Genomic DNA, 57453 nt, shown 5'->3' with positions numbered 1-57453 from the left:
ACGAGAACCGCGCTGTTGCTCTGTACGGATTTAGACATACACATTGCTCTTTAATGTTGTGCCGGGTGGCGCAGCGCATCACCCGGCATTGACAATTACGCCTGCTCTTTCGCTGCGGGTTTAGGCAAGAAGCCTTCCAGCACGATTAACGCCGCACCGATGCAAATGGCGGTGTCGGCCAGGTTAAAGGTCGCGAAGTGCCAGTCGCCGACGTAGAAGTCGATCATATCGACCACAAAGCCGTGCCACAGGCGGTCAAACAGGTTGCCCAGCGCGCCGCCAATGATCAGCGCGTAGGCGATGTTATTCAGCTTTTGCGTGGCCTTCGAGCGGTACATCAGCACAGCCAGTACCACGCAGATACCGAGAGCGATACCCGCGAAGAACCAGCGCTGCCAGCCACCGCTGTCAGCAAGGAAGCTAAACGCCGCGCCGTAGTTGCGCGCATAGTGCAGGTTAAGCGACGGGAACAGCGAAACCGTCTCCCCCAGAGCGAAATTCTGGAGGATCAGGAACTTGCTGCCCAGATCGATAATCAGTACCACCACAACCAGCCACAGCCAGCGCAGTCCTGTTGAACAGAGAGTTTTACTCATCAGGCAAACTTACGTTTTTCGCCGTCACCGGCGACGTTGCTTACACAGCGTCCGCAGATGTCTGCGTGTTCCGCCACCTGGCCGATATCGGTAGTGTAATGCCAGCAGCGCGGGCACTTCTCACCTTCGGCTTTGCTCAGTGCGACTTTCAGGCCTTTGAGCAACTCGCTCTGCTGAGCATCAGCAGAAGCCTCGGCATAATCCGCAACTTTTGCACCGGAGGTCAACAGGACAAATCGTAATTCATCGCCCAGCGCGGTCAGCTTCGCCGCCAGCTCCGGTTCGGCGTACAGGGTTACTGCTGCTTCCAGAGAGCCACCGACTTTCTTATCCGCACGCGCCTGCTCGATAACCTTGTTCACTTCGCCACGCACTTTCAGCAGCTCGTCCCAGAAGGCATCGTTCATTGCTTCGGTGCTGGAGAGATCGAACAGACCTTCATACCACTCGCCGGTGAAGACATACTTCTCACGGTCGCCCGGCAGATAACCCCAGATTTCATCCGCGGTGAAGGACATGATCGGCGCCATCCAGCGTACCAGCGCTTCTGCGATGTGGAACAGCGCGGACTGGCAGCTACGGCGCGCCACGCTGTCCGCCTTCGCGGTGTACTGGCGATCTTTGATGATGTCGAGGTAGAACGAGCCCATCTCGATGGAGCAGAAGCGCATCAGGCGCTGCACCACTTCGTGGAAGTCGTAAGACTCATAGGCTTTCAGGATATCTTCCTGCGCCGCTTTCGCGCAGCCTACCGCCCAGCGGTCCAGCACGACCATCTCTTCCGGTTTCACCATGTCTTTCACTGGATCGAACCCGTTCAGGTTCGCCAGCAGGAAGCGCGCGGTGTTACGGATACGACGATAGCTGTCGGCAGCACGCTTCAGGATCTCGTCAGACACCGCCATTTCGCCAGTGTAGTCGGTTGAAGCTACCCACAGACGCAGGATGTCCGCGCCCAGCTTGTTCATCACGTCCTGCGGCGAAACGGTGTTGCCGATAGATTTAGACATCTTACGGCCCTGACCATCCACGGTGAAGCCGTGGGTCAGTACCTGACGGTAAGGCGCTTTACCTTTCATCGCGGTGGAGATCATCAGGGATGACATGAACCAGCCGCGGTGTTGGTCGGAACCTTCCAGATACATGTCGGCAGCGTGACCGGCAAACTCCGGGCGCACGTCAACTACGGAGGCGTGAGTAGATCCGGAGTCGAACCACACGTCCAGGGTGTCTGGCACTTTCTCATAGTTGTCCGCGTCCGCGCCCAGGATGTCACGGGCGTCGAGATCCCACCACGCCTGAATGCCGTCAACTTCGACGCGCTTCGCCACTTCTTCCATCAGTTCCAGGGTGTTCGGGTGCAGCTCATGCGTCTCTTTATGCACGAACAGCGACATCGGCACACCCCAGGTACGCTGACGAGAGATACACCAGTCAGGGCGGTTAGCCACCATGGATTCGATACGCGCCTGGCCCCAGTCCGGGATCCACTGCACGCCTTTGATCTCTTTCAGAGACTGCTCGCGCAGGCCTTTTTGATCCATGCTGACGAACCACTGCGGGGTCGCACGGAAGATGATCGGCGTCTTGTGGCGCCAGCAGCACGGATAGCTGTGCTGCATTTTCTCAACGTGCAGCAGCGCGCCGCTGGTGCGCAGCATGTCAACGATGATGTCGTTGGCTTTGAAGACGTTGATACCATCCAGCGCCGGGTAGGTGCCAGGCAGGTAAGAACCATCCGGGCCTACCGGGTTGGCAATTTCCAGGCCGTATTTCAGGCTGATGTTGTAGTCGTCAGGACCGTGGCCACCGGCGGTATGTACCGCACCGGTACCCGCGTCCAGCGTGACGTGGTCGCCCAGGATCGCCGGAACGTCAAAGTCCAGGAACGGGTGTTTGAAGCGCATCAGCTCCAGCGCGTCGCCTTTTACGGTGCCCAGCACGGTGTAGTCGGTGATATTCGCGCGTTTCAGCACGCTTTCAACCAGATCTTTCGCCAGGATAACCGCGCGGCCATCAATCTGCACCAGCGCATATTCGAACTCGCCGGAGAGAGAGATTGCACGGTTGGCTGGCAGCGTCCACGGGGTAGTGGTCCAGATCACCAGAGAGATCGGGCCGCTAACGCCAGGCAGACCGAATTTACCTTTAATGGCATCCTGATCGACCGCTTCGAAGGCCACGTCGATTGAAGGTGAAGTTTTGTCGTAATATTCCACTTCCGCTTCTGCCAGCGCAGAACGGCAGTCCACGCACCAGTGCACAGGCTTTGCGCCTTTATGCAGGTGGCCGTTACCGATGATTTTGCCCAGCGCACGGATGATGTTGGCTTCGGTTTTGAAGTCCATGGTCAGGTACGGGTGCGACCAGTCGCCCAGCACGCCTAGACGGATAAAGTCAGCGCGCTGGCCTTCAACCTGGGTGGCCGCGTATTCGCGGCACTTCGCGCGGAACTCTGCAGCGGTGAACTTCTCACCTGGCTTGCCAAACTCTTGCTCCACTTTCAGCTCGATCGGCAGACCGTGGCAGTCCCAGCCCGGAACGTAAGGCGAGTCAAATCCCGCGAGTCCTTTGGACTTCACGATAATATCTTTCAGAATCTTGTTTACAGAGTGACCAATATGAATGCTGCCATTCGCATATGGAGGGCCATCATGCAGAATGAAGGTTTTTTTGCCTTTTTTGGCTGCACGAATGATGCCGTACAGGTCATCATCGGTCCAACGCGCCAGCATTCCCGGTTCACGCTTGGCGAGATCGCCGCGCATCGGGAACCCTGTTTCCGGCAAATTCAGGGTTGATTTATAGTCACTCATCAGATTCTCGGTTCCGTATTTATCACGTAGGCAGTTAAGCCGGTTCTAAAGCCCAAAAAACTCGCGGGCCGTTAATTCATCTCGCGCGATTTGCGCCTTAAGTTCATCCAGCGAAGCAAATCGCTGCTCGTTGCGTATTTTTTTACGCAGTATTACATCTATATGGCGACCATAAAGGTCCATTACAACGTCCAGCAGGTGCACTTCTAGCTGTTGACGCACACCGGCAACGGTAGGACGCGTGCCAATGTTGGCAACGCCGTAAAACGACTTATCGCCCAGTCCTGCTACTTCCACCGCATAGACCCCTTTAACCGGGGAAACCTGACGACGCAGCGGTATATTCGCCGTCGGGAAACCAATCGTGCGGCCCAGCGCATCGCCATGAACCACGCGGCCAGAGATGGTGAACGGATGGCCCAGCAAATTTTCTGCCGTCTCCAGTTCATCATTAGCCAGCGCCTGCCGCACCGCCGTGCTGCTGACGCGTACGCCGCCTTCACAGAAGGTCATCGCGCTGGTGACGTCAAAACCGTACTCCAGACCAGCCTTCTGTAATAGCAAGAAATCGCCCTGACGACCAGCGCCAAAGCGGAAATCATCCCCCACGGCGAGAAACTGAACGCCAAGACGCTTAACCAGCAGGTCGCTGACAAAATTTTGTGCTGTCAATGCGGCAAAGCGGCGATCGAAACGCACACACAATACGTAGTCCACGCCGGACTCCGCCAGGTAGCGCAACTTTTCGCGCAGGCGAGTGAGGCGAGCGGGAGATTTATCGCCCGCGAACAGCTCCAGCGGCTGTGGCTCGAAAATCATCACCACAACGGGCAGGCCACGGGCCTCCCCTTCTTTACGCAATCCCTGCAACAGCGCCTGATGACCACGATGCACGCCGTCGAAATTACCAATGGTCAGCACGCACCCGTGTGGCGCTCTGCTGAGATTATGTATGCCGCGTATCAGCTTCATGTCTGGCTCAAAACAGTGAAAATCGCCAAAGTATACCTTGTACAGCGGTTAAGGTTAACCGGCGATTGTTCGCGCAAAACAGAAAGCCGTAATGATTTCATCAGGCTGACCTTTCACAGCGAAAAAATCTGCCCGTGAACTGCGATTTTTACGCCGAAAGGCTGTATTCACGAAAGACAAGCTGGTAGAATCCTGCGCCATCACTACGTAACGTAGCGTCGCTAATTAACGGCGCTTATTTGCACAAATCCATTGACAAAAGAAGGCAAAGAGGGCATATTCCTCGGCCTTTGAATTGTCCACATAGAACATATTTGGGAGTTGGACTTGGCTAATATCAAATCAGCTAAGAAACGTGCCGTTCAGTCTGAAAAGGCTCGTAAGCACAACGCAAGCCGTCGCTCTATGATGCGTACTTTCATCAAGAAAGTATACGCAGCAATCGAAGCTGGCGACAAAGCTGCAGCGCAGAACGCATTTAACGAAATGCAACCAATCGTGGATCGTCAGGCTGCTAAAGGTCTGATCCACAAAAACAAAGCAGCGCGTCATAAAGCAAACCTGACCGCGCAGATCAACAAACTGGCTTAATCGCTACTTGTTGTTGCTTGTTTAAAGAACCCGCTTAACGCGGGTTTTTTTATGTCTTCAGAATGCCGGTGGCGTAAACAGCGCCGAGTAGTCACGGTTGCAGATTCGCTGCACCGCCGGGTGTTGAATCATCCTTTCGGCGAATATGGCGTGGTACTCCTCCATCACGTTATCTACTCTGCCAATCTCCGTAATCTTATCGTCTGAATAGAGATCGTGCGCGTAGAGCGTTGGCGCCACGAAGATCGCATTATGCGCTTCGCCAAATGCTTTCATCAGCGCCGCATCGTCGAACTCACCGAGGATCTCCACGTTCAGCCCCTGCGAATTAAACCAGTTCAGCAGCTTGCGTCCCAGCATGGAACGCCTTCCCGGCACCAGCAGGCGACGCTCTTCCAGACAGGCCGGGAAAGGTTTCTCCGGCGGTGGATTGATGCACCAGAAGCTCACACCGCATTCGCCAATTTTCACCGAAAACAGCCCCTCCTGCTGCGTGGAGTCGATGGGGCAATCCGAGATAATCATGTCCAGCTTGTGCTGGCTCAGCTGCTCCAGCAGCATCTCGTGGGTGGATTCAAAGCAGCGCAGATGGATTTGTTCATCCTCTACCACGGCGGCATCCAGCACGCCGCTTACCAGCCGTTTGGACAGTGCATCCGCCACCCCCACGTCAAAGAGCAGGTTCGACTCTTTGCGGTAGTTGACGATATCCAGCATCTCCTGGCTGAGGGTGAACATTTTGTCCGCATAGCGGAAAACCAGTTCACCCAGTTCGCTGGGTTCAATCCCACGGCCCTTGCGCTTGAAGAGCTTACCCTGCAGCCGTTCTTCAAGGGCTTTGATTTGCCCGGTGATGGTTTGCGGCGTCAGGTAAAGCGCCTCTGCAGCCCCCACGACCGAACCCTGTTTGTAAACGTGCCAGAAGTAGTAAAGATGGTTGTAATTCAAATGAGGCATCGCGTCTTCGCTCCCTGAGTGTGTATCGGGAGAAGAGTGACCTTCTCCCGGTGTTCCGTTATGCCTGGACGGCCTGTCCGGACAACTTCACCTTCAACAAAGTATACCCAATCACTGCCGCCAGTAATGACCCGATGAGAATGCCGAGCTTCGCCCAGACGATGAGCTCTGGCGCGTTTGCACCAAACGCCAGCGTCGAGATAAAGATCGACATGGTAAATCCAATACCGCACAGTATGCCGACGGCCATGATCTGACTAAAGGTTGTACCGTTCGGCAACGATGCCAGCTTCATCTTCAACGCCAGCCAGCAGAAGAGGCTGATCCCCAGCGGCTTACCGATAAACAGCCCGGCAATAATGCCCAGTGGCAGGACAGACGTCAGCCCGTCCAGCGTGACCCCCTGCAGGGAAACGCCCGCGTTGGCAAACGCAAACAGCGGCAGGATCATAAAGGCGACCCACGGGTGCAGCACGTGTTCCAGCTGTTTAGCGGGTGACTTACCGTCCTGCGGCTTAAGCGGCACGAAGAAGCCCACAATCACGCCGGCCAGCGTGGCGTGCACGCCGGATTTCAGCACTGCCGTCCACAGCACCATCCCCACCAGGATATAGATACCGATGCGGCGAACGTTGAAGATGTTCAGCACCGCCAACACCGCAATCGCCCCTGCGGCTACGCTCAGGGACAGGATCGACAGATCGCTGGTGTAGAACAGCGCGATAATCACAATGGCACCCAGGTCATCAATGATCGCCAGCGCCATCAGGAAGATTTTCAGCGCAACCGGCACGCGGCTGCCGAGCAGAGCTAAGACACCGAGCGCAAAGGCGATATCCGTTGCGGCCGGGATAGCCCAGCCGTCACGCGCGACAGGATCCTGCCAGGTAAATGCGAGGAAGAGCAGCGCTGGAACGACCATCCCACCGAGCGCGGCAATAACCGGGAACGCCGCGCGCTGGCGGCTGGCTAGCGAACCTAGCACCAGCTCGCGCTTAACCTCAAGACCAACGAGCAGGAAGAACACCGCCATTAGCGCATCGTTGATCCACAGCAGCATGTTCTTGTTAATTTCCAGCGCTCCGACCTTCAGCTCGACGGGCGTTTCCAGAAATGCGTGATAGAGATCGCGGGTCATGCCCAGGTTAGCCAGCACCATCGCGGCGGCCGCGGCAATAATCAGGATCACACCACCGGACGCCTCACTGCTAAAGAAACGGTGTAGTAATTTCATTTATGTTCTCTCTTTTACAACGATACCTCGATAAAACCATAATACCAAGCCAAATAGCTCGGCAAAAACAGATTAATATTGAGTATAGACTCAGTTTTACCGATCTATAACTGCAAAAAAAAGCCCGGAATCGCTTCCGGGCTTTTTGAAGTTAGACACAGCTAACGAATTAGCGGGTCAAATCATCGAAGAATTTTTTGACGCCATCAAAGAAGCTTTTGGAGCGCGGGCTGTTTTTCTCACCCGTTGGGCCGCCAAAGCTCTCCTGAAGCTCTTTCAACAGCTGTTTCTGCTTGTCGTTCAGGCCAACCGGCGTTTCCACGACGACGCGGCACAGCAGGTCGCCCTGCGCACCTCCGCGAACGGATTTCACGCCTTTGCCGCGCATGCGGAACAGCTTGCCGGTCTGGGTTTCACCAGGGATTTTCAGATTGACGCGACCGTCCAGCGTCGGCACTTCGATTTCACCGCCGAGAGCCGCCATCGCGAAGTTGATCGGCACTTCACAATACAGGTTATTGCCTTCACGCTCGAAGATGGCGTGCTGCTTCACCTGAACCTGAACGTACAGATCGCCTGCCGGCGCGCCGTGCTCGCCTGCTTCGCCCTCACCCGCCAGACGGATGCGGTCGCCCGTATCAACGCCAGCCGGGATCTTAACGGACAGGGTTTTGGTTTTCTCAACGCGACCGTGGCCGTGACACTTGGTGCACGGATCTTTAATCAGCGTACCGCGACCGTGACAGTGCGGACAGGCCTGCTGTACCGCGAAGAAGCCCTGGCGCATCTGTACCTGGCCGGAGCCATGACAGGTTGGACAGGTCTGTGGCTGGGTACCCGCTTTCGCGCCGCTGCCGTGGCAAACGTCACACTCTTCCAGCGTCGGGATACGGATCTCTTTCGTGACGCCACGAACGGCCTCTTCAAGAGTGAGATCCATGTTGTAGCGCAGGTCTGCGCCGCGCGCTGCGCGCTGACGACCACGACCGCCGCCGAAGATATCGCCGAACACGTCGCCAAAGATGTCGCTGAAATCCGCACCGCCACCAAAGCCGCCGCCACCGAATCCACCGCCGCCCATGCCGCCCTGTTCAAAGGCCGCGTGGCCGTACTGGTCATAGGCCGCACGTTTTTGTGCATCGGTCAGGACTTCGTAGGCTTCTTTGATCTCTTTAAATTTTGCTTCAGCCTCTTTGTCACCCTGGTTACGGTCCGGGTGGAATTTCATGGCCAGGCGCTTATACGCCTTTTTGATTTCACGCTCTTCCGCAGTTTTCGGAACGCCTAAAATCTCGTAATAGTCTTGCTTTGCCATTGGTTTTTTTAAGCCCCTTAACATGCGAGCACGGGCGTGGAGAGTTCTCCTACGCCCGTGCCGATTAATTACCCTGCATCAGGGCGATTATTTTTTGTCTTTAACTTCTTCGAACTCAGCGTCGACAACGTCGTCGTCTTTCGCGTTGTTCGCAGAAGCGTCAGCGCCTGCCTGCTGCTGTGCGTGCTGCTGCTGAGCGATTTCCATCAGCTTCTGGGAAGCCTGTGCCAGCTCCTGCATCTTCGCTTCGATATCCGCTTTGTCTTCGCCTTTCAGAGACGTTTCCAGCGCGGTCAGTGCAGCTTCGATAGCAGTTTTGTCTTCCGCTGGCAGTTTATCGCCCGCTTCTTCAACCTGCTTACGGGTGCTGTGCAGCAGATGGTCACCCTGGTTACGGGTCTGAACCAGCTCTTCGAACTTACGGTCGGATTCCGCGTTAGCTTCGGCATCGCGAACCATTTTTTCGATTTCCGCTTCATTCAGGCCAGAAGATGCCTTGATGGTGATCTTCTGCTCTTTACCGCTGTTTTTGTCTTTCGCAGACACGTGCAGGATACCGTCAGCATCGATGTCGAAGGTAACTTCGATTTGCGGCATGCCGCGCGGTGCCGGGTTAATGCCGTCCAGGTTAAACTGACCCAGGGACTTGTTATCAGACGCACGCTTACGCTCACCCTGCAGCACATGGATGGTTACCGCAGACTGGTTGTCTTCAGCGGTAGAGAACACCTGGCTGTGCTTGGTTGGGATGGTGGTGTTTTTGTTGATGAGCGCAGTCATCACACCGCCCATGGTTTCGATACCCAGAGACAGTGGGGTAACGTCCAGCAGCAGTACGTCTTTCACTTCACCGGTCAATACACCACCCTGAACCGCCGCACCGATAGCTACCGCTTCGTCCGGGTTCACGTCTTTACGTGGCTCTTTACCAAAGAATTCAGCCACTTTCTTCTGAACCATTGGCATACGGGTCTGACCACCCACCAGGATAACGTCCTGGATGTCAGATACGGACAGGCCAGCATCCTGCAGTGCAACTTTCAGCGGCTCGATAGAACGGTTCACCAGGTCTTCTACCAGGCTTTCCAGTTTCGCACGGGTCACTTTGATGTTCATGTGTTTAGGACCGGTCGCGTCTGCGGTGATGTACGGCAGGTTCACGTCGGTCTGCTGAGCAGAAGACAGTTCGATCTTCGCTTTCTCAGCGGCTTCTTTCAGGCGCTGCATCGCCAGCGGGTCGTTACGCAGGTCAATGCCCTGATCTTTCTTGAACTCGTCAACGAGGTAGTTGATCAGACGGGTATCGAAGTCTTCACCACCCAGGTGGGTATCACCGTTGGTTGCCAGAACTTCGAAGGTTTTTTCGCCATCAACTTCGTCGATTTCGATAATAGAGATATCGAAGGTACCACCACCCAGGTCGTAAACCGCGATAGTACGGTTGCCGACTTCTTTATCCAGACCGTAAGCCAGTGCAGCCGCGGTTGGTTCGTTGATGATACGTTTTACTTCCAGACCTGCGATACGGCCAGCATCTTTGGTTGCCTGACGCTGAGCATCGTTGAAGTAAGCAGGAACGGTGATAACAGCTTCAGTTACCGGCTCACCCAGGTAATCTTCAGCGGTTTTCTTCATTTTTTTCAGCACTTCAGCAGAGATCTGCGGTGGTGCCGTTTTGGTGCCTTTCACGTCAAGCCACGCATCGCCGTTATCTGCTGCGATGATTTTGTAAGGCATGATAGAAACGTCACGCTGAACTTCTTCGTCCTGGAAGCGGCGGCCAATCAGGCGTTTGATCGCAAACAGGGTGTTTTGCGGGTTTGTCACTGCCTGACGTTTAGCCGGCTGACCAACCAGAGTTTCACCATCCTGGGTATAAGCAATGATAGAAGGCGTGGTGCGATCGCCCTCGGCGTTCTCCAGCACGCGTGCAGTAGTGCCGTCCATAATCGCTACACAAGAGTTGGTAGTACCCAGGTCGATACCAATAATTTTACCCATCTAAACGTCTCCACTAAAAATTCAGTCAACATGTGGTTGTGTACCTGTAATAAGGGCAGAACGTGCTTTTTCAACTGCCCAGATTTGATTTTTTTCAGGTCCACACACTGCGGTTGACTACAAGATGGGGTCGCGACGGCATCCATCAAGGGGCAAGCATAAAAAAAATTTTAATTTCACCCTGATGAGATCATAGACGGCGTCGATGCCGCCCATTATGATGCCGCGCCCCGTCAGGGAGTATTGACGCGGGTTTAACCATTTCACCATTTTAATGATGATTTTTTTTGAGGACTTATGGGCAACACTAAGTTGGCTAATCCGGCTCCGCTGGGCCTGATGGGGTTTGGCATGACCACCATTCTGCTGAACCTGCACAACATCGGGATGTTCCCGATGGACGGCGTAATCCTGGCGATGGGCATTTTTTACGGCGGTATCGCGCAAATCTTCGCGGGCCTGCTGGAATATAAGAAAGGCAACACCTTCGGCTTAACCGCCTTCACCTCTTACGGCTCGTTCTGGCTGACCCTGGTCGCCATCCTGCTGATGCCTAAAATGGGCCTGGCAGACGCGGCAAACGCCCACTTCCTGGGCGTCTATCTGGGCCTGTGGGGCGTCTTTACCCTGTTCATGTTCTTCGGCACCCTGAAAGGCAACCGCGCGCTGCAGTTCGTCTTCCTGAGCCTGACCGTGCTGTTCGCCCTGCTGGCGATTGGCCACCTGGCGGATAACGAAGGCATCGTTCACGTAGCAGGCTGGATTGGCCTGGTGTGCGGCGCAAGCGCTATCTACCTGGCAATGGGTGAAGTGCTGAACGAACAGTTTGACCGCACCATTTTACCTATTGGTGAAAAACACTGATCCCTCTGTCGTGCCCGCCTCGCGGGCACGATATTCCCCCGCCTGCCGAAGCCAAACGCCTAATCCCAGCCCCATCAGCGAGAGCGCGAGTACATACCAGGCAGGCGCCATCGGCGACACCCCCATCATCACCGTGACCACTATCGGCGTCAGCCCGCCGAAAATGGCATACGCGACGTTATAAGAGAACGATATCCCGGTGAAGCGAACCTCCGGCGGGAAGGCGCGCACCATGACGTAAGGCACAGCCCCCACGACGCCCACGCACAGTCCGACCACGCCGTACAGCAGGAACAGCTGTTCAGGATGGCTGCCCGCAAGATGGTAAAACGCCCAGCTTGAAGCGGCCAGCAGCAGGCTGCCGACAATAAAGGTCAGGCTGGCACCGAAACGATCCGCCGCCAGCCCGGCGGCCAGACAGCCAAAGCAGAGCATGATTGTCGCAATACTGTTTGCCTGTAAGGTCACGGCAGGGGCGAAACCGTACTGTTTCTGCAGCCACACCGGCGACATCAAAATCACCACCACGATGCCCGCCGACAGCAGCCAGGTGAGCAGCATCGACACCACCACCGCTTTTTTATGACGCACCACAACGGCTTTGACCGGCAACTCCTGCGCCAGCGCTTTACGCTGCTGCATTTCGAGGAAAATCGGCGTCTCCTGCAGCCAGCGGCGCAGGTACATTGCCACCAGGCCGAACGCCCCGCCCAGCAGGAACGGAATACGCCAGCCCCAGTCGTGCACGGCCTGCTGCGTCATGCTGGTGTTGACTATCGTCGCCACCACCGACCCCAACAGGATCCCGACGGTCAGCCCCGCCGTTAACGTTCCGCAGGCGGTCCCGATGCGGCGGGCAGGAACGTGCTCCGCCACAAACACCCAGGCCCCCGGCACTTCCCCGCCGATGGCCGCGCCCTGAAGAATGCGCATCAGCAGCAGCAATAGCGGGGCGAGAATGCCCATGGAGGCATAGGTGGGCAGCAGGCCGATGGCCAGCGTCGGCACCGCCATCAGCAGGATGCTCAGGGTAAACATCTTCTTACGCCCGACAAGATCGCCAAAGTGGGCCATGACGATGCCGCCCAGCGGACGTGCCAGATACCCGGCAGCAAAGATGCCGAAGGTTTGCACCTGACGCAGCCATTCCGGAATATCCGCCGGGAAGAAGAGCGCCCCCACCACGGCGGCGAAGAAGACAAAGATGATGAAGTCGTAAAACTCCAGCGCGCCACCTAAGGCGGCGAGCGTAAGCGTTTTGTAGTCCTGTCGATTCAGAGGTCGGGTGTTATGTGACATAGCGAACCATTGTGCATGTGTTGTGGATTATTTTTTACAGCAATCGTAAAGAAAAAATTACTATATCGTAAATCCATTTACACGCTACTGCGGCTGGCGCTAATGTCACATTTTAGTAAATTTCAGGAGATTGTCTCGCGGCGTGCGCTTTTAGGACGAAATGCTGCTACCACTTTGTCGTCAGTTTCCACGTACGGCCCGTCAAGCAGCTGTATACAATACGGTACACTTGCAAATATGCCGTGCACGATGACGCGACCGTCCTCGGCTTTTAATCCTTCCAGCGTCTCTTTGATCGACTTTGGCTGCCCCGGCAGGTTCAGTATCAGCGCCTGTTTGCGGATCACTCCCACCTGGCGGGAAAGGATTGCCGTCGGGACAAAGTGTAGACTGATCTGGCGCATCTGTTCGCCGAAGCCCGGCATTTCCCGGTCGGCGATAGCCAGCGTCGCGTCCGGCGTCACGTCGCGACGCGCGGGGCCGGTTCCACCCGTGGTGAGCACAAGGTGACAGCTCATCTCATCCACCAGCTCACACAGGGTCTGCTCAATGATCGGCTGTTCGTCAGGGATAAGGCGAGTCTGGATCTCAAACGGGGTGGTCAGCGCGCTTGCCAGCCACTCTTCCAGAGCGGGGATGCCTTTATCCTGGTAAACGCCGCTGGAGGCGCGGTCAGAAATCGACACTAAGCCGATGCGTAAGGTATTCATATTCATTCCATTCAAAAAGTACTGATTAAAGGGAATGATACACGCAGAGGGAAAATTCAGACAGAGGACAGAAGAAGACGCGTGACCGGGAGCCCGGTCACGCAGAATGATTACAGCAGGTCGCCGATCATTTTTTCCAGTTTTTCCTGGTCGATAGCAAACTTACGGATACCGTCCGCCAGTTTGTCTACAGCCATTGGATCCTGGTTGTGCTGCCACAGGAACTCGGATTCGGTGATGCGCTCCGGGCGCGCCTTCACTTCGCCGGTGTAAGACAGCTTACGCTCGATAGCACCTTCGCTTTCTGCCAGCTCTTTCAGCAGCGCAGGGGCGATGGTCAGACGATCACAGCCAGCCAGCTCAATGATTTCGCCCACGTTACGGAAGCTTGCACCCATAACCACGGTCTCATAGCCATGCTGTTTGTAGTATTCGTAGATTTCAGTCACGGAAATCACGCCCGGATCTTCAGACGCTGCGTACTCTTTCTTGTCGGTGTTGGCTTTGTACCAGTCCAGAATACGGCCCACGAACGGAGAGATCAGGTACACGCCTGCTTCCGCACATGCACGCGCCTGCGCGAAGGAGAACAGCAGGGTCAGGTTACAGTTGATGCCTTCTTTTTCCAGCTGCTCGGCAGCGCGAATGCCCTGCCAGGTCGACGCCAGTTTGATCAGGATACGGTCGTTGCTGATGCCCGCGTCGTTGTACAGTTTGATCAGGCGTTTTGCTTTCGCGATTGACGCTTCGGTGTCGTAGGAGAGACGTGCATCCACTTCGGTAGAGATACGGCCCGGAACCAGCTTCAGGATTTCCAGACCGATGTTCACTGCCAGTTTATCGGTAGCATCCACAACCTGCTGCGCACGGTCATTGCTCTGTGCTTTCGCCCAGGTCACAGCCTCGTCAATCAGTTTGCGATACTCAGGGATCTGTGCGGCGTTAAGGATCAGAGAAGGGTTAGTTGTGGCATCCTGCGGCTGGTACAGCTTCATTGCCGCGATATCTCCGGTGTCAGCTACGACAGTGGTGAACTGACGAAGGGAGGTCAATTTATCCGTCATGATAGTGTTTCTCTTTTAACGTGCCCTGGATAATTCACGCTACCGACAGCATGCCTGCAGCGGAAAAATGACAGGTTTACTTGTTAGGGGGATGTAACCGGTCTGCCCTGATGATAACACGACGGAGGGGTAGCGCAACCGCAGACAGTGCGCTTAGGCAGAGTATGATAAACTCAAAATATTAACAGGCTGCTAAGCAACAGCATGCCCAATCAGTGGTAGCGCTTACATATTCACGTTGGCATCAACAAGAGGGACGTTAATGCCTGATTTCCTTTTCTTTATTAACGAAGTCCTCTGGGGTTCGATAATGATCTACCTGCTTCTGGGAGCAGGTATCTGGTTTACGCTACGCAGTGGGTTTATCCAGTTTCGCTATATTCGCAAGTTTGGCAGAAGTCTGAAAAACAGCGTCACGCCCCAGCCGGGCGGATTAACGTCGTTTCAGGCGCTGTGTACCAGCCTGGCTGCCCGCCTCGGTAGCGGAAACCTGGCGGGCGTTGCGCTGGCCATCAGCGCCGGTGGGCCAGGCGCGGTGTTCTGGATGTGGGTCACGGCGCTTCTCGGAATGGCTACCTCTTTTGCCGAAAGTTCGCTGGCGCAGCTCTACAAAGAGAAAGACAGAAACGGGCAGTTTCGCGGCGGTCCGGCCTGGTATATGGCGCGTGGCTTAGGAATGCGCTGGATGGGCGTTCTGTTCTCGCTTTTTTTACTGCTCGCGTACGGTCTTATTTTTAATACCGTGCAGTCAAACTCCGTCGCCCATGCCCTGCGCTACACCTTCTCCTGCCCGGAGTGGATCACCGGCATCGGTTTAGCCCTCTTTGTTTTGCTCACCATTTCTGCCGGCCTGAAAGGCGTTGCCCACCTGATGCAGTGGCTGGTTCCCATCATGGCGTTGCTTTGGGTTGCCGCGAGCCTGGTCGTCGCTGCGCTGCATGCCGACCAGGTTCCGGGCGTGATTGCGACCATCTTTAAAAGCGCCTTTGGCTGGCGTGAGGTGGCCTCAGGCGCGCTGGGTTACACCCTGAGCCAGGCGCTGATGGCAGGTTTTCAGCGAGGCATGTTCTCCAATGAAGCCGGGATGGGCTCCACTCCCAACGCCGCCGCGGCCGCCTCTTCCTGGCCGCCGCACCCGGCAGCGCAGGGTATCGTGCAGATGATAGGCGTGTTTATGGATACCGTTATTATCTGTTCCGCCAGCGCCATGATCCTCCTGCTGGCCGGTCCTGTCGCGCATGACTCGGATATCGACGGAATACAGCTTCTCCAGCAGGCGCTGGTGAACCTGACCGGCGGCTGGGGTTCGGGATTTGTCTCGCTCATTCTGATGCTGTTCGCCTTCAGTTCGATTGTGGTGAATTACCTGTATGCCGAAAATAACCTTATCTTCCTGAATTACGACTCTCGTCCGGCCATCCTTCTGCTTCGCCTGGGCGTAGTACTGATGGTGATCGCGGGCTCCCTTCTGAATATGCCTCTGGTCTGGCAGCTGGCGGATGTCATTATGGCGCTAATGGCAATCACTAACCTGACGGCGATCCTGCTGCTCTCGCCCGTTGTGAACCTTATTGCCAGGGATTATCTTCGCCAGCGCAAGCTGGGCGTTCCCCCGGTATTTGATGCCGCACGCTATCCCGAAATTCAGTCACAGCTTGCCCCCGGCACCTGGGATGATTTGCCCCGGCGATAACAGCTATCGATCAATTCAGGGCGATTTTTTGTTAAAGTCGCTCTAAATTTCCTGCAAGGACTGGATATGCTGATTCTGATTTCACCTGCAAAAACGCTCGACTACCAGAGCCCGCTCGCCACCGAGCGTTATACCCAGCCAGAACTGCTGGACTATTCGCAACAGCTGATCCGCGAAGCGCGCAAGCTCTCTGCGCCGCAAATCGCCTCGCTGATGAGCATCAGCGACAAGCTGGCAGACCTGAACGCGACCCGGTTCCACGAGTGGCACCCGGATTTCACCCCCGCCAACGCGCGCCAGGCGATCCTGGCGTTTAAGGGCGATGTTTACACCGGCCTGCAGGCGGAAGATTTTAGCGAAGCCGACTTTGATTTTGCCCAGCAGCATCTGCGCATGCTGTCGGGCCTGTATGGCGTACTGCGCCCGCTGGATCTGATGCAGCCATATCGTCTGGAGATGGGGATTCGCCTGGAAAACGCCAAAGGCAAAGACCTTTACCATTTCTGGGGCGACATCATCACCGACAAGCTGAACGCGGCGCTGCATGCTCAGGGTGATAACGTGGTGGTTAACCTGGCATCCGATGAGTACTACAAGTCGGTGAAGCCGAAAAAGCTGAACGCGGAGATCGTTAAGCCGGTCTTCCTTGATGAGAAGAACGGCAAATTCAAGGTCATCAGCTTCTATGCGAAAAAAGCGCGTGGCCTGATGAGCCGCTACATCATTCAGAACCGCCTGACGAAGCCGGAGCAGTTAACGGGATTCAACACCGACGGCTATTTCTTTGACGAGGCATCGTCAGAGAAAGGTGAGCTGGTATTTAAGCGCCACGAGCAGTAAAACTAAACCCCGCCATCTGGCGGGGTTTTGCGTTAATGGTGCTTCCAGTTCGGGCCCGGACGGTGGTCGTCGTGATGATGGTCGTGTCGGTCATCACGATCGCGATGCTCGTCATGCGGACGCCAGTGGTTATCGCGCCAGTCATAATGCGCCTTCCACCAGTCGTGGTCGCGCCAGCGGCCGCCATCCCAGTAATGCCCGCTATTGTCCCGATCGCCAATCTGCAGTTTTACCGCAGGTACGAGAGTAATTTCAGATGCCTGTACCGCCATGGGGGCGACCAGCACCAGAGAAAGCGCGATGAGTGCAGGTTTTAGTGTAGACACAGGTGACTCCTTATTCTTCTTGCCCAACGTGGGCCGATGTAAGGAGAGTACGCGAGGGGAACGGTGGATGTTATTCTCTGCAATCCTAAACGCTAAGTGACCGCATTTATTGGGAATTTCTGCTTTTTTCCTGCAATTTTTCTCCTTAATTTCTTCATAAAAAAGCCGGGTGGCGCTGTGCTTACCCGGCCTACGGTCATCTCGTCGTTGTAGGCCCGGTAAGGCGTAGCGCCACCGGGCAACAAAATTACGCGCGCGTCATCATCAGATTCCGCAGTGCCGCGAAATCCGCCGGCAGCTCATGAGACAGCAGCGGCAGGTCGGCGCGCTCGGCCAGCTCTTTTGGCAGCGGCAGCGTTTCGCCCAGAATATCTTCCACGCTCTCTTTGAACTTCGCCGGATGCGCGGTGCCCAGGAACAGGCCATATTCACCCGGGTTAAGCTGGTCGCGCAGCGCGCGGTAAGCAATTGCCGCGTGCGGCTCAGAGGTGTAGCCCACCGCTTTCAGCTCGCGCATGGTGGCTTTGGTGGTTTCGTCCGTCACCGCAGCGTAGCCCAGGTCACCCAGACGCCACACCTTGCGGCGGAACAGCTCTTCCACGCGCGGCCAGTTGTTCGGCTGCGACACGTCCATGGCATTGGAGAGCGTCGCCTGCGTAGCGTTAGGCGCCCATTTGCCGTCTTTCAGGAAGCGCGGCACGGTATCGTTGGCGTTGGTGGCAGCGATAAAGCGTTTCACCGGCAGACCGAGAGATTTCGCCAGTAGCCCCGCCGTCAGGTCGCCGAAGTTGCCGCTTGGTACGGAAACTACCAGCTGATTGCGCGCTTCCTGCGGCAGTTGAGCCACCGCTTCGAAGTAGTAGCAGATCTGCGCCAGCAGGCGGCTGATGTTGATGGAGTTCGCCGAGTTCAGCCCCAGCGCGGCCTTCAGCTCTTCATCATCGAACGCTTGCTTGACCAGCGCCTGGCAGGCATCGAAATCGCCGTCGATCGCCACGGTTTCAATGTTGCCGCCGAGGGTGCAGAACAGTTTTTCCTGCAACGGGCTGATCTTGCCTTTCGGATAGAGGATCACCACGCGGACGTTTTTCAGGCCGTAGAACGCGTGTGCCACCGCCGCACCTGTATCACCGGAGGTGGCGGTCAGGATGGTCACCGGCTTGTCGCCGCTGATGTGGGTCAGCATCTGCGCCATAAAGCGGCCGCCGAAGTCTTTAAACGCCAGGGTCGGGCCGTGGAACAGCTCCAGACAACCGACGTCAGGCTCAACCTGCTTAACCGGAGCCGGGAAAGCAAACGCCGCGCGCACGCGCTCTTCCAGCAGCTCCTGCGGGATTTCATCGCCAATAAACGCAGACAGAATTTTGGTGCTGCGGGTGACAAAGTCCAGCTTCAGCAGCTCATCGATTTCGGTCAGCTGAAATTCCGGCAGGTCGTGCGGGAAAAACAGCCCCTGATTTTTGCCCAGCCCCTGAGTCACCGCCTGCGCGAAGCTGACCTGCTCGTTATGATCTTTAAGGTTGTAGAGTTTCATTCGTTATCCCAGTACTCGTGCGCCAGCCGTGTCCAGACGGCAAATATGAACAAAGCCTTCCTGATTTTGCAGGTAGTGTTTAGAGAGCCAGTCCGCCACGCGCTGCGCGGTGTCTGGCTTATCGCACAGGGCGAACAGCGTCGGGCCGGAGCCGGAGATGCCGCACGCCTGCGCGCCGATATCCATTGAAGCCTGTCGCGCCTCGTTAAAGCCGGGCAGCAGCTTCGTACGGTACGGCTCGGCAATGACGTCTTTCATCAGCTTCGCCGCCAGCTGCGGCTGACGGGTGTAGCAGGCGTGGATAAAGCCCGCCAGATGACGCCCGTGGGCGATACAGTCCTGGCGACGATACTGCGCAGGCAGGATCGCACGCGCTTCCGCGGTTGACACCTTGATGCCCGGATACGCCAGCACCCACAGCCATTCATCAAACCCTGGCACCTGCTGGCTGATGATGCCATTTTCTTCAATCATCAGCTGCATGCCGCCGAGGAAGCACGGCGCCACGTTATCGTAATGAATACTGCCGGAGATGCGCCCTTCCAGCTCGCCCATCAGCGCCAGCAGACGGCTATTGTTCAGCGGCTTGCCGCAGTGCTCGTTCATCGCAACCAGGGCGGCGACTACCGAGCAGGCGCTGGAGCCCAGTCCCGAGCCAATCGGCATGCTTTTTTCCAGCGTCATGGCGACCGGCACGTTTTTGCCGATCTCCTGACAGAAGCGCTCCCAGCACTGATAAACGATATTCTCGCGTGGTTCAGGCGGCAGCTTACTGGCGAAACGGCCGACGTTATTCAGGCTGAAGCTTTCTGCCGCCTCAACCGTTACCGTATCGCCCAGCAGCGAACCGTCCACCGGCGTCACCGCCGCACCCAGCACGTCAAATCCGACGCTCATATTGGCGCTGGAAGCCGGGGCATATACTTTAACCATCTTAAACTCCTAACTTCCATGACAGGGTACGCAGCAGGTCGGCAAACACGCCCGCCGCCGTCACATCATTCCCTGCGCCATAGCCGCGAAGCACCAGCGGCAATGGCTGATAATAGTGGCTGTAAAACGCGAGGGCGTTTTCGCCGTTTTTGACTTTGTACAGCGGGTCATTACCATCCACTTCGGCAATCTTCACCCGGCATACGCCGTCCTCTTCAATGTTCCCAACATAGCGCAATACCTTACCTTCATCACGGGCTTTCGCAACGCGTGCGGCAAAGGCATCGTCAAGCTGAGGTAAATTCGCCATAAAGGTGCTGACATCGCCGCTGGTGTCAAACTCGGCTGGTAGCACCGGCTCAATCACGATATCCGAAAGCTCCAGCTCGCGGCCCGTTTCGCGCACCAGGATCAGCAGCTTGCGCGCCACGTCCATCCCGGAGAGATCGTCGCGCGGATCTGGCTCGGTGTAGCCCAGCTCGCGCGCGGCACGGGTGGCTTCCGACAGGCTCATCCCTTCATCCAGCTTGCCGAAGATAAACGACAGGGAGCCGGAGAGGATGCCGGAGAAACGCTGCAATTCGTCGCCCGCGTTCAGCAGGTTTTGCAGGTTCTCGATGACCGGCAGGCCGGCGCCTACATTGGTGTCGTACAGGAACTTGCGGCGCGACTTGCTCGCCGCCAGGCGCAACTGGTGATAGTAATCCATCGACGAGGTGTTGGCCTTTTTGTTCGGCGTCACCACGTGGAAGCCTTCGCGCAGGAAGTCGGCGTACTGGTCGGCCACCGCCTGGTTCGAGGTACAGTCAACGATAACCGGGTTAAGCAGGTGATACTCTTTCACCAGACGGATCAGGCGCCCCAGGTTGAACGGCTCTTTCGCCTCTTCCAGCTCCGCCTGCCAGTTCTCCAGGTTCAGACCGTGAACGTTAGTAAGCAGCGCTTTCGAGTTCGCAATTCCGCAGACGCGCAGATCGATGTGCTTTTTCTTAAGCCACTCCTGCTGGCGCTTCACCTGCTCCAGCAGCGCACCGCCGACGCCGCCCACGCCAATCAGGAACAGCTCGATAACCTGATCGGTGTTGAACAGCATCTGGTGAACCACGCGCACGCCGGTAGTGGCGTCATCGTTATCCACCACCACGGAGATTGAACGCTCGGACGAGCCCTGGGCAATCGCCACGATGTTGATATTGGCCCGCGCCAGCGCGGCAAAGAATTTGGCGGAGATACCGCGCAGCGTGCGCATACCGTCGCCAACCACGGAAATCACCGCCAGGCGCTCCTGAATGGAGAGCGGCTCCAGCAGTTCCTCTTTCAGCTCCAGATAGAACTCTTCTTCCAGCGCGCGGCGCGCGCGCAGACAGTCGACCTGAGGCACGCAGAAGCTGATGCTGTATTCGGAAGAGGACTGGGTGATCAGCACCACCGAGATACCGTTGCGTGACATGGCCGCAAAAACGCGCGCCGCCATGCCGACCATCCCCTTCATCCCCGGACCGGAGACGCTGAACATTGCCATATTATTCAGGTTGGAAATGCCTTTCACCGGCAGACCATCTTCATCGCTGCTGGCACCAATCAGCGTGCCTGGCGCCTGCGGGTTACCGGTGTTTTTAATCAGGCATGGGATCTGGAACTGGGCAATGGGGGAGATGGTACGCGGGTGAAGCACTTTGGCGCCGAAGTAGGAAAGCTCCATCGCTTCCTGGTAGGACATCGACTTCAGCAACCTGGCGTCCGGCACCTGGCGCGGATCGCAGGTATAGACGCCGTCGACGTCAGTCCAGATCTCACAGCAGTCAGCGCGTAAACAGGCGGCCAGCACGGCGGCAGAGTAGTCGGATCCGTTACGGCCCAGCACTACCAGTTCACCCTTCTCATTTCCTGCGGTAAAGCCCGCCATCAGGATCATATGGTCAGAGGGGATTTTGCTCGCGGCAATACGGCGGGTTGATTCGGCAATATCAACGGTAGATTCGAGGTAGTGGCCCGCTGCCAGCAATTTCTCAACCGGATTGATCACGGTAACGTTGTGGCCGCGCGCTTCCAGCACGCCCGCCATGATGGCGATGGAGAGTTTTTCGCCCCGGCAGATCAGCGCCGCGTTGACGCTGTCCGGGCACTGGCCCAGCAGGCTGATGCCGTGCAGCACATGTTTGATCTGAGCAAACTCCTGCTCAACGAAAGACTTCATCTGCGCGAGCGGGAAACCAGGCTGTTCCTCTGCCAGCCCCTGCAGCAGCTCGGCGAAGATACGCTCGGCATCGCTGATGTTCGGGAGTGCATCCTGGCCACCAATGGTCTTTTCAATCATCGCCACCAGATGGTTTGTGATTTTTGCCGGGGCAGAGAGCACGGTCGCAACCTGCCCCTGCCTGGCGTTGCTCTCCAGGATATCGGCAACACGCAGAAAACGTTCTGCATTTGCCACTGATGTACCGCCGAACTTCAACACTCGCATGGTTCTACCTCGTTTCCTTTAGCCGAAAAAAAAGCCCGCACTGTTCAGGTGCGGGCTTTTTTCTGTTTTTCCTGTACGCGTCAGCCCGCATCGTTACCTGTGGTAATGATGATGGTTGTGGTAATGGTGGTGATGCTGATGCGTTTCATGGATGTTGTGTACTCTGTCATTATTATCTGTCTGTGCTGTATTCTTTTAGGGTTAAAGGATCGGGCACCTTAAGTCAATGAATTTTTAATTTGATCACAATTCCACGGACGTTCACGTCACGCTGCATGACGTTTTATTTTCATCCGAATCCCCCAGCCGCAACCCTCCACGACAGACCATTTCTCCATAGTAAAAACTTATGACAGCATTTTACTCGGCCAATTTTTTTTCAATATCGTGTAGCAAACGGTGCAACATGGCGGTGTCCCGCTGCTCAAGACGTCCAAGGCGCTGCTGTAGCCAGTCGGCCATTTTTTGATCGTCCGCAACGCCAAGGCTCGATAAAAGACGCTCTACGCGAGCACGAAGCGCGGCCAGCTGATTTTCATTGGCGGCTTCCGTCTGGGATTGAGGGATTTGCATTAGGGAAGCTAATTGATAGCAATAGACCATTACCGCCTGGCCTAAATTCAGGGAAGGATAATCGGCTACCATCGGCGCACCGGTGAGAACGTCCGCCAGCTCAAGCTCTTCGTTGGTGAGCCCGGAATCTTCACGACCAAATACCAGCGCGGCTTTCTCAAGCCACTGGCTTTTCTCTTCCAGCATGGGCACCAGTTCAGCAGGCGTGGCGTAGTAGTGGAACTTCGCCCGGCTGCGTGCTGTGGTGGCAACGGTAAATGAAATGTCATGCAGCGCGTCGGCAAGCGTAGCGTAAGTCGTTATATTATCGAGAATATCCCCTGAACCGTGCGCCACCCAGCGGGCGGCAGGCTCCAGGTGCGCAGTGCTGTCCACAATACGTAAATCGGTAAAACCCATGGTCTTCATGGCACGCGCCGCAGCGCCTATATTTTCGGCTCTGGCTGGAGCGACCAGTACAATCGACAGATGCATTTATGCTCTCTTTTTAATCAGTTAGCGGAGAAAAGTGTGATGCACTTCAACATATTACGCAGCACGAATTTACAAATTTGCAACACAAATCACCGAAATAGCGTTTCATAACAAATTAAAGACGCTAAACTATTTTGTGTCTGAACAATCAGTTAGAATGTTAACAGAAGCCTATTATCCCTATGTTTTATAATGATAATGGCAACGTGAATACCCTGTTCTGATTGGATTCGCTTTGTTTATAAATCAATCTCCGCAACTAGTTGGTTTATTGAAAAATTGTGACAAAGGCTAGCATTCGGCTACGATGATTTCATCAAACTGTTAACGTGCTACAATTGAACTTGATATATGTCAACGAAGCGTAGTTTTATTGGGTGTCTGGTGTCACTTAGCCTGTTATGTTGCTGTTAAAATGGTTAGGATGACAGCCGTTTTTGACACTGTCGGGTCCAAAGGGAAAGTACCCAAGACCAAGCTAATGATGTTGTTGACGTTGATGGAAAGTGCATCAAGAACGCAATTACGTACTTTAGTCACGTTAAGCCGATCATGTTAATTTGCGACATGTATCAGGCAGGTCAGGGACTTTTGTACTTCCTGTTTCGATTTAGTTGGCAATTTAGGTAGCAAACATGCAGACCCCGCACATTCTTATCGTTGAAGACGAGTTGGTAACACGCAACACGTTAAAGAGCATTTTCGAAGCAGAAGGCTACGATGTCTTTGAAGCGACCGATGGCGCAGAGATGCATCAGATCCTTTCTGAAAATGATATCAACCTGGTGATCATGGATATCAACCTGCCGGGCAAAAACGGTCTTCTGCTGGCGCGCGAACTGCGTGAACAGGCGAACGTCGCGTTAATGTTCCTCACGGGCCGTGATAACGAAGTTGATAAAATTCTTGGCCTGGAGATCGGTGCGGATGACTACATCACCAAACCGTTCAACCCTCGCGAGTTAACCATTCGTGCACGCAACCTGCTGTCCCGCACCATGAACCTGGGCACGGTCAGCGAAGAGCGTCGTAGCGTCGACAGCTACAAATTCAACGGCTGGGAACTTGATATCAATAGCCGTTCGCTGATCAGCCCGAACGGTGAGCAGTATAAGCTGCCGCGCAGCGAATTCCGCGCGATGCTGCACTTCTGCGAGAATCCGGGCAAAATTCAGTCCCGTGCAGAACTGCTGAAGAAAATGACCGGTCGTGAGCTGAAGCCTCATGACCGTACCGTAGACGTGACCATCCGTCGTATTCGTAAGCATTTCGAATCGACGCCTGATACGCCGGAAATCATCGCCACCATCCACGGCGAAGGGTACCGTTTCTGCGGTGATCTGCAGGAGTAATCCCGCAGTTAACGCATGAAAAAACGGCGCATTTGCGCCGTTTTTTTTATTTCCAGATCCGCATTGTGTCGTTATCAGGCTCTGCGGGCGGCGCAGGTCGCTTCGGCTGTGAAAGCGAATACCAGTCGAAATGACGAGTCAGGTACATGACGGCGAACAGCGCCAGCGCGAGAACCGCAGACCCCAACAGCAGTGCACTATCCTCCGAGCGCAGCAGGAACCACATCACCACGTCCAGCCCCAGCAAGGCCAGCACAAACAGTCCGCTGCGCTTCCAGCTTTTCAGCACGGCCTGCAGGTACATTCCGTTCATCGCCGCACCAACCAAACTTGCAACTACCCAGGCTGGCGTAAACCCGACATGTTCTGATAGCGCCAGCAGCACCAGATAGAACAGCACCAGCGACAGCCCCACCAGCAGATACTGCATCGGATGCAGGCGCAGCCCAGTTAAGGTCTCGAAAACAAAGAAGGCCATAAACGTCAGCGCAATCAGCAAAATGGCGTACTTGATCGCCCGATCAGTCAGTTGATACTGATCGGCGGGCGTGGCTACCGTAACGCTGAAGGCGGGGATCGACTCCCATGACGGCGACTCACTTCCGTTGAACCAGCTCTCAAGATTGTTCGCAAACCAGCTGCTCTGCCAGTTCGCCTGAAAACCGGCGTCACCAATTTTATGCTTCACCGGCAGATAATTACCCATAAAGCCAGGATGCGGCCAGTTGCTGTTCAGCGCCATTTCACTGCTACGTCCTACAGGTACCACGGCAAAACTTCCTGTTCCCGTCAGATTCAGCGAAATATCCATAGCAAACGTTTTTAATTCCAGCGCTTTGTCAGTCAGCGGGATATGGATACCGGAAAGCGCGCCATACACGCCTGTACCCGGCTCCACACTTAGCGTCTCGCCGTTGATACTGGAGACTTTCACCGTGCCAATGCCTCGAGCATCGCCCACGCCAACAACGATAAACGGCTGCCCCAGGGTCATCGACTCCCCTTTCAGCTGCGTCATTTTTTCCGTGTTGAATCGGGCTTTTATGTTGAGGTCGGTATTCCAGATCTGTCCGTCATAGATGCCGATATTTCGCGACTCAACGCGCTGGTTACCCTCAACGCGCAGAGACTCCGGCAGGATAAAATGCATATAGCTTTTCTTGTACTCGACTTTTTTCTCATCCTCTAACTTGTAAAAAACCTCGGTTACCGGGATCGCAATCAGCGGGCCGACCAATTTTTGCGGCCCGCTGGTGCTCTGGCGAAGCGTATTTTCGACATCGTTGCGGTAGCTTTCACGCTCTGAAATGAGGTTACTCACCATAAACAGTGGGACTAACAACAGCAGGATGCACCCCAGCAGGGTGCTTACTTTCCAGAACAGGGGGGATTTCATCATTACGTCTCCTTTGTGATGTGGAGAGCGTAACCAGGCTGTGTGGGGCCAGTTTGAAGTTATGTGAAGGGACGGTGAAGTGTCAGCGTGGCTATCACGCCACCTTCATCACGATTACGCAATGTAATCTCTCCGTGGTGCAGACGCGCCACCTCCTGAACAAACGCCAGCCCGAGTCCGCTACTTTTCAACCCGTTCTCGCGCGGCAGGGAATAAAAGCGCTCAAAAATACGTTCCAGCGCATAATCCGGGATCCCGCTTCCGCTGTCGGTGACGCTCAGCCGTATCTGCCCCTGCTCTTCCCGGGCCGCCAGTTCAATGGCACCACCCTGTGGGGTAAAATTGATAGCATTGTCCAGTAAATTACCGAGCGCCTGTTCGAGCAGGTCGGGATCGCCTTCAACAAGAAGCGAAGCGGGCTGGAGGGTCAGTGCAATCTCTTTTGCCGCCAATAGCGCCGAACGCGCGTCGGCAAGCCGTGTAAACAGCAGGTCGACGCGGACGGCCTGGGGCGTAATCTCGACCCGATTTTCAAGCCGCGCCTGAGTCAGCAGTTTTTCAACCAGCGACTGCATACGCGCGTTTTGCACCAGAATATTATCGATAAACCGCGCGGCCACCTGCGGCGGCGGCTGCTCGGTGAGAATTTCTGCCGCGCCGCGTATGGCGGCTATTGGGCTTTTCAGCTCGTGGGTCAGCGCATGGACATAATGTTCAATGTAGTTTTTCCCTTCAAGGCGAATACGCATATTTTCCAGCGCCTGAGCCAGCTTGTGCAGTTCGCTACTGCCTGGATTAGGCAGCGGGAGAGGCGTATCAGTGGTCACCGAGTCGGCATAGCGTGATAACGTACTGATAGAACGATTGATCCACCAGGCGACGAGAAAACCGATCAGTAAAGCAATGCCAAGCAGCGCCCCGCCTGCCCACAGAATCCGCCTCTCGCTGCGGTGAATCACCGGCGCCATCGCGCTGTTAGGTTTCCCCACCGACAGCACGCCGATAATCTTGCCCTGCTCCACAACCGGTGCGGCAACATACATCACCGTGCTCTCCGGATCGTCGGGATGGCTCTGGGTACTGCGCGCGCCGTATTGGCCGCGAAGCGTCAGCCAGACATCGTTCCAGCGAGAGTAATCTTGCCCCACGGCCAGGCCGGCAGAATCAAACACGACGCGGCCCTGCGCATCGGTCATGTAGACGTGATACTCGTTGCGCACTTTATGAATGCCGCCGATATTGGCGCGGAAAGGCCGCTGATGGAGCTGTAAAAAGGCCTGCGCCAGTCTGCCCTGCTGCGCATTGCCCGAAAGAAGATCCTCACGCCCAACTTCGGCGAGCAAGGTCGCGGTATCGATCAACGTGCCCTCGGTTGCCCTGCGCACGCCGGGCTTCACTTCCTGAACAAAGATCGACAGCACAAACCATGCGGCGATGGCGACGATCAGGAAGTACCCCAGCAGCAAACGCATTCCGATACGCATTAATAAAGCCCCAGGCTATAGCCCATACCGCGATGGGTGCTGATGGGTGACAGTTCCTCATTCACTGCCCGCAGCTTGGCGCGCAGGGTCTTGATGTGAGTGTCCACGGTACGATCGTAACTGTCGCCGTCTTCACCCCACACCTTGTCCATTAACTGTTGCCGAGAGAAAACCCTTCCCGGAGCCTGTAGTAACGTTTTAAGCAGCAAAAACTCATAGCGCGTGAGCGGTAATGCTTCACCGCACCAGCTAATTCGCGCGGCAGCTTCGTTCAGCTCAAACTGTCCGATACGCACCGTCTCCGCTGGCGCGGCGGATTTTTGCATCCGCCGTAAAATGGTCCTTACCCGGGCGCACACCTCACGCGGGGAGAAAGGCTTGGCGACGTAGTCGTCTGCGCCCATTTCCAGGCCGAGGAGTTTATCCACTTCGTCACTGCGTGCCGTCAGAAACAGCACGGGCAGTGACGGATGCTGCGCCAGAAGCTGGCGGCAGAGCTCAAAGCCGCTGATGTCCGGCAGCCCGACGTCAAGAATGGCGAGCGCCGGAGCCTGCTGGCGCGCCGCCTCCAGCACCGGTAAACCGCGCTCAAACGCTTTTACTGCAAATCCTTCCTGCTGAAGCATGTAGATTAGCGTATCGGCGATACTGGTTTCGTCTTCAACCAGCCAGACTACAGGTCGTTGCATGGTTCATCCCTGAATTAATGCCACGGCATAATCGGCACCGCACTAATGGCGTTTTTCGGTGACCCTTCCACCACTTTATCGGAATACGCCAGGTAGGCCAGGGTGTTGCGTTTTGCATCATAGAAACGCACCACCTGCAGCTTTTTAAACACCAGCGAGGTCCGTTTCTGGAACACCACGTCGCCCTGCGCTTTGCCGTTTTTGATTTTATCGCTCAGCTCAACCGGTCCCACCTGCTGACAGGAGATCGCCGCATCGGAAGTGTCTTCCGCCAGCCCCAGGCCGCCTTTAATACCGCCCGTCTTCGCGCGGCTGACGTAGCAGGTGACGTTTTTCACGTCCGGATCGTCAAACGCCTCCACCACAATTTTGTGGTCCGGACCGAACATTTTGAACACGGTATCGACAGAACCAATCTGTTCCGCCTGCGCCGCACGGCCCGCTACCAGCAACAGGGCAGTAAGAAGCAAAGTCTTGTATTTCATATTGTTACCATTCTTTAAAATTGCATTGAGCGATTATTCAACACGTTAGTCAAAAATGTAGCAAGATCACAGGATTAGAATATATTCACCCAAAATGAGAGAGAAAAGGCATTAATGCGCAAAAAAAACACTGAATGCTAAAACATCAAAAAATGCTATTATCCGCTAACCTGTTATCAGGCACCTGCTGTTTTAAGGATGAGGATAGTATATGGATCAGGCTGGAATTATTCGCGACCTGCTCACCTGGCTGGAAGGTCATCTCGACCAGCCTTTGTCACTGGATAATGTGGCGGCTAAAGCGGGCTATTCCAAGTGGCATCTGCAAAGGATGTTCAAGGATGTCACCGGTCATGCTATCGGTGCCTATATTCGCGCACGTCGTTTATCGAAATCTGCGGTGGCTTTGCGCCTGACCGCGCGGCCAATTCTGGATATTGCCCTGCAGTACCGTTTTGATTCGCAGCAGACCTTCACCCGCGCCTTTAAAAAACAGTTCTCGTTGACGCCAGCGCTCTATCGCCGCTCGCCTGACTGGAGCTCGTTTGGCATGCGTCCGCCGCTGCGTCTGGGCGAGTTCGCGATGCCGAAATACGAAATAGTAACTCTGCCGGAAACCCATCTGATCGGTACAACCCAGAGCTACTCGTGCTCTCTGGAGCAGATTTCTGAGTTCCGCCATCAGATGCGCGTCCAGTTCTGGCGCGATTTCCTGAGCCATGCGCCGGCCATTCCGCCGATCCTGTATGGCCTCAACGAAACGCACCCAAGCCAGGAAAAAGACGACGAGCAGGAGGTGTTTTACACCACCGCGCTGACGCCGGAGCTGGCGAATGGCTACATTCAGGGTTCGAAGCCGGTCCTGCTGGAGGGTGGCGAGTACGTGATGTTCTCGTATGAAGGACTGGGTACGGGCGTCCAGGAGTTTATCCTGACCGTTTACGGGACGTGCATGCCAATGCTGAATCTGAATCGCCGTAAAGGTCAGGATATCGAGCGCTACTACCCGGCGCAGGATGCCAAACCGGAAGAAGGCCCAATCAATCTGCGTATGGAATTCTTGATTCCTGTCCGTCGTTAACGCTGCAGTTCATCAAGCGCAGGGGCATCGAGATGCGAAATGTCCCCTGCCATCTCCACGACCCAGCCCGACGCCAGCCACGCGCTTTCCTGATAATCAATCCGGGAAATGGAGCAGTTACGCAGGCGTAACCGACGCTCAGCGTAAGCCGGTAACCCCAGAATGGTGCTCACCAGGCAGCCGAGCGCGATACCGTGACTCACCAGCAGCGGACGGCTGCCTGCCGGAAGCTTGAGGCATTCCGCCAGCGCGGCATGCATACGCACGCTCAGCTCCTGCATGGATTCCCCTTCAGGAATACGACCATCTTCGGTACCGTTCACCAGCGTGCGGCGCCAGCCCTCTTCCGTTTCCGTCAGCGTATCAATATGGCGCTTTTCCAGCACGCCCATATCCAGCTCGCGCAGGCGCGGCTCAAGCATCACATCGCAGCCGCAGGCGTCGGCAATGATGCGCGCCGTCTGCTGTGTGCGACCTAAATCGCTGGTAATAACGTGGGTAATGCCCAGCGTTCTGGCGCGTTCCGCCACCTGCCACGCTTGCTGCACACCCTTCTCGGTGAGAGGACTGTCTGACTGGCCTTGAATACGTCGCTCGGCGTTCCACTGCGTTTCACCGTGGCGAACAAGGTATACCTGTAACATGCTTTTTTTCCGTTATACTGCGATGAGTTTTTTTGAATCGAGCTTAATTATGCACCATGTTGTCTCTGCTACCACCAATCCTGCCAAAATTCAGGCAATTCTAAAGGCTTTTGAAGAGATTTTCGGCGAAGGATCCTGCCATATTGAGGCCATCGGCGTCGAGAGTGGTGTACCTGAACAGCCGTTTGGCAGCGAGGAAACGCGCGCTGGCGCACGAAATCGCGTGGCAAATGCAAAAGCCGCGGCCCCGAAGGCTGACTTCTGGGTCGCCATTGAAGCAGGCATCGACGAAGGCGCAACCTTTAGCTGGGTGGTGATTGAAAGCCGTGAGCAGCGCGGCGAAGCGCGCTCAGCCACCCTGCCGCTGCCGGAGATCATTCTGGAAAAAGTGCGTGCAGGTGAAGCGCTCGGGCCGGTGATGTCACAGTACACCGGCATTGATGAGATTGGGCGTAAAGAAGGGGCGATTGGCGTCTTTACGGCGGGTAAGCTCACGCGTTCAGGGGTTTACCATCAGGCGGTGATCCTGGCGCTGAGCCCGTTTCATAACGCCATTTATCGTTGATCGCTCAATAAGACCGACTCGAGCCACTGGCGCAGCTCAACCGGCGCAGACTTCAGGCTGTTCGATCCACGGGTGATCGTCGCGATGCCCGCGCCCAGCTCGTTTTTCAGCTCGCGCTGGCTCATCTCACCGCGCAATAGCTCTTCAATAATCCGAACGCGCGTGCCCAGCGCCTCACGCTCGTCCGGCGTAAGCATCAGCTGCATGAGGGGTAGGTGCAAATCCTGCTCGTAAGACTGGCGAAGCAGCTCCACAAAACGAAGCCACTCCTGGTGACGCTGTTCGGCCATTGCCGAGGAATACGGGGAATGCTGGGTCATGTTATGCTGCCTCTTGTACTCTTTAGCGAGTACAGCATAACACAACCCATGCCGATCAGTAACGTCTCTGCCACTCGGCATCGCTCATCAGGGTATCTTTCTGCCCCATGAAGTAGCGATAGTAGGCGTCATAGGCCAGCACGTTCTTCACGTAGCCGCGCGTTTCCGAGAACGGAATGCTCTCCACGAACGCCACTGCGTCAATGCGTCCTGCACTGTTGCCAAGCCAGGTGCGCACGCGGCCCGGACCGGCGTTATACGCCGCCGACGCGAAGATGCGGTTATTGCCAAACTGCTGATAGACATACTGCAAATAGCTGGTGCCGATGTTAATGTTGGTATCCGGATCGAGAAGCTGTGACGGGCTGCTGTAACCTGGAATGTTGAACATTTTCACCGTATGCGTCGCCGTCCCCGGCATAATTTGCATCAGCCCGCTGGCACCCACCGGTGAACGAACTTTCGGGTTCCAGGCGCTCTCCTGACGGGCAATCGCCATGGCGTAGCTTTGCGGGATATCTTTGCCGCTGGTATAGCGGTCAAACAAATCTTTATACGCCAGCGGGAAACGCTCTTCGAGATGGTCCCACAGCTTGCCTGAAATCGTCGCCTGCACGCTCAGATCCCACCAGCGATTATCAAACGCATAGCGGGCAAGCTGCGCTTTTTCATCCGTGGTGCGGCTGGTCACCAGGTTGGCCCACTCGCTGCGCGCGGTGTTATCCATGTTCCAGTACATCAGCTCGCGCACGCGCGCCATCTCTGGCCCCTGCGTCAGAGCGGGGTTCGCGTTAGCGGGCGCTTTGTCGATCTTAAGCGTGTACTCCTCGCCCAGCCGTTGCGCCGCCGCCATCGGGTAGAACCCGCGCTGCTGCATCAGCGAGTGAAGAATCTCTTTGGCTTCGTCTTCACGACCGCGCTCCATCAGCAGATCGGCCTGCCAGTAGCGCCATTCGTCCTTCTCTTTGGCTTCCATCGGCAAACGCGCGAGCCAGGTGTTGAGGCCACGTCGGTCGCCGGTGCCCAGCGCCATGCGCACGCGGCGCTCGACAAGCGAGGTCGAGTTTGAGCGCATGATCGCATCGTCACGCCAGCGCGCCTGTTCGTCGGTCACGTCCGTGCCCATCAGTCGCCAGGCCACGATGTCGCGCAGCTCCTGGGTTTGATCTTCATTCAGCTGCTGCGCCTGCACCAGCTGCGGGATCATCAGCCGCGCGTTTTCGACATCGTCACGCGCCACGCTGGCAAAAGCCACCGCCGCCATCTGGCGGGTAAAATCGGTCGAGCCCGTGCTGCGGGCAAAGGTCAGGACGCTGTTCGGATCGTTTGCCAGCGCGATAACCGCCGAGGAGATCGTCTGGTAATCGGACGGCATCTGCCCTGCCAGCGCGGTCACCAGACGCGTGTTGCCGGCTTTCATCGCCAGGCGGATGCGCTCAAGGTAGGCCAGCGGATCCTGCTTGCCGGAAGCGCGCCATGCGCCGAACAGGGAATCACAGGCGTTCGGCTGGCTTTTGCCGGTTAGCCACAGATCTTTTGCCCCGGCCCAGGCCTCTTCCTGCTGCCCGGTCGCCCATTTCGCATAGTAGTAATTACACTGCGCTTCGGTGGTATTCGGCTTGTCAGGGCTAAACGCCAGCAGGCCCCGCCAGTCTTCACGCCGCGCCAGCTCATTCACAAAACGAGACTGGAGATTTCGGGCAGGCGGCAGGGTCGGGTTCGCCTGAATGAAATTATTCACGGTGACGGTCGGCTGGTTCATCAGATCGTCGGTAATCTGGCGATACTCCAGATACGGATACAGCGGATAATCCTTGAGCGTCGGCATCAGCGCCTGCACGGTATCCATCTGCTTGTTGTCCCACGCCTGTTTAATCTGGGCGTAGCGGTTACGTTGTTCATCCAGTGAATCGGCATGCACCGCCTGGCTTACCGCCATTACGCATACGCTGGCAGCCAGCAGACGCCAGACCACCCGTTTGGCTTTTTCCACAAGCTCTTCCTCATTGTTTTTTCGTCAATTGCAGCGTCTTGCCACGTCAAAGTCACAACAACTTATGCTAACCAGGCATCCAGCAACGCGCCACGTCATGGACACTTTTTTACCTTTCTTGCGCGTTTTAACACTCCCGACGTTCCTGGCTGGGATTAGGGCGTGAAAAAGGCTACACTTCGAGGCTGAAATTCCTTCTCATTTACGATAAAAGAGGCGAAGTCCACGTGGCTCAATTCGTTTATACCATGCATCGTGTCGGCAAAGTTGTCCCGCCGAAACGTCATATTCTTAAAAATATCTCGCTGAGCTTCTTCCCGGGTGCAAAAATTGGTGTGCTGGGTCTCAACGGTGCCGGTAAGTCCACCCTGCTGCGCATCATGGCCGGCATCGATACAGACATCGAAGGTGAAGCCCGTCCGCAGCCAGGCATCAAGATCGGCTACCTGCCGCAGGAACCTCAGCTGAACCCGGAACACACCGTACGTGAATCCGTTGAAGAAGCGGTATCCGAAGTGGTTAACGCGCTGAAAGGTCTGGATGAAGTGTATGCCAAATACGCCGAGCCGGATGCGGACTTCGACAAACTGGCCGCTCAGCAGGGCAAATATGAAGAGATCATCCAGGCGCACGACGGTCACAACCTGAACGTGCAGCTGGAGCGCGCGGCCGATGCCCTGCGTCTGCCGGACTGGGATGCGAAAATCGCGAATCTCTCCGGTGGTGAACGCCGCCGCGTGGCGCTGTGCCGCCTGCTGCTGGAAAAACCAGACATGCTGCTGCTCGACGAACCGACCAACCACCTGGATGCGGAATCCGTGGCGTGGCTGGAGCGCTTCCTGCACGACTTCGAAGGCACCGTGGTGGCAATTACCCACGACCGTTACTTCCTCGACAACGTCGCCGGCTGGATCCTGGAGCTGGACCGCGGTGAAGGTATTCCGTGGGAAGGCAACTACTCTTCCTGGCTGGAGCAGAAAGATCAGCGTCTGGCGCAGGAAGCGTCTCAGGAAGCGGCCCGTCGCAAGTCTATCGAGAAAGAGCTGGAGTGGGTTCGTCAGGGCGCGAAAGGCCGTCAGTCTAAGGGCAAAGCCCGTCTGGCACGCTTTGAAGAACTGAACAACACCGAATACCAGAAACGTAACGAAACCAACGAACTGTTTATTCCACCTGGAGCACGTCTGGGGGATAAAGTGGTTGAAGTGACCAACCTGCGTAAGTCCTACGGTGACCGCGTGCTGATCGACGATCTGACCTTCTCCGTACCGAAAGGCGCTATCGTTGGCATCATCGGTCCGAACGGCGCGGGTAAATCGACCCTGTTCCGCATGATGTCCGGTCAGGAACAGCCAGACAGCGGCTCAATCACCCTGGGTGAAACCGTGAAGCTGGCCTCCGTAGACCAGTTCCGTGACGCGATGGATAACAGCAAAACCGTGTGGGAAGAAGTCTCCGGCGGTCTGGATATCATGCGTATCGGCAACACCGAGATGCCAAGCCGCGCCTACGTTGGCCGCTTTAACTTCAAGGGCACCGACCAGGGCAAACGCGTGGGCGAGCTGTCCGGCGGCGAGCGTGGTCGTCTGCACCTGGCGAAGCTGCTGCAGGTGGGCGGTAACGTTCTGTTGCTCGATGAACCGACCAACGACCTGGATATCGAAACCCTGCGCGCACTGGAAAACGCCCTGCTGGAATTCCCGGGCTGCGCCATGGTTATCTCGCACGACCGCTGGTTCCTGGACCGTATCGCGACCCACATCCTGGACTACCAGGACGAAGGTAAAGTGGAGTTCTTCGAAGGTAACTTCACCGAATACGAAGAGTACAAAAAACGCACGCTGGGCGCAGACGCGCTGGAGCCGAAGCGTATTAAGTACAAGCGTATTGCGAAATAAAAGCAAAACGGCAACCTCGGTTGCCGTTTTTTATTCAGGGTGAGGGCATCAGGCCGCACAACATCACCCACCCACGTAATACCGCTTCACCTCATCAAACTGCATCGCAAACTCGATATAGCTCATCAGCGCGGGCGAATTCAGCTTCCGGCTCGGATAGGCCAGCCAGAGATCGTTACCTTCAACGCGCCATTCCGGCAGCACCTGAACCAACGCCCCCTTTTCGATCTTATCTTCCAGCAGAAATGCGGGCAACAGCGTGATCCCCGCCCCGGCAATCGCGCATTCGCGGGCGTACACCAGATTATCGGTCATGTGACCGTTGTCCGGCAGGTAGCGGTAATCCTCACCCTCGCTTCGCAGCAGCCATTCCGACCACGCCCGGTGCGTAATACAGCGGTGCTCCACCAGCTGTCGGGGATGGATTAACGGCTCCCGGCGTGCCAGATAATCCGGCGAGGCCAGCATGTAGCGCGGGCAGTGCCCGATCATTCTGCCTATCAGGGAGGAGTCCTGCGGCTTGCCGGTGCGCAGCGCCACGTCAAAACCGGACTCGACCAGGTCCACCACGTCGTCAGAGATCGATACATCGAGCGACACGTCAGGATAGCGAAGCTGAAACTCGGCATTCATATGCGCCAGCAGGGTCGCGCCAATCCCCGCCGGGCAGGTAATACGCAGCCGGCCGCTGGGGTTTTCACGCAGGCGCTGAATGGCGTACTCCGCCCGCTCGCTGGCAGCCAGCATCTCGCGACAATGCACCAGATAGTGCTCGCCCGCGAACGTCAGGCTGATCCTACGCGTGGTGCGATTCAGCAGACGGATCCCCACCTGCTGCTCCAGCTGGCTGATCCGCTGGCTGACGCTGGATTTCGGCAGCTCAGCTTTCTGCGCCGCCGCGGTGAAACTACCCATCTCCGCCACCAGCGCAAACAGCGCCATATCCTGCAGCTGTTTAAACATGATTGTTCACCCTGTACGAACGCTGAGTTCATGATTGTCCATCTTATCATGCGGCTGGCCACTTAATAGACTAGCCTCAACAAAACGCATTCCATTGAGGAGCACACCATGTCAGTGAAAGCCATTGCCGTTAACCCAGAAAATCCGTCCACCTTCATTGAAATCACCCCGCCGATGCCGACGCCTGGCGAACACGATCTGCTGGTAGAGGTGAAAGCCGTATCTATTAACCCGGTTGATACCAAAGTGCATGCAGGCATCGCCAAAAATGGGCTGAACGAGCCGCGAATTCTGGGGTGGGATGCCAGCGGGGTCGTCAAAGCCGCTGGAGCTGGCGTCACCGGCTTCAAACCAGGTGATGAGGTGTGGTACGCGGGCGACATCACCCGCCCGGGCAGCAATGCCACTCATCAGCTGATAGATGCGCGCATTGTCGGCCACAAGCCTGCCAGCCTCGGCTGGGCGGCAGCCGCTGCGCTACCCTTAACTGCGCTCACCGCGTGGGAAGGTCTGTTTGAACGGCTGAATATTCAGGACGCCGAAGCGGACAAAACCCTGCTGATCATCGGCGGCGCGGGCGGCGTGGGATCGCTGGCGATCCCGTTTGCGAAGCACAACAGCAAGGTGAAGATTATCGCAACCGCTTCACGAGAAGATTCCGCCCAATGGTGCCGCGATCGCGGTGCTGACGTAGTGGTCAACTACCGCGATCTAAAAGGCGAGCTGGCGAAGCAGGGGCTTACCTTCGTGGATTATATTTTCATCCTCAACGACACCGACGGGCATTGGGATGCGGTCAGTGAGCTGATTGCGCCGCAGGGGCATATTTGTTCCATCGTTGAGAATGAACATCCGCTGAACCAGGACAAGCTGAAGTCCAAATCCGCCGCCCTGCACTGGGAGTTTATGTACACCCGCAGCATGTACCAGACCGCTGATATGGCGCGTCAGGGTGAGATCTTAAATGAGGTGGCGAAGCTGGTGGATAACGGCGTGGTGGAAAGCTCGCTCAGCGAAACGCTGCATGGGCTGAGCGTGGAAAGCATTACCGAAGCGCACCGTAAGGTGCTGGAGGGGCATATGCGCGGGAAGGTGGTGGTTGAGTTCTGAGGTATTCCCCCCCTCACCCCAAAAGGGCGAGGGGGAAGTTATTACCCCTGCTCCCCCATCATCTCCTTCACCAGCTCGACGCAGCGCAGGAAGCGGGTGTCATAATCCGACTCTTCCACATGCACAAACTCAACGTTGTTCTCGTTGAGCATCTCCACCAGCATGGTCTGGAACTCGCGCCTGTCCACCGAGCTGCCCAGGCTGCGCATGCCGTCGGCCACCCACGGGGTGTTGTTTTCCAGCAGGATCACCAGGTCAAAGCGGTATTCGTCAATCAGCGCCTGCACGAACGGGTGCTCGCGCCCCTCGTACTTTTTACAGAACGCCTGCGTGGTGACGAAATCGGTATCAATAAACGCCACTTTGTTAGCGTATTTCACCGCGAAATCAATGTACTGGGCGTGCCCGAGCGCGATTTTATCGTAGTCGGAATACTGCAGTGCCATCTCGTCGCCGCCGAGGTGAGAGAAGACGTAATCGCGTCCATACTCCCACGCGCTGGTGGTGTTGAAGATGTTCGCCAGCTTGTTGACCAGCGTTGATTTACCGCTCGACTCGCCGCCCAGAATAGCCACCGTACGCACGAAGAACGGCTTCACTTCGGTCGGAATATAATCCCAGTAGCGGAACGGGTTCTCGCGGATCTGCGCCCCGCTGATGTTCATAAAGGTGCGTTTCGGGTCGATCAGCACCGTCTCAATGCCCAGATGCTCGCGGAACTGCGGCGCGTCGGACTCTTCAGAAGTGTATATCCAGTTAGGTGTAATGCCCTTCTCTTCCATAAACGCTTTGATGCCGTTGCTCCACACGTCCCAGCCGTGCGGGTACGGCTCCATGCCCTCTTCATTAAAGGCATGAATGCGAATGTTTTTCTGGTACTTAAAGGTCTGAAGCAGCCAGCGCAGACGGTCAGGCACAGTGGGCTGCTGCGACATGGCGCTGTCTTCAAAGAGCTGGCGATCGCGCGTTTCGTCGTAGCCCATGATGATGTGCAGCTCGTCCACCTGGCTACAGGCGCGCTGGATCAGATAGATATGCCCGGTATGCAGCGGATAAAACTTGCCGAACACCACGCCGATGTTCTTTTGCATTCGCGGGAACTCCAGCCCCAGAAAGCGGTGCAGAGCTTCAAGCTTCTGCGCGCTGGGGCTTTTGATTTTGGCGTTCAGCAACTGGCTCAGGTAGCCTTTGGTCATGCCGCTGGCGTCCGCCACCTGCTGCAGCGTGCAGCCCTTCTGGCGGATCGCGGTCTTGATGTAGTCAAATGATGACATAAATTACGGTGCCTCCTGCAAAATCGAATACGTAATTATAAGTCGTCAAAGACATTTAACGCATCTGCGAGTTTCTTAACGCCAAAGACCTGCATCCCTTCCGGGATTTTTTTCGGCACGTTAGCTGCCGGAACTATAGCCCGACGGAAGCCGTGCTTTGCCGCCTCGGAGATACGCTCCTGGCCGCTGGGCACCGGACGGATTTCCCCGGCCAGCCCTACTTCACCGAAGACGACCAGATCCTGCGGCAGCGGTCTGTCGCGCAGGCTGGAGACCATCGCCAGCAGCAGCGCCAGGTCTGCGCTGGTCTCAGTGACTTTCACCCCGCCAACCACGTTGACGAACACATCCTGATCCGCCATCTGCAGCCCGCCGTGACGGTGCAGCACCGCCAGCAGGATCGCCAGGCGGTTCTGCTCCAGACCGACCGCCACGCGCCGCGGGTTACCCATCATCGAGTGATCCACCAGCGCCTGAATTTCAACCAACAGCGGGCGCGTCCCTTCCCACAGCACCATTACCGAACTGCCGGAGGTGATCTCATCGCCGCGGCTCAGGAAGATGGCCGACGGGTTGCTGACCTCGCGCAGCCCCTGCTCGGTCATAGCAAACACGCCCAGCTCATTCACCGCGCCGAAGCGGTTCTTGTGGCTGCGCAGGGTGCGGAAGCGGGAATCCGCGTCGCCGTCGAGCATCACCGAGCAGTCGATACAGTGTTCGAGCACCTTCGGACCCGCCAGAGAGCCATCTTTGGTCACATGGCCGACCATCACAATCGCCACGCCGCGCGTTTTGGCAAAGCGCGTCAGGTAAGCGGCGGTCTCACGCACCTGCGCCACGCTGCCCGGCGAGGACTGAATGTCCGCCATGTGCATTACCTGGATGGAGTCGATCACCATCAGCTTCGGCTGCTCTTCTTCGGCGATCATGCAGATCTGCTCGATGCTGGTTTCCGACAGCATGTTCAGGTTACTGGTCGGCAGGCCGAGACGGTGAGCGCGCATCGCCACCTGCTGGAGGGATTCTTCACCCGTCACGTACAGGGTTTTCATCTGTTCGGCGAGCTTGCAGAGCGTTTGCAGCAGCAGGGTCGATTTCCCCGCCCCCGGGTTACCGCCGATCAGAATCGCGCTGCCCGGCACCACGCCGCCGCCCAGCACGCGGTCAAACTCTTTGAAGCCGGTGGAAAAGCGCGGCAGCGCTTCCAGGCTGATATCAGAAAGCTTTTGCACCTTCGACACGCCTGCATTGCCCGCATAGCCGCTCAGGCGCTCATTGCGGGCCACGCTCGGCGAAGCCGCCACACCACGCACTTCGGTGATGGTGTTCCAGGCATGACAGGCGCTGCATTGCCCCTGCCAGCGCGGATAATCCGCACCACATTCATTACAGACAAATGCGCGTTTTGGAGCTTTCGCCACGGTTTACCTCGTTATTTCTGATTAAGGCTGCCGGAGAGAATGCAGAACACCCCCATCAGGTCAGCGTGACGGATAGTGACTTCCGTCTTTTCATTCACTTTTGGTTTGGCATGGTAGGCAATGCCAAGGCCAGCCACTTTGATCATTGGCAGATCGTTCGCGCCGTCGCCAATGCCGACGGTCTGCTCGACCGGAATCTCATACTTTTCCGCCAGGCGCGTCAGGGTATTGGCTTTGTACTGGGCATCCACGATATCGCCGATCACCTGGCCGGTCAGCTTGCCGTCCATGATTTCCAGCTCGTTAGCGACCACCGTGGTCAGATGCAGTTTCTCGCGTAGATAATCCGCAAAGAAGGTAAAGCCACCGGAGGCGATCGCCACTTTCCAGCCGAGGGACTGGAGCTTCAGCACCAGCTGCGTCAGCCCCGGCATCAGCGGCAGCACATCGCGCACCTGGCGCAGGATGTTAGCATCGGCCCCTTTCAGGGTCGCCACGCGCTGGCGCAGGCTGGCGGTGAAGTCCAGCTCGCCGCGCATCGCACGCTCGGTGACTTCCGCCACCAGCTCGCCGCTGCCTGCCAGTTTAGCAATCTCGTCAATACATTCGATCTGAATAGCGGTGGAGTCCATGTCCATCACCAGCAGACCCGGCGTTTTCAGGTGCGGAATTTTGCCGAGAGGCGCTACGTCCAGCCCGGCGTCATGCGCCAGACGCGTGGCGCGCTGCGTCAGGGAACCCGCGAGGCGAATGACCTGGTAATCTTCCACGCACCAGGCGGCAACAATGACCATCGCCGCGCCCAGTTTGGTTTGATACTGGGTCAGGCGTTGCTTATCCAGACCGCGTCCATAGAGGAGCCAGCCGCTACGGCCAGCGTGGTAATCCAGAGGCATCACCTCATCGCCACTTAACGAGAGCGGCAATCCTGGCCATAAAGAGACATCCGTTGGCAGGTCACACCAGGTAATGTTCGGCATTAAAGCTCCTGTAATTTTGTTCGCGCCGGAAGGTTCCAGAGGGAAAATAACGCATGAGGCTACCCTGTAACCATCACTTCTGGCAACATTAAGCCCTAAATTTTCAGCAGGTGGAATATGGCTCGCGCAAAACTGAAATTCCGGCTTCATCGCGCCGTGATTGTCCTGATCTGTCTCGCACTGTTAGTCGCATTGATGCAAGGGGCATCGTGGTTTAGCCAGAATCATCAGCGGCAGCGCAACCCGCAGTTTGAAGAGCTGGCCCGTACCCTGGCGCGTCAGGTGACGCTCAACGTTGCGCCCCTGATGCGCAATGAAACGCCGGACGATAAGCGGATAGGCCAGGTCTTGCGTCAGCTCACGGAAAACAGCCGCATTCTGGATGCGGGCGTGTACGATGAAAAAGGCGACCTGATTGCCCGCGCCGGTGAGCACGTCGACGTGCGCGACAGGCTGGCGCTGGACGGCAAAAAAGCCGGAGGCTATTTCAACCAGCAGATTGTCGAACCCGTTCAGGGTAAAAATGGCCCGCTGGGGTATCTGCGCCTGACGCTGGATACCCACACCCTGCCAACAGAAGCTAAGCAGGTGGATAACACCACCAATATTCTGCGCCTGATGCTGTTACTCTCGCTGGCGATTGGCGTCGTGCTGGCGCGCACGTTGCTTCAGGGCAAGCGTACCCGCTGGCAGCAGTCGCCGTTCCTGCTGACCGCCAGCAGGTCGGTTCCCGAAGACGAAGAGAGCGAGAAGAAGGAATAGTGATAAAGTAGGCGAAAGATATGGAAAAGGAACTCTGCCATGACGACGTTACGCCTGCTTATCTCTGACTCTCACGATCCCTGGTTTAATCTCGCGGTAGAAGAGTGCATCTTCCGCCAGATGCCCGCTACCCAGCGCGTCCTCTTTCTCTGGCGTAACGCCGATACGGTGGTCATCGGCCGCGCGCAAAACCCGTGGAAAGAGTGCAACACCCGGCGTATGGAAGAGGACAACGTCCGTCTCGCACGCAGGAGCAGCGGCGGCGGCGCGGTGTTTCACGATCTGGGCAATACCTGCTTTACCTTTATGGCGGGAAAACCGGAATACGACAAAACTATCTCTACGTCTATTGTGCTCAACGCGCTCAATGCGCTCGGCGTGACGGCTGAAGCCTCGGGGCGGAACGATCTCGTGGTCAAAACGCCCGAGGGCGACCGCAAGATCTCCGGCTCCGCCTACCGCGAAACGATGGATCGCGGGTTCCACCACGGCACCCTGCTGCTGAACGCCGACCTGAGCCGCCTGGCGAACTACCTTAATCCTGATAAGAAAAAGCTTCAGGCTAAGGGCATTACCTCCGTGCGCGGACGCGTGGCGAATCTGGTGGAGCTGCTGCCGGGGATTACGCACGAGCAGATTTGCGACGCGATCCGTGAAGCGTTCTTTGAACATTACGGCGAGCGCGTGGATGCGGAAGTGATTTCACCGGATAAGACCCCGGATCTGCCCAACTTCGCCGAAACCTTTGCACGCCAGAGCAGCTGGGAATGGAACTTCGGCCAGGCCCCGGCGTTTTCACACCTGCTGGACGAACGTTTTACCTGGGGCGGCGTGGAGCTGCACTTTGACGTGGAGAAAGGCCACATTACCCGCACGCAGGTGTTTACGGACAGCCTCAACCCGGCACCGCTGGAAGCGCTGGCGGCCCGCTTGCAGGGCTGTTTGTATCGGGCGGATATGCTGCAGCAGGAGTGCGACGCGTTAATGGGGGATTTCCCGGAGCAGGAACAAGAGTTGCGGGACTTATCGGCATGGATTGCGCAGGCAGTACGCTAGTAAAAAAGCCCGCTGGCGCTGCGCTTAGCGGGCCTGGAAAACCGTAGGCCGGGTCAGGCGAAGCCGCCACCCGGCACAACAGCCCTTACTCTTTATCGCCCAGCAGAACGGATTCCAGCGCGATTTTGATCATGTCATTGAAGGTGGTCTGACGCTCGGCAGCAGTGGTCTGCTCGTGGGTACGGATGTGGTCAGACACGGTGCAGATGGTCAGCGCTTTCGCACCAAACTCAGCCGCCACGCCGTAGATACCCGCCGCTTCCATTTCCACGCCCAGGATGCCGTATTTTTCCATCACGTCGAACATGTCGCCTTCTGGCGAGTAGAACAGGTCGGCAGAGAACAGGTTGCCCACGCGTGCGTCAACGCCCAGCGCTTTTGCCGCGTCAACCGCGTTACGCACCATGTCAAAGTCAGCGATTGCCGCAAAGTCATGATCCTTAAAGCGGATGCGGTTAACTTTAGAGTCGGTACATGCGCCCATGCCGATCACCACGTCACGCAGCTTAACGTCCATACGCACCGCACCGCAGGAGCCTACGCGGATGATTTTCTTCACGCCGAAATCGGTGATCAGCTCTTTGGTGTAGATGGAGCAGGACGGGATACCCATGCCGTGGCCCATAACGGAGATTTTGCGGCCTTTATAGGTACCGGTGAAGCCCAGCATGCCGCGAACGTTGTTCACTTCACGCACGTCTTCGAGGAAGGTTTCTGCAATGTGCTTCGCACGCAGCGGGTCGCCCGGCATCAATACGACGTCAGCGAAATCACCCATTTCTGCATTAATGTGAGGAGTTGCCATCTTCAGTTCCTTTTACATTGTTGTTTTTGCCGGGTGGCGGCTACGCCTTACCCGGCCTACATTCTGTTCTCCCTCTCCCTGTGGGAGAGGGCCGGGGTGAGGGCATCAGGCCGCACCCAATCCGTTTAGAACATGGCCTTGCCATATTCCATGTCAGACGTACCAAAGTATTTCGCAATGGTCTGGCCGATGTCCGCGAAGGTTTCACGATGACCGAGCGAGCCCGGCTTCACTTTCGGGCCGTACACCAGTACCGGAATATGCTCACGGGTGTGGTCGGTACCGGTCCAGGTTGGGTCACAGCCGTGGTCTGCGGTCAGGATCAGAATGTCATCTTCCCCCACCAGCTCCATCAGCTCCGGCAGACGGCGGTCAAACAGCTCCAGGCCCGCAGCATAACCGGCTACATCGCGACGGTGGCCCCAGGAGGAGTCAAAGTCCACGAAGTTGGTGAAGACAATGGTCTTATCGCCTGCTTCTTTCATCTCTTTGATAGTGGCATCGAACAGCGCATCCAGACCGGTCGCTTTCACTTTTTTAGTGATACCGCAGTTGGCGTAGATATCCGCTATTTTGCCCACGGACACCACGTGACCGCCCTTCTCGTCAACCAGCTTCTGCAGCACGGTTGGCGCCGGTGGCTCAACGGCCAGGTCATGACGGTTACCGGTACGCTGGAAGTTACCCGCTTTGTCGCCGATAAACGGACGTGCGATAACGCGGCCAATGTTGTAGCCGCCTTCGGTCAGCTCTTCACGGGCGATTTCGCACAGCTCGTAGAGTTTATCCAGGCCAAACGTCTCTTCGTGGCAGGCAATCTGGAACACGGAGTCAGCAGAGGTGTAGAAAATCGGCTTGCCGGTTTTCATGTGCTCTTCGCCGAGCTGATCCAGAATCACGGTGCCGGAAGAGTGGCAGTTACCGAGGTAGCCCGGCAGGTTGGCACGCTTCACCAGCTTATCGAGCAGCTCCTGCGGGAAACTGTTCTCGTGATCGGAGAAGTAGCCCCAGTCAAACAGCACCGGCACGCCGGCGATTTCCCAGTGACCGGACGGGGTATCTTTCCCGGAAGAGAGCTCGTGCGCCCAGGCGTAGGCGCCCACCACTTCCGCGTTGCCGTCCATACCGGCTGCGATTTTACCGGTAGAGCCTTCATGTGCTTTTACCAGCCCGAGGCGGGTCAGGTTAGGTAGAGTCAGAGGGCCTTTACGACCGTTGTCCGCTTCGCCTTTTGCACAGGCTTCCGCGATGTGGCCCATGGTATCGGAACCCACGTCACCAAAACGTTCTGCATCTTCGGTTGCGCCGATGCCGAATGAGTCCAGCACCATAATAAATGCACGTTTCATAATTGTTCTCCGTACTTAGTGCTTCATAAAAATGCGATCAGATCAGTATACCGCTATTCAGTGATACGACGATAGACCGTCGGTGTGGTTTCCGGTGCTTTATCGTCAAGAGATATTGCCGCTTTCACCGCTTTCGCCGCGTCCTGCCAGCTGGCTTCGTCTTTCGCGTGGATCACCGCCAGCGGACGTTGGCCGTCGACGCTGTAGCCCAGACGGGCCATGTCGGTAAAGCCGACGCTGTAATCAATGGTGTCCGATGCCTGACGACGACCGCCGCCCATAGATACAACAGCCATGCCAAGCGCGCGGGTGTCCATGGCGGAGACAAAACCTTCGCCATCCGCATAAACAGCTTTGCTGAGCATCGCGGTCGGCAGGTATTTCGCGTAGTTTTCGACGAAATCGGTCGGGCCTTTTTGCGCCGCCACCATGCGGCCAAAGATCTCCGCCGCTTTGCCGTTGTCCAGCACCGCCTGAAGCTTCGCGCGGGCTTCCGCGTCGTCTTTGGCCAGCTTGCCGGAGATGAGCATCTCAACGCACAGCGCCATGGTGACATCGAACAGGCGCGGGTTACGGTATTCGCCTGTGAGGAACTGCACGGCTTCGCGGACTTCAACCGCGTTACCGGCGCTGGAGGCCAGCACCTGGTTCATGTCGGTCAGCAGCGCGGTGGTGCGCACGCCCGCGCCGTTGGAGACGCCAACGATCGCTTCGGCAAGCTGAGCAGAGAGTTCATAGGTCGGCATAAACGCGCCGCTGCCCACCTTCACGTCCATCACCAGCGCGTCCAGCCCTTCCGCCAGTTTTTTGGCGAGGATAGAGGCGGTGATCAGCGGGATGGAGTCTACGGTGGCGGTAATATCACGCGTCGCGTAAAAACGCTTGTCTGCCGGAGCAAGAGAGCTGGTCTGGCCGATAATCGCCACGCCAACGTCTTTAATAATGTCGCGGAAGCGATTGTCATCCGGGAAGATATCGAAGCCCGGAATGGCTTCCAGTTTGTCGAGCGTACCGCCGGTGTGGCCCAGGCCGCGCCCGGAGATCATCGGGATGTAACCCCCACAGGCTGCCACCATTGGGCCAAGCATCAGGGAGGTCACATCGCCCACGCCGCCGGTGGAGTGTTTGTCCACAATCGGGCCGTTGAGGTTGAGGCTTTTCCAGTCCAGAACGGTTCCTGAATCTCGCATCGCCATGGTCAGCGACACGCGCTCAGGCATCGACATATCGTGGAAGAAAATGGTCATCGCCAGAGCCGCAATCTGCCCTTCTGAGACGGTGTTGTCACGAATGCCGTTGATGAAGAAGCGAATTTCTTCGTCGCTTAAAGCAAGACCATCACGTTTTTTACGAATAATTTCTTGTGCGAGAAACACGGTAACCCCCATGCGGAATCGGGTGAATGGCGGCGGGTACGCTTACCCGCCCTGCGATCCTGTAGGCCGGATAAGCGAAGCGCCATCCGGCATTGTCTGGCAATCAGTAGCTGCTTGCGCTCTTACCGTCGCCGTGACCCAGCGCCTTCAGCAGGCTGGCCAGCAGGCTGGACGCGCCGAAGCGGTAGTGGCGGGAGTCAGCCCACTGAGCGCCAAACAGTTCGTCGGCAATCGCCAGGAACTGCTGCGCGTCTTCCGCGGTACGTACGCCGCCCGCAGGTTTGAAGCCCACGGTTTTGGACACACCCATATCGCGGATAACTTCCATCATGATGCGCGCGCTTTCCGGGGTCGCATTGACCGGCACTTTACCGGTAGAGGTTTTGATGAAATCCGCACCGGCTTTGATGGAGATTTCTGACGCCTTACGAATCAGGGCCTCTTCTTTCAGCTCGCCGGTTTCGATGATCACTTTGAGCAGCACGTTTGCCGCCGCACACGCGTCTTTACAGGCTTTCACCAGGTCAAAACCGACCTGCTCGTTGCCGGCAATCAGCGCGCGGTACGGGAACACCACGTCAACTTCGTCTGCGCCGTAGGCAATTGCCGCGCGGGTTTCCGCCAGCGCAATCTCAATGTCGTCATTGCCGTGCGGGAAGTTAGTCACGGTTGCAATGCGCACGTCCGGCGTGCCCTGCTCTTTCAGCGTTTTGCGGGCAATCGGGATAAAGCGCGGGTAGATACAGACGGCGGCGGTGTTACCCACTGGCGTTTTTGCCTGATGGCACAGGGCGATGACTTTTTCATTGGTGTCGTCATCGTTCAGGGTGGTCAGGTCCATCAGCTTCAACGCGCGCAGGCTGCTTGCAGTTAAATCGGTCATAACATTCTCCAACGGCAGTGCCGTATAAATTTTACCTTGCGGGTCTGTGAGTATTTTAACATTCACCCGCATCCACACTTCGACATTCATCACAGTTAATGAAAACTGCGTACAAATTTGCATTACTGTAATGAGATCTTCTTCAAACTTTAGCGTGCAAATTGCTGACTAAAGCAGCGATACCCCTTGTTGGATCAAAAGCGCCGGCAGGCTGGCTTCCTACAATCCGTTCATCATCCGCAGAACATTCAAGGAAGTGAACATGCCCGACGCCCTGCAACAACGTTGCCAGCACATTGTGACAAGCCCGGTGTTAACCCCGGAGCAAAAACGTCATTTTCTGGCGCTGGAAGCGGAAAATTATCTGCCCTACCCGACGCTATCTCCGGCCGCCCGCGCCGCGCTGGACGAGGGGTTTATCTGCGACATGTACGAAGGTCATGCCCCCTACAAACCGCGCTACGTGCTGCCGGATTATGAAAAATTCCTGGCTACCGGTTCGGAATGGCTGGAGCTGGAGGGCGCGAAAGATCTTGATGACGCCCTCTCTCTGTTAACTATTCTCTATCACCATGTTCCTTCAGTGACATCAATGCCGGTCTATCTGGGGCAGCTTGATGCGCTACTGAATCCGTATGTTAGAATTCTAACACAAGAAGAAATCGATAGCCGAATAAAACGTTTCTGGCGCTATCTCGACAGAACGCTGCCCGATGCGTTTATGCACGCCAACATCGGGCCCACCGACGGCCCTGTCACCCGTGCCATTCTGCGTGCAGATGCTGAACTGAAGCAGGTTGCGCCCAATCTGACCTTTATCTACGATCCCGATATCACCCCAGACGATTTACTGCTTGAGGTGGCAAAAAACATTTGTGAATGCAGCAAACCGCATATTTCAAACGGCCCTGTTAATGATAAAATTTTCACAAAAGGCCGTTTTGGCGTGGTGAGCTGTTACAACTCTCTGCCGCTGGCGGGCGGTGGCAGCACCCTGGTGCGCCTTAACCTCAAGGCAATCGCCGAACACAGCACATCCATTGACGATTTCTTCACCCGCACGCTACCGCACTACTGCCAGCAGCAAATCGCCATCATCGATGCGCGCTGCGATTTTCTGTACGGGCAATCCGGCTTCTTTGAGAATAGCTTCCTGGTGAAAGAGGGGCTGATTGATGCCGATCGGTTTGTGCCGATGTTTGGCATGTACGGTCTTGCCGAAGCGGTGAACGTACTGTGTGAGAAAGCAGGCATGGCGGGGCGTTACGGGAAAGACGAGCAGGCCAACGCGCTGGGTTATCGCATCAGCGAACAGCTTGCGGCGTTTGTTGAAAATACGCCGGTGAAGCACGGCTGGAAGCATCGCGCGATGCTGCACGCCCAGTCAGGCATCAGCTCCGATTCGGGCACCACGCCGGGGGCGCGTCTGCCGTACGGTGACGAGCCGGATCCTGTCAGTCATCTGCTGACCGTAGCGCCGCACCATAAACACTATCATTCCGGGATCAGCGATATTTTAACGCTGGATGAGACGGTAAAACGCAATCCGCAGGCGGTGGTTCAGCTTTGCCTGGGGGCGTTCAGGGCCGGTATGCGTGAGTTCACCGCGAATGTGGCCGGTAACGATCTGGTACGCGTGACCGGCTATATGGTTCGCTTGTCGGATCTGGAGAAATACCGGGAAGCGGGTTCAAGAACGAACACCACGTGGCTGGGGGAAGAGGCCGCACGCAATACCCGTATTCTGGAACGTCAGCCGCGCGTGATAAGCCATGAACAGCAGATGCGCTTTAGTTAGTCAGGTCATCCCCTTCTCCTGCGTGGACGGGCCGGGCAGCCGCCTGGCGCTGTTCCTGCAGGGCTGTAACCTGCGCTGCAAAACCTGCCACAACCCGTGGACCATCGGGCGCTGCAACGACTGCGGGGACTGCGTGCCCCACTGCCCGCACGCCGCGCTGACCATTCAGGCCGGACGCGTCTGGTGGCAGGAGAGTCACTGCCAGCAGTGCGACACCTGCCTGCGCCTGTGCCAGCAGCAGGCCACGCCCATGGCGCACCGCCTGAGCGTCGACGAGATCCTCGTTCAGGTCCGTAAATCCGCGCCCTTTATCGAAGGGATCACCGTGAGCGGCGGCGAAGCCACAACCCAACTGCCGTTTTTGATCGCCCTGTTTACCGCGATCAAAACCGATCCTGAGCTACATCATTTAACCTGCCTGGTAGACAGCAACGGTCTGCTAAGCGAAACCGGCTGGCAAAAACTGCTGCCGGTGCTGGATGGCGCAATGCTGGATCTCAAAGCGTGGGGTAATGAACATCACCGCTTCCTGACCGGACGCGAAAACCCGCAGATTAAGGAGAGCATTCGCTGGCTGGCAGACCGTCACCGTTTGACGGAGCTCCGCTTGCTGGTCATCCCGGAACAGTGTGATTATCTGGAACATATCAAACCGTTGATCGCGTTCATCCTCGAGCTGGGGAATGTTCCGGTGCGTATTAACGCGTTTCATGCACACGGGGTCTACGGCGAGGCGGCGTCATGGCGCAGCGCCACGCAGGAGGATATTGAACCGCTGGCGCGGGCGCTGGAAAAACAGAAGATAACGGTGATTCGTCCGGCGCTTTATCTATAGCGTGATGCCAAAAACCGAACGGGTATTTTCGAGCAGCGCGCTGGCAATGACCTCTTCAGGTTCCTGACGCAGTTCGCACAGCACGTCAAACACCCGCGCCGCCTGTTCCGGGCGATTCGGCTGCCCCTGAAAACCATTCAGCGGCATATCGGGGGCATCCGTTTCCAGTAACAGCGCAGAGAGAGGCAGTTGCGCCATTACGTCACGGGTTTTACTGGCGCGCGGATAGGTGATGGTGCCACCGACGCCAATTTTATAGCCCAGTTCAATAAAACGCTGCGCCTGCTGCAGGCTGCCGGAAAAACCATGCACTACGCCTCTTCGCGGCAGGTCGATGCGCTTCAGGTGCATCGCCAGTTTGTCATGAGTGCGTCGGGAGTGGAGGATCACCGGCAGATCGTGACGTTTTGCCAGCCGAAGCTGCGCGTCCAGGATCGTCTGCTGGCGTTCAAACTGCGGATCTTCGCGATAGAGATCGAGGCCGATCTCGCCGATGGCGACAAGTTTCTCTCCTGCACGTTGCAGCACCCGATCCAGCTCTTCAAGATGCTCATCACGATGGCGCTCAATCACAATCGGATGCAGGCCGAGCGCGGCATAAAGCGCGGAGTATCGAGCGGAAAGCTCCAGCACGCGGGTAAAATAGGCCGCTTCAACCGACGGCACAATGATGGCCTGCACGCCGGCTTCGGCAGCTTTCGCAATGCTTTGCGCTTCATTCCCCGTAAACGGCGGAAAATCAAAATGGCAGTGGGTATCAACAAAGCGGAGCGTCACGCCAGATCCTCGTTATCTAATAAAGCGTCATTCGCCTGCGGAATGTCCACCAGCGGCATGGTCAGGGCGTCATTGGCGACAATTGCAGGTGGCGTAATAATGCGTTTATGGCGATGCAGAGGCGGTTGCTCGGCCAGCATTTTCCCGACGGTCGCCAGGAAGTAACGCCCGCACAGCCGCCCCGTTTTGTAATCCATACGCAACGCAGGCAGCCGGCTGCCCAACGCCATGCTCAGCAGCGGCTTAGGCGGATAAATTTCAAAGATGCGCAGCTTGCCCGGGGGTTTTTCAATAAAGCGCTGCATCGCGCCGTAGGTGGTCTCATGCTGCTTCGCGATGTTCACCAGCGGCTGCAGGCTGCTGTCGCCCAGCCAGCGCTCCATCCGCTTAAACCACTGGGGGGTGTAATACATTTGCGACGGAACGGTACGGATCACCACGATGGTTTTCGCCCCGCGTCGCGCGGCTTCCTGCACCGGCACCGCGTCGCTGATGCCGCCGTCCAGATAGCTGATGCCATCCAGCAGCGCGCCGGTACGATAAAAACCGGGAATAGCGCTGGAGGCGCGGATGATGTCGAGCCAGTTCTCCTTCTGCGGTGAGAAATAGCCCGGCGAATAGTCATCCCCCCGGCTGGCGCACATCCAGAATTCTTTGCCGCTATCAAACAGGCGGGCAGCGGTATCCATGGCCAGCGGCATCTGGCTGGAGGTCGACTCCAGCAGCCAGTCGAGATCGATCAGGTTGCCGCCGCGCACGAAGCGCACCGGGTTAAAAAATTCTTTCGCCGTGGTGAAGCGCATGATCACTTTTCGCGCGTAGCCGGGCTGGTTACAGACATAGGCAGAGAGATTCTGCGCCCCGGCGGACGTGCCGAAGTAGAGGTCAAACGGGTTGAACTGCGCGCGCATAAATTCATCCAGCACGCCGGCGGTGAAAATGCCGCGCTGTCCTCCCCCCTCGCAGACCAGTGCGAGTTGACCCGCACTAAACGGTTTTAACGTCAGCGGCGCAATATTGCCGAGCGTAACGGGAATTCGTTGCCCCACCTCTGCTTTCCTGTTTTGATTATTTTATCACTCCACAGTAACGCACCCGACCTGTAACGCAAATAAGAAAAAGCCAGTCGCAGTGACTGGCTTTATTTTGTTGAAGGAATATTGCGTTTGCTACGGACGTCTACGACCCGTAAACAGGCTGACCAGGAACAGAATAATACCAACGACGAAGACAATTTTAGCTGCCCATGCCGCTGTACCTGCCAGACCACCAAAGCCCAATGCGGCGGCAATTAACGCGATAACCAGAAATATAATGCCCCAACGAAACATAAGCTTCTCCTTTACCATAGTTAATGTCGGCCGCTAAACGTGAGCGCTCAGGTCACTCACCGGCGTTTTTCCAGAGTCGTTCTTATTTCGCCCGCAGGGTTAAACCTTACGGGCGAATGGTCCAGAATTACTTCGTTTTCAGATCGTTTTTAACGCTTTTAACACCATCAATGGCTTTCGCAATTGACTCGGCGCGTTCACTTTGCGCCTGTGAATCAACCGTACCGGAAAGCTGAACCACGCCATCGGTGGTTTCCACTTTCACCTTACGAGACGGCACGATGTCATCTGCTAACAGTTTAGCTTTGATTTCGCTGGTAGTAGCGGCATCACCGGCATAACCTTTCACCGAGGCGTTTTTACCGTCGCGAACGTGCAGTTTATCGCTCACGGATGCGACACCTTCGACACCCTTCGCCACCTTCACAGCCTGTTCGGCCTGGGCCTGGCTTTCAACAAAGCCACTCAGGGTAACGACCTTTTTGTCGGTCTTAACGGAAATATCGGTGCTCTTGATGGCTTCATCATCCACCAGTGCGGCTTTCACTTTTGCTGTGATAGAGCTGTCGTCCATGAAATTACCGACTTTATTCATAGAGCTATCGATTTTTTGCCCTGCGGTGTCGGCCGTGGACTGTGCTTTATCCATGGTGCTGCTTTCCGCCAGGGCGGAACCGCTAACCAGAACGCTACCCAGTGTTACAGCCAGCAGAGTTTTAGAAATCTTCAGTCTTGTCATATTCATCGATGTATTCCTGTGTTTTACCCGTTATTCGGGCTAAATACTTCCTTAGTAGTTTTATATATCGCGAATAAACACACGGGTGAAATGGAGGACCAATCGACATGCATTGAACAGTTAATTCATCCATGCCCGGTGCTAAACACTGAGTTAAATATAGATCACTCTCACAATGCCGCTTTCAGAATTGCGTAAAAAACGCGCGAATAGCGTGAATTTGCGGTGAATTAAGAACATTCCGCAAGGGACTAATAAGACAGGAATAAAAGAAGAGCACGGCGATTGCCGTGCTCCGGGAGGGGATTAGTGTTCGCGCGTTTTGCGGAACTGAACGTCTGGATAACGTTCCTGCGTCAGGTTCAGGTTGACCATCGTTGGCGCGATATAGGTCAGGTTGTCGCCGCCATCAAGCGCCAGCTGAATTTCGTTCTTACGCTTAAATTCTTCGAATTTCTTCACGTCAGAACACTCAACCCAGCGCGCGGTCGCCACGTTGACCGATTCGTAAATCGCTTCCACGTTGTACTCGCTCTTCAGGCGCGCAACCACCACGTCGAACTGCAGCACGCCGACCGCGCCGACAATCAGATCGTTGTTGGCGATTGGACGGAACACCTGCACGGCGCCCTCTTCAGAGAGCTGAACAAGGCCTTTCAGCAGCTGTTTCTGCTTCAGCGGATCGCGCAGACGAATGCGACGGAACAGCTCCGGTGCGAAGTTCGGAATACCCGTGAACTTCATCATCTCGCCCTGGGTGAAGGTATCGCCGATCTGGATCGTACCGTGGTTGTGCAGGCCGATGATGTCGCCCGGATATGCCTCTTCAACGTGCGAACGGTCGCCCGCCATAAAGGTCAGCGCGTCGGAAATCACGACATCTTTACCGATGCGCACCTGGCGCAGCTTCATGCCCTTCTCATACTTACCGGACACCACGCGCATGAAGGCCACGCGGTCGCGGTGTTTCGGGTCCATGTTGGCCTGAATTTTAAAGACGAAGCCGGTGAACTTCTCTTCCTTCGCTTCCACTTCGCGGGTGTCGGTTTTACGCGGCATCGGCTGAGGTGCCCACTCCACCAGACCGTCCAGCATGTGGTCAACGCCGAAGTTACCCAGCGCGGTACCGAAGAAGACCGGGGTAATTTCGCCGCTCAGGAACAGTTCTTTGTCGAACTCGTGAGACGCACCCTTCACCAGCTCCAGCTCGTCGCGCAGCTGCGCGGCCAGCTCTTCGCCAACGGCGGCATCGAGATCCGGGTTGTCCAGACCTTTCACAATGCGCACTTCCTGAATGGTGTGGCCTTTACCGGTCTGATACAGGTAAGTTTCGTCTTTATAGAGGTGATAAACCCCTTTGAACAGCTTACCGCAGCCAATTGGCCAGGTGATTGGCGCACAGGCGATCTTCAGCTCGTTTTCCACTTCATCCATCAGCTCCATCGGATCGCGGATGTCACGGTCGAGTTTGTTCATGAAGGTGAGGATCGGCGTATCGCGCAGACGGGTAACTTCCATCAGCTTGCGGGTACGATCTTCTACACCCTTCGCGGCGTCGATCACCATCAGACAGCAGTCCACCGCCGTCAGGGTACGGTAAGTATCTTCGGAGAAGTCTTCGTGCCCCGGGGTGTCCAGCAGGTTCACCAGGCAGTCGTGATACGGGAACTGCATCACGGAGGTGGTAATCGAAATACCACGCTGCTTTTCCATCTCCATCCAGTCAGATTTTGCATGCTGGCTGGAGCCACGGCCTTTAACGGTACCCGCAGTCTGGATCGCCTGTCCGAACAGCAACACCTTCTCGGTGATGGTCGTTTTACCGGCATCCGGGTGCGAGATAATGGCAAAAGTACGGCGCTTGGCCACCTCTTGCAGATAAGGAGACAACGTCATAATTAAATCTTCTTTTATAAGCGCGGCAGCACGCCACGCATCATGGAATACAAAATTGCGGCTATTTTACCCATCAACGGGGGGCAGGCAATCATTGTTTACACAGGAGTTGCTCCAGTTCGGTCAATGACGTGACGGTCCAGGTTGGCTCGATGCCTTCAGGCTTCACGCGGCCATGCGCATTCAGCCAGACGGTCGACAAACCTGACTTCATACCGCCAAGAATATCAGACTCTGCGGTATCACCCACCATCAGCACGCGATCGCGGTCGGGATTACCGGCCTGCCCCAGCGCATAATCGAAAATTCGCGGATCCGGTTTCGGCACCCCAACCTCTTCGGAGATCACCAGTGCGTCAAAATGATCGCGCAGGCCGGTGCGCTCAAGGCGGATTTGCTGCAGCGCGGTAAAACCGTTGGTGATGATCCCCAGTTTCACCTTGCCTTTCAACGCATTCAGCAGGGAAACCGCGCCCGGCAGGGGCGCACAGATATCGGCCATGGCGTTAAGGAAAGCCTCGTTCAGCGTCCCCGGACTGACCTTTAAGCGCTCCGCCCAGACGTCAAATCGCTGGTGCTGAAGTTGTAACGCAGTGATGGCACCGTTCTGGTAATCCACCCACAGCGGCTTGTTCACCGCCTGATAGTCCTGAAAATCTTCAGCGGTGAAGGTCACGCTATAGTCGAGAAACATCCGCTGTAGGCCGCCGAACGAGTCAAACGTAAACAGCGTTTCGTCGGCATCAAAGAAAATCCAGTCCCATTTCATCGTTACAACCTTATATTCGTTATCCAATTGGCAGAGCCATGATAATGGCGTCTTCACGTCCCTCTGCGGTGGGGTAGTAGTTACGTCGGACTGTCGCCTCGTTAAAGCCTAAGCTTTCATAGAGCGCGATGGCGGCGACATTCGACGCGCGCACCTCCAGCCACAGGGTGAAAACGTCGCGGGTTTCGAGCTCACGAATGAGATGCTCAAGCAGTTCTCTGCCCAGCCCACGGCGCTGAAACGCCGGGTCGACGGCGATGTTAAACAGCGTCGCCTCGTCAAGAACCACCTGCGTGATGGCAAACGCGGCCAGGGTGCCGTCAACGTCCAGACGGTAGTTTAGATAGCGCTCGCCCTGATTGCTGGCAAACGTTTTTTCGCTCCACGGAAAGGCGTGGGCGCGTGTTTCAATCGCGAACGCTGCGGTCAGGTCAGGCGTCGTGAGGGAAGAAATCGTGTTCATATTCGCAGATTTGTTGCCATAGCGCGCTGCGCGCCTTTGGATTGGCTTTCAGCTCGTCCAGCGCTGGTGAGCTGATTTGGCTCCCCTGAAGAGAGATGTCGTTTGTCTCTCCGATGCGCCAGCTGTTACAGCGGCTATCAGGAGGAAGCATGGCAACCCGTTCCGGCGTCAGCTGTAAGACCTGGTCGGGCGTCAGCTTCAGGCTGCGAAGGACATCACCGATCAGGGGCTCATTCAGGGCAGGCAGTTCTTCCGCCACCATCACCAGCCGAACGTGCGCGGGGATGGAGATGGCGATTTCGCCCTGCAACGCCGTCGGGCGACGCAAAGCCCACTGGGTGATGCCCAGCTGCTGCAACTGCCAGTCTCGTCGGGATGTCATAGGGATAACTCCTGTCTCTCAGGCGCGCAAATATAGCAAATGTGTCGAAAGTGCGCCATCTACCTACTATAATCCCCGCCTGAGTTTATTGAGGAACAATTCATGTCTGCATTTACCCCGGCAAGTGAAGTCTTGCTGCGTCACAGTGATGATTTCGAAGAAGGCCGTATTCTGTTTGCCGGAGATATGCAGGATGACCTGCCCGCGCGTTTCGACTGTGCTGAAAGCCGTGCCCACACCCAATACTACCACCACTGGCAGGTGCTGAGCCGCCAGATGGGCGAGCGCGCACGCTTCAGCCTGGTGGCGGAGCAGAGCGATATTGCCGACTGCGATACGCTGATCTACTACTGGCCGAAGAACAAGCCAGAAGCCCAGTTCCAGCTGATGAACCTGCTCTCCCTGCTGCCGGTTGGCTGCGATATTTTCGTGGTCGGTGAAAACCGCAGCGGTGTCCGTAGCGCCGAGCAGATGCTGGAAGCCTACGCGCCGCTGACCAAAGTCGACAGCGCACGTCGCTGCGGTCTGTATCATGGCCGTCTGGAAAAGCAGACAACGTTCGATGCCAACACCTTCTGGGACGAGTATCAGCTTGACGGCCTGACCATCAAAACCCTGCCGGGTGTCTTCAGCCGTGACGCGCTGGATACGGGCAGCAAGCTGCTGCTCTCCACCCTGACGCCGCACACCAAAGGCAAAGTGCTGGACGTGGGCTGCGGCGCGGGCGTGCTTTCAACGGTGCTTGCCAGCCATTCACCAAAAGTGCGTTTAACCCTGTGTGACGTGAGCGCCCCGGCGGTAGAAGCCAGCCGCGCAACGCTTGCGGCCAACGGCATTGAAGGCGATGTGATTGCCAGCAACGTCTTCTCTGACGTCACCGGCCGCTTTGACATGATCATCTCTAACCCGCCGTTCCACGACGGGATGGAAACCAGCCTCGAAGCTGCGCAAACCCTGATCCGTGGCGCGACTCGTCACCTCAACAGCGGCGGCGAGCTGCGCATCGTGGCGAACGCCTTCCTGGCGTACCCGAAAGTGCTGGACGAAACCTTCGGCTTCCACGAAGTGATCGCCCAGACGGGCCGCTTTAAGGTCTACCGCACCGTGATGACGCGTCAGGCAAAGAAATAATTCGCCATACAATGCAGGCCGGATAAGCGCCAGCGCCATCCGGCAAGCAGGCGTCGCAATTCCGTCCATTTTTGCAGCAATCAATAAAAGGTGCGCACTTTTCTGTTGACGTAAAGCTGAAAACATCTAGAATGCGCCTCCGTGGTTACGATACTTTTACAGTATCGATGGTATGCGAAGGTGGCGGAATTGG

The 57453-nt window shown here is 56.4% G+C and carries 55 protein-coding genes, 1 pseudogene and 1 other annotated feature (1 of these 57 running past the window's edge); of the genes and pseudogenes, 14 read left to right on the top strand and 42 right to left on the bottom strand.

Annotated elements, in window-relative coordinates; all coding sequences use genetic code 11:
* From fkpB to IM295_RS23075, 5 genes and pseudogenes are all read right to left on the bottom strand, one after another.
* On the bottom strand, positions 1-38 hold the start of the coding sequence (gene fkpB, locus IM295_RS10035) for an FKBP-type peptidyl-prolyl cis-trans isomerase (RefSeq protein ID WP_003856450.1). It extends 412 nt beyond the left edge of the window; only the first 38 of its 450 coding nucleotides appear in the window; it begins with the start codon at positions 36-38; its stop codon lies beyond the left edge, outside the window.
* A gap of 57 nt (positions 39-95) precedes the next feature.
* Positions 96-596 carry a signal peptidase II gene (lspA, locus tag IM295_RS10030; protein ID WP_028015470.1) on the bottom strand — a complete coding sequence of 167 codons (501 nt, stop codon included), beginning with the start codon at positions 594-596 and terminating at the stop codon, positions 96-98.
* Positions 596-3412, bottom strand: coding sequence for an isoleucine--tRNA ligase (gene ileS, locus IM295_RS10025; RefSeq protein ID WP_045631133.1), 2817 nt, complete (start codon positions 3410-3412; stop codon positions 596-598). Before ileS ends, lspA begins: the two co-directional genes overlap by 1 nt.
* Before the next feature lie 45 nt (positions 3413-3457).
* Positions 3458-4384, bottom strand: coding sequence for a bifunctional riboflavin kinase/FAD synthetase (gene ribF, locus IM295_RS10020; protein ID WP_028015468.1), 927 nt, complete (start codon positions 4382-4384; stop codon positions 3458-3460).
* Positions 4385-4391: 7 nt separating this feature from the next.
* Positions 4392-4610, bottom strand: a pseudogene (locus tag IM295_RS23075) (DUF2575 domain-containing protein).
* A gap of 101 nt (positions 4611-4711) precedes the next feature.
* Here IM295_RS23075 and rpsT point away from each other — a divergent pair.
* A complete protein-coding gene (rpsT, locus tag IM295_RS10015; protein ID WP_003856458.1) occupies positions 4712-4975 on the top strand; it encodes a 30S ribosomal protein S20 in 264 nt (87 codons plus the stop codon).
* Positions 4976-5032: 57 nt separating this feature from the next.
* Here the strand turns inward: rpsT and nhaR are convergent, their stop codons facing one another.
* The 4 genes from nhaR to dnaK form a co-directional block, all read right to left on the bottom strand.
* Complete coding sequence (nhaR, locus tag IM295_RS10010) at positions 5033-5932, bottom strand: transcriptional activator NhaR (protein ID WP_028015467.1); 900 nt, start codon at positions 5930-5932, stop codon at positions 5033-5035.
* Between the two features lie 58 nt (positions 5933-5990).
* Positions 5991-7166, bottom strand: a complete 1176-nt coding sequence (nhaA, locus tag IM295_RS10005) for a Na+/H+ antiporter NhaA (RefSeq protein WP_041911268.1) — start codon at positions 7164-7166, stop codon at positions 5991-5993.
* Between the two features lie 169 nt (positions 7167-7335).
* Entirely contained in the window at positions 7336-8481 is a 1146-nt protein-coding gene (dnaJ, locus tag IM295_RS10000) for a molecular chaperone DnaJ (protein WP_008502040.1), read from the bottom strand.
* An 87-nt stretch (positions 8482-8568) separates the two neighbouring features.
* Complete coding sequence (gene dnaK, locus IM295_RS09995; protein ID WP_028015465.1) at positions 8569-10482, bottom strand: molecular chaperone DnaK; 1914 nt, start codon at positions 10480-10482, stop codon at positions 8569-8571.
* A 297-nt stretch (positions 10483-10779) separates the two neighbouring features.
* Between dnaK and satP the strand changes: the two genes are divergently transcribed.
* On the top strand, positions 10780-11346 hold the full coding sequence (satP, locus tag IM295_RS09990) for an acetate uptake transporter (protein ID WP_041911269.1): 567 nt from the start codon (positions 10780-10782) through the stop codon (positions 11344-11346).
* Here the strand turns inward: satP and IM295_RS09985 are convergent.
* The 3 genes from IM295_RS09985 to tal all read right to left on the bottom strand — a co-directional run bounded on the left by IM295_RS09985 (position 11323) and on the right by tal (position 14419).
* A complete protein-coding gene (locus tag IM295_RS09985; RefSeq protein ID WP_193066630.1) occupies positions 11323-12645 on the bottom strand; it encodes an MFS transporter in 1323 nt (440 codons plus the stop codon). The two genes, satP and IM295_RS09985, sit on opposite strands and share 24 nt — an antisense overlap.
* Before the next feature lie 122 nt (positions 12646-12767).
* The gene (gene mog, locus IM295_RS09980) at positions 12768-13355 is read right to left on the bottom strand and encodes a molybdopterin adenylyltransferase (RefSeq protein ID WP_028015462.1); all 588 of its coding nucleotides are present in this window, start codon (positions 13353-13355) and stop codon (positions 12768-12770) included.
* A 110-nt stretch (positions 13356-13465) separates the two neighbouring features.
* Positions 13466-14419, bottom strand: a complete 954-nt coding sequence (gene tal / locus IM295_RS09975) for a transaldolase (RefSeq protein WP_003856481.1) — start codon at positions 14417-14419, stop codon at positions 13466-13468.
* A 262-nt stretch (positions 14420-14681) separates the two neighbouring features.
* On the opposite strand from tal, the gene IM295_RS09970 reads away from it, so the two are divergent.
* Positions 14682-16112 carry a sodium:alanine symporter family protein gene (locus IM295_RS09970; protein ID WP_193066629.1) on the top strand — a complete coding sequence of 477 codons (1431 nt, stop codon included), beginning with the start codon at positions 14682-14684 and terminating at the stop codon, positions 16110-16112.
* A 66-nt stretch (positions 16113-16178) separates the two neighbouring features.
* On the top strand, positions 16179-16952 hold the full coding sequence (gene yaaA / locus IM295_RS09965) for a peroxide stress protein YaaA (RefSeq protein WP_193066628.1): 774 nt from the start codon (positions 16179-16181) through the stop codon (positions 16950-16952).
* 32 nt (positions 16953-16984) lie between these two features.
* Here the strand turns inward: yaaA and IM295_RS09960 are convergent, their stop codons facing one another.
* The 7 genes from IM295_RS09960 to yjjY form a co-directional block, all read right to left on the bottom strand.
* On the bottom strand, positions 16985-17278 hold the full coding sequence (locus tag IM295_RS09960; RefSeq protein ID WP_193066627.1) for a DUF2502 domain-containing protein: 294 nt from the start codon (positions 17276-17278) through the stop codon (positions 16985-16987).
* A gap of 247 nt (positions 17279-17525) precedes the next feature.
* Positions 17526-18812 (bottom strand): threonine synthase, encoded by a 1287-nt coding sequence (gene thrC, locus IM295_RS09955; RefSeq protein WP_045259424.1) that lies wholly within the window; start codon positions 18810-18812, stop codon positions 17526-17528.
* 3 nt (positions 18813-18815) lie between these two features.
* On the bottom strand, positions 18816-19745 hold the full coding sequence (gene thrB, locus IM295_RS09950) for a homoserine kinase (protein ID WP_041911275.1): 930 nt from the start codon (positions 19743-19745) through the stop codon (positions 18816-18818).
* Position 19746: 1 nt separating this feature from the next.
* On the bottom strand, positions 19747-22209 hold the full coding sequence (gene thrA, locus IM295_RS09945) for a bifunctional aspartate kinase/homoserine dehydrogenase I (protein ID WP_193066626.1): 2463 nt from the start codon (positions 22207-22209) through the stop codon (positions 19747-19749).
* A gap of 24 nt (positions 22210-22233) precedes the next feature.
* Positions 22234-22351 (bottom strand) — a sequence feature (Thr leader region).
* Positions 22290-22358, bottom strand: coding sequence for a thr operon leader peptide (thrL, locus tag IM295_RS09940; protein ID WP_015572623.1), 69 nt, complete (start codon positions 22356-22358; stop codon positions 22290-22292). Its footprint overlaps the feature before it by 62 nt.
* Positions 22359-22569: 211 nt before the next feature.
* A complete protein-coding gene (locus IM295_RS09935) occupies positions 22570-23256 on the bottom strand; it encodes a tRNA/rRNA methyltransferase (RefSeq protein ID WP_059355609.1) in 687 nt (228 codons plus the stop codon).
* A 399-nt stretch (positions 23257-23655) separates the two neighbouring features.
* Entirely contained in the window at positions 23656-23796 is a 141-nt protein-coding gene (gene yjjY / locus IM295_RS09930) for a protein YjjY (protein WP_085928893.1), read from the bottom strand.
* A gap of 95 nt (positions 23797-23891) precedes the next feature.
* Between yjjY and arcA the strand changes: the two genes are divergently transcribed.
* Positions 23892-24608, top strand: a complete 717-nt coding sequence (gene arcA, locus IM295_RS09925) for a two-component system response regulator ArcA (protein WP_003856501.1) — start codon at positions 23892-23894, stop codon at positions 24606-24608.
* A gap of 46 nt (positions 24609-24654) precedes the next feature.
* Here arcA and creD read toward each other — a convergent pair whose 3' ends face one another.
* From creD to creA, 4 genes are read right to left on the bottom strand one after another with little or no spacing between them, the layout of a single operon-like run.
* Positions 24655-26007 carry a cell envelope integrity protein CreD gene (gene creD / locus IM295_RS09920; RefSeq protein ID WP_041911278.1) on the bottom strand — a complete coding sequence of 451 codons (1353 nt, stop codon included), beginning with the start codon at positions 26005-26007 and terminating at the stop codon, positions 24655-24657.
* A gap of 56 nt (positions 26008-26063) precedes the next feature.
* Positions 26064-27488, bottom strand: coding sequence for a two-component system sensor histidine kinase CreC (gene creC, locus IM295_RS09915; RefSeq protein WP_193066625.1), 1425 nt, complete (start codon positions 27486-27488; stop codon positions 26064-26066).
* Positions 27488-28177 carry a two-component system response regulator CreB gene (creB, locus tag IM295_RS09910; RefSeq protein WP_047363400.1) on the bottom strand — a complete coding sequence of 230 codons (690 nt, stop codon included), beginning with the start codon at positions 28175-28177 and terminating at the stop codon, positions 27488-27490. Before creB ends, creC begins: the two co-directional genes overlap by 1 nt.
* Positions 28178-28191: 14 nt before the next feature.
* Positions 28192-28662, bottom strand: coding sequence for a protein CreA (gene creA / locus IM295_RS09905; protein WP_014882476.1), 471 nt, complete (start codon positions 28660-28662; stop codon positions 28192-28194).
* A 211-nt stretch (positions 28663-28873) separates the two neighbouring features.
* Between creA and robA the strand changes: the two genes are divergently transcribed.
* Positions 28874-29743 carry an MDR efflux pump AcrAB transcriptional activator RobA gene (gene robA, locus IM295_RS09900; protein ID WP_063942906.1) on the top strand — a complete coding sequence of 290 codons (870 nt, stop codon included), beginning with the start codon at positions 28874-28876 and terminating at the stop codon, positions 29741-29743.
* On the opposite strand, the gene gpmB is transcribed toward robA, so the two are convergent.
* Positions 29740-30387, bottom strand: a complete 648-nt coding sequence (gene gpmB / locus IM295_RS09895; protein WP_008502057.1) for a 2,3-diphosphoglycerate-dependent phosphoglycerate mutase GpmB — start codon at positions 30385-30387, stop codon at positions 29740-29742. The two genes, robA and gpmB, sit on opposite strands and share 4 nt — an antisense overlap.
* Positions 30388-30436: 49 nt before the next feature.
* Here gpmB and yjjX point away from each other — a divergent pair, with 49 nt between their 5' ends.
* A complete protein-coding gene (gene yjjX, locus IM295_RS09890) occupies positions 30437-30952 on the top strand; it encodes an inosine/xanthosine triphosphatase (protein WP_041911281.1) in 516 nt (171 codons plus the stop codon).
* Here the strand turns inward: yjjX and trpR are convergent.
* Both trpR and sltY read right to left on the bottom strand, forming a co-directional pair.
* On the bottom strand, positions 30943-31272 hold the full coding sequence (gene trpR, locus IM295_RS09885; protein WP_024907404.1) for a trp operon repressor: 330 nt from the start codon (positions 31270-31272) through the stop codon (positions 30943-30945). The two genes, yjjX and trpR, sit on opposite strands and share 10 nt — an antisense overlap.
* A gap of 55 nt (positions 31273-31327) precedes the next feature.
* A complete protein-coding gene (gene sltY / locus IM295_RS09880) occupies positions 31328-33265 on the bottom strand; it encodes a murein transglycosylase (RefSeq protein WP_048960647.1) in 1938 nt (645 codons plus the stop codon).
* Positions 33266-33492: 227 nt separating this feature from the next.
* On the opposite strand from sltY, the gene ettA reads away from it, so the two are divergent.
* Positions 33493-35160, top strand: coding sequence for an energy-dependent translational throttle protein EttA (gene ettA, locus IM295_RS09875; RefSeq protein ID WP_003856515.1), 1668 nt, complete (start codon positions 33493-33495; stop codon positions 35158-35160).
* A 63-nt stretch (positions 35161-35223) separates the two neighbouring features.
* Here the strand turns inward: ettA and IM295_RS09870 are convergent, their stop codons facing one another.
* Complete coding sequence (locus IM295_RS09870) at positions 35224-36123, bottom strand: LysR family transcriptional regulator (protein WP_047367295.1); 900 nt, start codon at positions 36121-36123, stop codon at positions 35224-35226.
* 108 nt (positions 36124-36231) lie between these two features.
* On the opposite strand from IM295_RS09870, the gene IM295_RS09865 reads away from it, so the two are divergent.
* On the top strand, positions 36232-37233 hold the full coding sequence (locus tag IM295_RS09865; RefSeq protein ID WP_193066624.1) for a zinc-binding alcohol dehydrogenase family protein: 1002 nt from the start codon (positions 36232-36234) through the stop codon (positions 37231-37233).
* Positions 37234-37274: 41 nt separating this feature from the next.
* Here IM295_RS09865 and nadR read toward each other — a convergent pair whose 3' ends face one another.
* The 3 genes from nadR to serB are packed head-to-tail and all read right to left on the bottom strand — an operon-like array spanning position 37275 to position 40908.
* A complete protein-coding gene (gene nadR, locus IM295_RS09860; RefSeq protein WP_045259507.1) occupies positions 37275-38507 on the bottom strand; it encodes a multifunctional transcriptional regulator/nicotinamide-nucleotide adenylyltransferase/ribosylnicotinamide kinase NadR in 1233 nt (410 codons plus the stop codon).
* A 35-nt stretch (positions 38508-38542) separates the two neighbouring features.
* Positions 38543-39928, bottom strand: a complete 1386-nt coding sequence (gene radA, locus IM295_RS09855; RefSeq protein ID WP_126326290.1) for a DNA repair protein RadA — start codon at positions 39926-39928, stop codon at positions 38543-38545.
* Between the two features lie 11 nt (positions 39929-39939).
* Positions 39940-40908: a phosphoserine phosphatase gene (gene serB, locus IM295_RS09850; protein WP_028015444.1), complete on the bottom strand. Its 969-nt coding sequence runs from the start codon at positions 40906-40908 to the stop codon at positions 39940-39942.
* A 117-nt stretch (positions 40909-41025) separates the two neighbouring features.
* Between serB and IM295_RS09845 the strand changes: the two genes are divergently transcribed.
* Together IM295_RS09845 and lplA are read left to right on the top strand one after the other, a co-directional pair.
* Positions 41026-41670, top strand: a complete 645-nt coding sequence (locus IM295_RS09845; protein ID WP_028015443.1) for a YtjB family periplasmic protein — start codon at positions 41026-41028, stop codon at positions 41668-41670.
* 39 nt (positions 41671-41709) lie between these two features.
* Entirely contained in the window at positions 41710-42726 is a 1017-nt protein-coding gene (lplA, locus tag IM295_RS09840) for a lipoate--protein ligase LplA (protein WP_028015442.1), read from the top strand.
* A gap of 85 nt (positions 42727-42811) precedes the next feature.
* Here lplA and deoD read toward each other — a convergent pair whose 3' ends face one another.
* From deoD to deoC, 4 genes are all read right to left on the bottom strand, one after another.
* On the bottom strand, positions 42812-43531 hold the full coding sequence (deoD, locus tag IM295_RS09835) for a purine-nucleoside phosphorylase (protein ID WP_003856538.1): 720 nt from the start codon (positions 43529-43531) through the stop codon (positions 42812-42814).
* 125 nt (positions 43532-43656) lie between these two features.
* On the bottom strand, positions 43657-44880 hold the full coding sequence (gene deoB / locus IM295_RS09830; RefSeq protein ID WP_028015441.1) for a phosphopentomutase: 1224 nt from the start codon (positions 44878-44880) through the stop codon (positions 43657-43659).
* Between the two features lie 53 nt (positions 44881-44933).
* Positions 44934-46256 carry a thymidine phosphorylase gene (gene deoA, locus IM295_RS09825; RefSeq protein WP_193066623.1) on the bottom strand — a complete coding sequence of 441 codons (1323 nt, stop codon included), beginning with the start codon at positions 46254-46256 and terminating at the stop codon, positions 44934-44936.
* A gap of 103 nt (positions 46257-46359) precedes the next feature.
* Entirely contained in the window at positions 46360-47139 is a 780-nt protein-coding gene (gene deoC, locus IM295_RS09820; protein ID WP_216779942.1) for a deoxyribose-phosphate aldolase, read from the bottom strand.
* A 262-nt stretch (positions 47140-47401) separates the two neighbouring features.
* Between deoC and IM295_RS09815 the strand changes: the two genes are divergently transcribed.
* Together IM295_RS09815 and IM295_RS09810 are read left to right on the top strand one after the other, a co-directional pair.
* Complete coding sequence (locus tag IM295_RS09815) at positions 47402-48937, top strand: YjjI family glycine radical enzyme (protein ID WP_193066622.1); 1536 nt, start codon at positions 47402-47404, stop codon at positions 48935-48937.
* Positions 48912-49772: a YjjW family glycine radical enzyme activase gene (locus IM295_RS09810; RefSeq protein ID WP_193066621.1), complete on the top strand. Its 861-nt coding sequence runs from the start codon at positions 48912-48914 to the stop codon at positions 49770-49772. The genes IM295_RS09815 and IM295_RS09810 overlap by 26 nt, the downstream gene beginning before the upstream one ends.
* Here IM295_RS09810 and IM295_RS09805 read toward each other — a convergent pair.
* The 8 genes from IM295_RS09805 to IM295_RS09770 form a co-directional block, all read right to left on the bottom strand.
* Positions 49767-50549 (bottom strand): TatD family hydrolase, encoded by a 783-nt coding sequence (locus tag IM295_RS09805; RefSeq protein ID WP_193066620.1) that lies wholly within the window; start codon positions 50547-50549, stop codon positions 49767-49769. The two genes, IM295_RS09810 and IM295_RS09805, sit on opposite strands and share 6 nt — an antisense overlap.
* Entirely contained in the window at positions 50546-51598 is a 1053-nt protein-coding gene (locus tag IM295_RS09800) for a patatin family protein (protein WP_032644971.1), read from the bottom strand. The genes IM295_RS09805 and IM295_RS09800 overlap by 4 nt, the downstream gene beginning before the upstream one ends.
* Positions 51599-51718: 120 nt before the next feature.
* A complete protein-coding gene (locus tag IM295_RS09795) occupies positions 51719-51880 on the bottom strand; it encodes a DUF1328 domain-containing protein (protein WP_003856556.1) in 162 nt (53 codons plus the stop codon).
* A 127-nt stretch (positions 51881-52007) separates the two neighbouring features.
* Positions 52008-52625, bottom strand: coding sequence for a molecular chaperone OsmY (gene osmY / locus IM295_RS09790; protein WP_028015434.1), 618 nt, complete (start codon positions 52623-52625; stop codon positions 52008-52010).
* A 300-nt stretch (positions 52626-52925) separates the two neighbouring features.
* Positions 52926-54515 (bottom strand): peptide chain release factor 3, encoded by a 1590-nt coding sequence (gene prfC / locus IM295_RS09785; protein WP_028015433.1) that lies wholly within the window; start codon positions 54513-54515, stop codon positions 52926-52928.
* Between the two features lie 91 nt (positions 54516-54606).
* Positions 54607-55284, bottom strand: coding sequence for a pyrimidine 5'-nucleotidase (yjjG, locus tag IM295_RS09780; RefSeq protein WP_126345427.1), 678 nt, complete (start codon positions 55282-55284; stop codon positions 54607-54609).
* Positions 55285-55303: 19 nt separating this feature from the next.
* On the bottom strand, positions 55304-55747 hold the full coding sequence (rimI, locus tag IM295_RS09775) for a ribosomal protein S18-alanine N-acetyltransferase (RefSeq protein WP_028015431.1): 444 nt from the start codon (positions 55745-55747) through the stop codon (positions 55304-55306).
* A complete protein-coding gene (locus IM295_RS09770) occupies positions 55716-56129 on the bottom strand; it encodes a DNA polymerase III subunit psi (protein WP_041911296.1) in 414 nt (137 codons plus the stop codon). Before IM295_RS09770 ends, rimI begins: the two co-directional genes overlap by 32 nt.
* 102 nt (positions 56130-56231) lie before the next feature.
* Here IM295_RS09770 and rsmC point away from each other — a divergent pair, with 102 nt between their 5' ends.
* Entirely contained in the window at positions 56232-57260 is a 1029-nt protein-coding gene (gene rsmC, locus IM295_RS09765) for a 16S rRNA (guanine(1207)-N(2))-methyltransferase RsmC (RefSeq protein ID WP_193066619.1), read from the top strand.
* Positions 57261-57453: the final 193 nt, after the last annotated feature.

Origin of the sequence: Enterobacter cloacae complex sp. P14RS (assembly GCF_014895895.1) — a bacterium.
In the GTDB taxonomy this organism is placed as follows: Bacteria; Pseudomonadota; Gammaproteobacteria; order Enterobacterales; family Enterobacteriaceae; genus Enterobacter; species Enterobacter bugandensis.
This window is presented reverse-complemented; position numbering and strand designations above follow the sequence as displayed.

Excerpts from the sequence above, each read along its gene's own strand:
- lspA (WP_028015470.1), bottom strand. The coding sequence starts at position 596 with ATGAGTAAAACTCTCTGTTCAACAGGACTGCGCTGGCTGTGGCTGGTT.
- ileS (WP_045631133.1), bottom strand. The coding sequence starts at position 3,412 with ATGAGTGACTATAAATCAACCCTGAATTTGCCGGAAACAGGGTTCCCG.
- ribF (WP_028015468.1), bottom strand. The coding sequence starts at position 4,384 with ATGAAGCTGATACGCGGCATACATAATCTCAGCAGAGCGCCACACGGG.
- nhaR (WP_028015467.1), bottom strand. The coding sequence starts at position 5,932 with ATGCCTCATTTGAATTACAACCATCTTTACTACTTCTGGCACGTTTAC.
- nhaA (WP_041911268.1), bottom strand. The coding sequence starts at position 7,166 with ATGAAATTACTACACCGTTTCTTTAGCAGTGAGGCGTCCGGTGGTGTG.
- dnaJ (WP_008502040.1), bottom strand. The coding sequence starts at position 8,481 with ATGGCAAAGCAAGACTATTACGAGATTTTAGGCGTTCCGAAAACTGCG.
- dnaK (WP_028015465.1), bottom strand. The coding sequence starts at position 10,482 with ATGGGTAAAATTATTGGTATCGACCTGGGTACTACCAACTCTTGTGTA.
- satP (WP_041911269.1), top strand. The coding sequence starts at position 10,780 with ATGGGCAACACTAAGTTGGCTAATCCGGCTCCGCTGGGCCTGATGGGG.
- IM295_RS09985 (WP_193066630.1), bottom strand. The coding sequence starts at position 12,645 with ATGTCACATAACACCCGACCTCTGAATCGACAGGACTACAAAACGCTT.
- mog (WP_028015462.1), bottom strand. The coding sequence starts at position 13,355 with ATGAATACCTTACGCATCGGCTTAGTGTCGATTTCTGACCGCGCCTCC.
- tal (WP_003856481.1), bottom strand. The coding sequence starts at position 14,419 with ATGACGGATAAATTGACCTCCCTTCGTCAGTTCACCACTGTCGTAGCT.
- IM295_RS09970 (WP_193066629.1), top strand. The coding sequence starts at position 14,682 with ATGCCTGATTTCCTTTTCTTTATTAACGAAGTCCTCTGGGGTTCGATA.
- yaaA (WP_193066628.1), top strand. The coding sequence starts at position 16,179 with ATGCTGATTCTGATTTCACCTGCAAAAACGCTCGACTACCAGAGCCCG.
- thrC (WP_045259424.1), bottom strand. The coding sequence starts at position 18,812 with ATGAAACTCTACAACCTTAAAGATCATAACGAGCAGGTCAGCTTCGCG.
- thrB (WP_041911275.1), bottom strand. The coding sequence starts at position 19,745 with ATGGTTAAAGTATATGCCCCGGCTTCCAGCGCCAATATGAGCGTCGGA.
- thrA (WP_193066626.1), bottom strand. The coding sequence starts at position 22,209 with ATGCGAGTGTTGAAGTTCGGCGGTACATCAGTGGCAAATGCAGAACGT.
- IM295_RS09935 (WP_059355609.1), bottom strand. The coding sequence starts at position 23,256 with ATGCATCTGTCGATTGTACTGGTCGCTCCAGCCAGAGCCGAAAATATA.
- arcA (WP_003856501.1), top strand. The coding sequence starts at position 23,892 with ATGCAGACCCCGCACATTCTTATCGTTGAAGACGAGTTGGTAACACGC.
- creD (WP_041911278.1), bottom strand. The coding sequence starts at position 26,007 with ATGATGAAATCCCCCCTGTTCTGGAAAGTAAGCACCCTGCTGGGGTGC.
- creC (WP_193066625.1), bottom strand. The coding sequence starts at position 27,488 with ATGCGTATCGGAATGCGTTTGCTGCTGGGGTACTTCCTGATCGTCGCC.
- creB (WP_047363400.1), bottom strand. The coding sequence starts at position 28,177 with ATGCAACGACCTGTAGTCTGGCTGGTTGAAGACGAAACCAGTATCGCC.
- creA (WP_014882476.1), bottom strand. The coding sequence starts at position 28,662 with ATGAAATACAAGACTTTGCTTCTTACTGCCCTGTTGCTGGTAGCGGGC.
- robA (WP_063942906.1), top strand. The coding sequence starts at position 28,874 with ATGGATCAGGCTGGAATTATTCGCGACCTGCTCACCTGGCTGGAAGGT.
- gpmB (WP_008502057.1), bottom strand. The coding sequence starts at position 30,387 with ATGTTACAGGTATACCTTGTTCGCCACGGTGAAACGCAGTGGAACGCC.
- yjjX (WP_041911281.1), top strand. The coding sequence starts at position 30,437 with ATGCACCATGTTGTCTCTGCTACCACCAATCCTGCCAAAATTCAGGCA.
- trpR (WP_024907404.1), bottom strand. The coding sequence starts at position 31,272 with ATGACCCAGCATTCCCCGTATTCCTCGGCAATGGCCGAACAGCGTCAC.
- IM295_RS09870 (WP_047367295.1), bottom strand. The coding sequence starts at position 36,123 with ATGTTTAAACAGCTGCAGGATATGGCGCTGTTTGCGCTGGTGGCGGAG.
- IM295_RS09865 (WP_193066624.1), top strand. The coding sequence starts at position 36,232 with ATGTCAGTGAAAGCCATTGCCGTTAACCCAGAAAATCCGTCCACCTTC.
- nadR (WP_045259507.1), bottom strand. The coding sequence starts at position 38,507 with ATGTCATCATTTGACTACATCAAGACCGCGATCCGCCAGAAGGGCTGC.
- serB (WP_028015444.1), bottom strand. The coding sequence starts at position 40,908 with ATGCCGAACATTACCTGGTGTGACCTGCCAACGGATGTCTCTTTATGG.
- IM295_RS09845 (WP_028015443.1), top strand. The coding sequence starts at position 41,026 with ATGGCTCGCGCAAAACTGAAATTCCGGCTTCATCGCGCCGTGATTGTC.
- lplA (WP_028015442.1), top strand. The coding sequence starts at position 41,710 with ATGACGACGTTACGCCTGCTTATCTCTGACTCTCACGATCCCTGGTTT.
- deoD (WP_003856538.1), bottom strand. The coding sequence starts at position 43,531 with ATGGCAACTCCTCACATTAATGCAGAAATGGGTGATTTCGCTGACGTC.
- deoB (WP_028015441.1), bottom strand. The coding sequence starts at position 44,880 with ATGAAACGTGCATTTATTATGGTGCTGGACTCATTCGGCATCGGCGCA.
- deoC (WP_216779942.1), bottom strand. The coding sequence starts at position 47,139 with ATGACCGATTTAACTGCAAGCAGCCTGCGCGCGTTGAAGCTGATGGAC.
- IM295_RS09815 (WP_193066622.1), top strand. The coding sequence starts at position 47,402 with ATGCCCGACGCCCTGCAACAACGTTGCCAGCACATTGTGACAAGCCCG.
- IM295_RS09810 (WP_193066621.1), top strand. The coding sequence starts at position 48,912 with ATGAACAGCAGATGCGCTTTAGTTAGTCAGGTCATCCCCTTCTCCTGC.
- IM295_RS09795 (WP_003856556.1), bottom strand. The coding sequence starts at position 51,880 with ATGTTTCGTTGGGGCATTATATTTCTGGTTATCGCGTTAATTGCCGCC.
- osmY (WP_028015434.1), bottom strand. The coding sequence starts at position 52,625 with ATGAATATGACAAGACTGAAGATTTCTAAAACTCTGCTGGCTGTAACA.
- prfC (WP_028015433.1), bottom strand. The coding sequence starts at position 54,515 with ATGACGTTGTCTCCTTATCTGCAAGAGGTGGCCAAGCGCCGTACTTTT.
- yjjG (WP_126345427.1), bottom strand. The coding sequence starts at position 55,284 with ATGAAATGGGACTGGATTTTCTTTGATGCCGACGAAACGCTGTTTACG.
- rimI (WP_028015431.1), bottom strand. The coding sequence starts at position 55,747 with ATGAACACGATTTCTTCCCTCACGACGCCTGACCTGACCGCAGCGTTC.
- IM295_RS09770 (WP_041911296.1), bottom strand. The coding sequence starts at position 56,129 with ATGACATCCCGACGAGACTGGCAGTTGCAGCAGCTGGGCATCACCCAG.
- rsmC (WP_193066619.1), top strand. The coding sequence starts at position 56,232 with ATGTCTGCATTTACCCCGGCAAGTGAAGTCTTGCTGCGTCACAGTGAT.